This is a genomic window from Nocardioides marmoraquaticus, from assembly GCF_054777915.1.
The window spans coordinates 1-44,114 of sequence record NZ_BAAHAA010000028.1; the positions used below are offsets into that span (position 1 = coordinate 1).

Consider the following 44,114-nt stretch of genomic DNA (forward strand, 5'->3'; position numbering starts at 1 on the left):
GCCCGCAGCGCGGCGAGCGCGAGCGCGACCGTCGTGCGGCCCGGCGCCCCGGCCGGTCCGTGCACCGCGACGACGGAGCCGTCGGGCCCGCCGCCCACCGGCTCGGCGCCGGGTTCGGGCCCGGGGTCGACGACGAGCGCCTGCTCCCCGGCGGAGCGCACCGCGGTGGCCAGGTCGGCGAGGTCGTCGACGGGATGGGTGTGCACCACACCGATGCGTCCCATCACGCCCGGGTCACCCCCGACCGCCACGCAGCGGACGTCGGCGCGCAGCATCCGCACCACGGCGTCGGCGTCGAGGCCCGGGAGCTCGCCGCTGACGACCGCCACCCCCGCCTGACCCGTGGCCACCGTGCCGAGCAGGTCGGCCAGGTCGACGCAGCGCTTGACCACGACGACGCCCTCGCGGGGCAGCTCGCGCAGCGCCTCGGTCTCCCACGCGGCACCGCCCGCGGCGAGCAGCACGGGCAGCGGGTCGTGGTCCCGACCGCGGTCCACGGGTGCCATCAGCCCGTCCTCGCCACGACGACCCGGCCGGTCGCCAGCGCACCCAGCGCCGGGGCCAGCTCGTCGGCGCGGGCCTCGGGGACGCCCAGGATGACCTGCCGTGTCTGCGAGGGCGCCAGGCCGTCCTCGAGGCCCGGCACCGCCACGACCTCGACGTCGGTGAGGACCCGCTGCGCCTCGCCCTCGGCGGCGTCCTCGGCGCGCTGCCCGCCGGCAGCGGGGTCGGGGGTGACCCAGACGTCGACGACGGAGCCCTGCCGCACCGTGGCGGGCAGGTCGTCGAGGCCCACGCTGATCGGCACCTCCACCAGTGCCTCGTCGGGGGCGGCCGCGACGGCGCTGCGCGGCAGCAGGTCGCCGGCGGCCACCGGCCGGTCGACGCGGCTGCCGGGTGCGAGCGGTCGGGCTGCCGACAGGTACGCCGCCGCCGTCTCCGCGTCGGGGAACCGCACGTCGCGGCGCTCGAGGTCCTCCGGCGCGACCTCGGCGCCGGCCGGCAGCGCCTCCGCCGCGGCCCACACGGGCACGGTGTCGTCGGCTGCGGCCACGACCCGCGCTCCCGCCACCACCGCGGCGGCGACGAGGAGCAGGCCCAGCACCAGGCGGGGGTTGCGCCACCCGGGCCGTCGGCTGCGCCTCGCCTCGGGAGGCGCGCCGCCCTCGGTGGCCACGGGTCGGTCCAGCAGGCTGGTCATCGATGGTCCTTCCGTTCGGCTGTCCACAGGCACCCGGCCGCGACGCTTCGCACCCGGGACCGTCCGGTGGCACAGTGGGGCGCGTGGACGCGACCCCGCGGTTCTTGCAGCTCTCCGACGTCGCCGAGATCCTCAACATCTCGGCCGCCCAGGCCTACGCCCTGGTGCGCCGCGGCGACCTCAAGGGCATCAAGATCGGCGGCCGCGGGCAGTGGCGCGTCGAGTCGGCGCAGCTCGAGGCCTACATCGAGCGGATGTACTCCGAGGCCGACCAGTTCGTGCGCGACCACCCCTTCGTCGAGGGCAGCGCGCCGCTCGACTGAGACGCACCACGCCGGCCCTCTCACCGGCCCCCTCACCGGCGCCCTCACCGGGTCCACCTGACCGCGTCGATCGCCGCGACCGGCACCAGCAGGCCCGCCTCGCGCGACGAGCCGGGGGCGAGCTCGACGAAGTCGGCGCCGACGCGGACGACCCGACCCTCCAGCCGCTCGCCGTCGCCCAGGTGCACCGCGACAGGCCCCGTCGCCAGGTCGTCGGCCAGACGTCGCAGCAGCGAGCGCAGGGGCAGGGTGTCGGCGACCGAGCGGGTGCTGGGGTGCGCGGCCCGAGGGGCCGCCCCCGTCACCACGAGCACCGCAGGCAGCACGACCAGCCACCGCGTCGGCCCCGCGGCGAGGACGCACCACCCCGCACCCACCCGGGTGAGCCGACCGCGCGGCTGCTGACCGCCCCGCAGCCGCAGGGCGATCTCCCGTGAGCCGTCGCCGAGCGCGCCCCGCAGGCGCGCCTCGAGGTCGACGGCGGCGTACTCGCTCGCGGCGACGTCGGCCACCTCGCCCTCGCGCTCGGCCAGGTGCAGGCCTGCGGCCTGCTGCTCGAGGTCGTCGAAGAGGTGCAGCAGCCCGTCGTCCCAGCCGCCGTGCTCGGCCCTCGTGTCGCCGCGCTCGTTCTCGTGCATCCGGCACCCCCGTCCATCCCCGGTCTGCCCGGGCCCCCTCCACGACAAACCGCTCGTCCCTCCTCGTGGACACCGGCGTTGACAACTCGATGCAGACCGCGTTGTCGTAGGTAAACACAAGCAAACGCAACGATCAGAGGTCAACCGCATGTCAGCGATCCGCTTCGACACCGCCCTGGTCGGCGGGGCGCAGGTGGTCCTCGCCGTCGCCGGCGCGTGGGCGGTGCTCCTGCTCCTGGCCGCCGCCGTCGAGTCGGTCACGCGCGGCCGGGTGCGTGCCCTGGCACGCGTCGGCTGCCCGCCGGCGTGGCGGCCGGCGCTGCTGTGCGCCCTCGGGGTCCTGGTCTCGGTCGCCGGGGCGTCCGGCGGCGCCGCTCACGCGGCCCCGCGGGGCGTCGAGGGGCCAGACGTCGTGCCGGGCGCCGGGCTGCTCCCGGTCCCGACCCGTCCGCACGACCAGCGGCACGACCAGCCGCCCGACCAGCACGACTCCTCGCTCGGCGATGCACCGGCGGTCGTCGTGGTCGCCCCCGGCGACTCGCTGTGGGCGATCGCCCGCGCCCGGCTCGGCGCCGCCGCCCCAGCCGCGCAGGTGCAGGCCCTGACCGTCGCGCTGCACCACGCCAACCGGGTCCAGATCGGACCCGACCCCGACCTGCTCCACCCAGGCCAACAGCTGCGACTGCCGGCCGACCCCGCCACGACTCCCCGAGAGGACCGCCTGCCATGACCGTCACCGCCCTGCGACCCCCCGCCCGTCCGGCACCGGCGGTCCCCCTCGCCAGCGTGCAGGGCACGCTCGCGCTCGACCTGCGCCAGCCGTGGGAGGCCCCGCCGCCCCGACCGGTCTCCGCCCCGGCGGGCTGCCCGGAGCCCGACGACGACCGCGACGAGGTCACCGCGACGGTCGTCGCGCCACGGGGCCGGGGCGCCGACCTCGACGAGGTCGCCCAGGGGTTCGCCCGCGCCCTCGTCGAGGTGATCGGCGGCGACCGCGGCGCGGGCCAGGTGCTGCGGTGGGTGAGTCCGGAGGTCTACGACCAGCTGCTCGTGCGCGCCGACCTGCTCACGCGCACCGTGCCCGACGACCGACGCGTACGTCGCCTCCGCTCACGGCTGGCCGGCGTGCGCGTCTCGTGCCCTGCGCCCGGCGTCGCCGAGCTCAGCATCCACCTGCGACGCGGCGAGCGCTCCCACGCCGTCGCCGCCCGGCTCGAGCACCGCGTGCAACGCCGGCGAGGCCGCCTCGGGGCGGCCTGGATGTGCGTCGCCCTCGAGATCGGCTGACCCCGCCCCGAACGGCCGAGCGCTGCTCAGCCGCCGGCGCGGGTGACCTGGCCGGTGGGCCCGCCGGGAGCGCCGTGGCACTTCTTGTACTTCTTGCCGGAGCCGCAGGGGCACTCGTCGTTGCGGCCGGCGGCGGCGTACGGCGACGGCGCGGCGCTGCCCTCGGTGTGCACCTCGACCTCGCCGTCCTCGCTGGGCGCGGAGTAGCTGAGCTGCTGGGGCTCCTGCGTCTCGCCGATGCCCTTGGCCCGCACGTGGTGGTGCTCGGCGTGGTGCTCGGCGGCCTCGTCGTCGTCGGCGACGTCGTCGGCGTCGTCGACCTGCTGGATCTCCACGTTGAACAGGAAGCCGACGGTCTCCTCGCGGATGCCCTCCTTCATGGCGTTGAACATGTCGTAGCCCTCGCGCTGGTACTCGACCAGCGGGTCGCGCTGGGAGTAGGCGCGCAGGCCGATGCCCTCGCGGAGGTAGTCCATCTCGTAGAGGTGCTCGCGCCACTTGCGGTCGAGCACCGAGAGCAGCACCTGGCGCTCGAGGTCGCGCATGTTCTCCGCGCCGACCTGCGTCTCGCGGGCGTCGTAGGCCTTCTGCGCGTCGGCCTGCAGGTCGGCGACGAGCGTGTGCCGGTCGAGGCCGTCACGGCCGCCGGCCTCGCGCTCGAGCTCCGCCGCCTTGAGGCTGATCGGGTAGATCTGGCCCAGGGCGGTCCACAGGGCGTCGAGGTCCCACTCCTCGGGGAAGCCCTCGGTCGCGGCGAGCACGTAGGTCTCGACCGCGCCGTCGATCATCTCGCGGACCTGCTCGGTGAGGTCGTGGCCCTCGAGCACCGCGCGACGCTCGGCGTAGATGACCTCGCGCTGGCGGCTCATCACGTCGTCGTACTTGAGCACGTTCTTGCGCGACTCGAAGTTCTGCGACTCGACCTGGCCCTGGGCCGACTGGATCGACTTGGTGACCGACTTGTTCTCGATCGGCACGTCGTCGGGCACCTTGAGCGCGAGCAGCACCCGCTCCACCCAGTCGGACTTGAACAGCCGCATCAGGTCGTCGCCGAGCGAGAGGTAGAACCGCGACTCGCCGGGGTCGCCCTGACGGCCCGAGCGGCCACGCAGCTGGTTGTCGATGCGCCGCGACTCGTGGCGCTCGGTGCCGAGCACGTAGAGACCACCGAGGTCGGCGACCTCGTCGTGGTCGGCCTTGACCTGGGCGGAGACGCGCTCGACGGTCGCGGGCCAGGCGGCCTCGTAGTCCTCGGCGTGCTCGACGGGGTCGAGCCCCTTCGTGCGCAGCTCCTGGTCGGCGAGGAACTCCACCGACCCGCCGAGCATGATGTCGGTGCCACGGCCGGCCATGTTGGTGGCAACGGTGACCGCGCCCTTGTGACCGGCGACGGCGACGACCTTGGCCTCGTCGGCGTGCTGCTTGGCGTTGAGCACGGCGTGCGGGATGCCGCGCTTCTTCAGCAGGCCGGAGAGCAGCTCGGACTTCTCGACCGAGGTGGTGCCGACGAGCACGGGCTGGCCGGTCCGGTGGCGCTCGGCGATGTCCTCGACGACGGCCGTGAACTTCGCCTCCTCGGTGCGGTAGACGAGGTCCTTCTGGTCGACGCGCGCCAGCGGCTTGTTGGTGCGGATCGGCACCACGCCGAGCCTGTAGATCTTGTCGAACTCCGACGCCTCGGTCATGGCCGTGCCGGTCATGCCGGAGAGCTTGTCGTAGAGGCGGAAGTAGTTCTGCAGCGTGATCGTGGCGAGGGTCTGGTATTCCTCGCGGACGGTCACGCCCTCCTTGGCCTCGATCGCCTGGTGCAGGCCGTCGTTGTAGCGGCGGCCCGACAGGATGCGGCCGGTGTGCTCGTCGACGATGAGCACCTCGTCGTTGAGGACGACGTACTCCTTGTCGTTGCGGAACAGCTCCTTGGCCTTGATGGAGTTGTTGAGGAAGGAGATGAGCGGGGTGTTGGCCGACTCGTAGAGGTTCTCGATGCCGAGGTAGTCCTCGACCTTGGTGATGCCCGGGCCGAGGATCGAGATGGTGCGCTTCTTCTCGTCGACCTCGTAGTCGGCGTCCTTGTGGAGCGTGCGCGCGACCTTGGCGAACTCGGCGTACCACGCCACCTCGTCCTGGGTGGGGCCGGAGATGATCAACGGGGTGCGGGCCTCGTCGATGAGGATCGAGTCGACCTCGTCGACGATGGCGAAGTTGTGGCCCCGCTGCACGCAGTTGGCGAGCGAGGTCGCCATGTTGTCGCGCAGGTAGTCGAAGCCCAGCTCGTTGTTGGTGGCGTAGGTGATGTCGCACAGGTAGGCCTCGCGGCGCGCGTCGGGACGCATGTCGGGGGTGATCACGCCGACGGTGAGGCCGAGGAAGGAGTGCACCCGGCCCATCCACTCGGCGTGGTACTTGGCGAGGTAGTCGTTGACCGTGACGACGTGGACGCCCTTGCCCGAGAGCGCGTTGAGGTACGACGGCAGGGTCGCGACCAGCGTCTTGCCCTCACCGGTCTTCATCTCGGCGATGTTGCCGAGGTGCAGCGCCGCGCCGCCCATGACCTGCACGTCGTAGGGGCGCTGTCCGAGCACGCGGTGCGCCGCCTCGCGCACCGCCGCGAACGCCTCCGGCATCAGGTCGTCGAGCGTCTCGCCGTCGGCCAGGCGGGCCTTGAGCTCGGCGGTGACGCCCTTGAGCTCCTCGTCGGTCATCGAGGTGAAGTCGTCCTCGATGGCGTTGACGGCCTTGGCGATGCCCTCGAGCTGGCGCAGGATCTTGCCCTCGCCGATGCGCAGGACCTTGTCGATGAGCGACACGCGGACTACTCCCCTGGTGCGTCTGACGGTGCGGCCCCGACCGGGCCGCCGTCCACTGTAACGGGCGGGCACCGCCGGAGGTGCCCGAGTGCGCGGGCCTGCTGAGGGCGCGGCTAGCCCCGGTCGGGGACGGCTCGTCCGCGGGCGATCGGCGAGGAGAGGCCACGGGTGCCGGGCGGGAAGGTGCTGCGGCGCAGCTCGTGCACCGTCCACCCGGCCGCCTCGAACGCGGCCACGGTGTCGCGGCCCGCGTGGCACCCGCCCAGCAGGCGGGAGCGGACCGGGTCGGTGGCACGCTGCAGCCGGCGCCGCCAGCCCGGCTCGGGGTCGGCGACATGCTCGAGGAAGCGGACCTCGCCGCCCGGCCGCAGCACCCGGCGCGCCTCGGCCAGCGCCGGCCCGACCGGGAGCGTGCACAGCACCAGGCAGAACACGACGGCGTCGGCCTCGCCGTCGCCGAGCGGCAGTCGCGCGGCGTCGCCGTCGACCACCTCGAGACGCGGGTCGTCGAGCTCGGCGGCACGGGCGAGGGCCTGGCGGCGCAGGTGGGGCTCGGGCTCGACGGCGACCACGCGGCTGACGGCGTCGGGGTGGAGCGCGAGGTTGGCCCCCTCGCCCGCCCCCACCTCGACGACGGTCCCGGTCAGGCCGGCGAGCACCTCGCTCCGCAGCTCGTCGAACCCCATGCGCTGCAGCGAGGGCACCACGAGGTGGTCGTAGACCCGGGCGAAGACGGGGTGGCCCACGACCTCAGCCCCCCGCCGCGAGCTCGTGCGCGAGCGGCTCGGCGAGGTCGCCGCGCGGCGCCACGACGACGTCGTCGAGCCCCAGCCAGCCCGCCAGCGACCGCAGCTCGGCGGCCAGCTCGTGTGCCGTCTCGCCCGGCGCACCCGGTTCGGCGTACGCGCCGGGCACGAGCAGCCGGCGCCCGGCGCGGTCGGCCTTGAGGTCGACCCGGCCGACCACCCGGTCGCCCAGCAGGAAGGGCAGCACGTAGTAGCCGTGGACCCGCTGTGGTGCCGGCACGTAGATCTCGATGCGGTAGCGGAAGTCGAAGAGGTGCTCGGTGCGCTCGCGCTCCCAGACCACCGGGTCGAACGGGCTCAGCAGCGCTCGGGCGCCCACCCGCCGGGGCCGCGCGGCGTCGCGGTGCACCCAGGCCTCGCGGTCCCACCCCTCGACGCGGGCCGGCAGCAGCTCGCCCTCGGCGACGAGTCGGTCGACGGCGGCGCGGGCGGCCCGCTGGCCCTGGCCCCTGACCATCTGCAGGCGGTAGTAGTCGGTCAGGCAGCGCAAGGTGGCCACGCCGTGGCTGCGGGCGGCGCGTCGTACGAGCTCGACCGTGGCGTCGGCCTCGGTCATCGGCGGAGCGGCCAGGACCTCCGCCGGCAGCACCCGCTCGGGGAGGTCGTAGACGGGCTCGAAGTGCTGGTTGCGCCCCGCGATGGCGAGGTCGCCGACGGTGTAGAGGTAGTCGAGGGCCTTGCGCGACTCCGACCAGTTCCAGCCCCAGTGCTCCTTGGCCCTGGGAGCCCCGTCGTCGAGGTCGCGGGCCGTCGAGGCGCCCCGCTCGCGCACCTCGGCCAGCACGCGGTCGGCCAGGCCGGCGTTGGTGCCGAGCCAGGTGTGCCAGCGCGGGCTGCGCCGGTAGCCCTCCATGCGAGGCCGCATGACGGGCCACAGCTCGACCGGCATCAACGCCTGCACGTGCGCCCAGTACTCCACGAGCCGGCGCGGTCGGCGCTCGGCGGCGCGCCGCAGCAGGTCGGTGTCGTAGGGACCCATCCGTGACCACAGCGGCATGAAGTGCGCGCGCTGGAGCACGTTGACCGAGTCGACCTGCAGCACGCCCGTGCGCTGCACGGTGCGCACCAGCGTGCGCATGGTCGGCACCGCGTGGCGGCGGTCGGCGAAGCCCTGGGCCGCCAGCGCGACCCGGCGCGCCTGCGGACGGCTCAGGCGCACGACCTCCGACATGCTCAGGGGATGTCGAGCAGCTTCTCGCGCACGGCGTACATCACGGCCTCCATGCGCGAGTGCAGCTGGAGCTTCTCGAGGATGTTGCGCACGTGGTTCTTGACGGTGTTCTCGCTGATGAAGAGCTGGCGGGCGGCGTCGCGGTTGTTCATGCCCCGCGCGACCAGCCGCAGCACCTCGAGCTCACGCTCGGTCAGCCGGGGCGTCGGCACCTGCTCGCGCTCGGCGCGCGACATCTCCTTGAACTCGTCGATGAGCTTCACGGCCATCGACGGGCTGATCAACGACTGGCCCTCGGCGACGACGCGCACTGCCTGCGCCACCTCCTCGATGGAGGAGTCCTTGAGCAGGTAGCCCGAGGCGCCGCTCTTGACCGACTCGTAGAGGTCGCCCTCCTCGTCGCTGACGGTGAGCATGATGATCTTGACGCTGGGGACCAGCTCCTTGATCTTCACGCACGCCTGCAGGCCCGAGCGCTTCGGCATGCGCACGTCGAGCAGCACGACGTCGGGCACGGTGGAGACGACGAGGTCGGTGGCGCTGATGCCGTCGCCGGCCTCGCCCACGACCTCGATGCCGGGCTCGACGCCCAGGAGCATGGTCATGCCGCGTCGGAACAGCTCCTGGTCGTCGACCACGACCACGCGCACGGGCTCGGCCTCTGGCTCAGCAGCCCCCGAGTCGCCCATGCGCTCACTATGTCACGTCGAGGGAGATCACTCCGTAGTCGTAGCCGCGGCGTCGGTAGACGACCGAGGGCTGGCGCGACTCGTGGTCGACGAAGAGGTAGAAGTCGTGCCCGACCAGCTCCATCTCGTAGAGCGCCTGCTCGAGCGTCATCGGGGTGGCCGCGTGGGTCTTCTCGCGCACCACGAGCGGCCCGTCGCCGGTCACGGTCACCGAGCCGACCTTGCGCTCGGCGGGCGCCTCGGCCCGGTCGTCGGCGTCGGCCTCCGGCGGCAGCGCCCGAGCCATCGCGTGGCCGAGCGACTCCGGGGAGCGCTGACCGCGGTGCACCTTGCGGCGGTCGGCGGCGCGGCGCATCTGCGCGGCCATCTTGTCGAGCGCGAGGTCGAGCGCGGCCATCTTGTCCTCGGCGTTGGCCTCGGCCCGCACGATCGGGCCCTTGGAGCGGGCGGTCAGCTCGATGCGCACCGTGCGCTCGGGCTCGCGAGGGCGGGCCTCCTTGGCCAGCACCACGTCGACGCGGATGATGCGGTGGTCGTGCTTCTCGAGGCGGGTGAGCTTCTCGCCCACGTGCTCTCGGAACCGCTCCGACACCTCGCAGTTGCGACTGCTGACCGTGACGTCCACCTGTGACCTCCTGCCCTCAGGCCCGGCCGACGCATCGGCCGAGGCCTGCTAGTCGGTTTGTCCGGGGCAGAGCGGACGCCCCGTGACGGGGTCGCAGCCGCTCTGCGCGATCTCCATGTGCCGACGTTAGTGGGACGGGTCAACCGCGGGAAGGCCCGGACGGGTCATCGGCACCCGCCGTCGGGTGGCTGCGACGACGGCGATCCCCCGCACCGGCACGCCGCCGACCTCGAGCGCGCGCTGCGCCTCGCGGGCGGTCGCGCCCGTCGTCAGCACGTCGTCGACGACCACCACGACCACCCGCCGGCCGGCCGCGGCACGCGCCAGCCGGTCGCGCCGCCCCGGGTGCAGCACCAGCGAACCCTCGCGGTTGCGGCGCCGACCAGCGAGGTCGAGCCCGGCCTGGTCGACCACGGCGGTGCGCTGCCGGAGCAGGCCCACGACCCGCACCGGCCCCGCGACGTTCCCCAGGCGCCTCGCGGCGCTGCCCGCCAGCCGGGCGAGCGGGTCGTGGCCGCGCGCGCGGACCACCGCCGGGCTGCTGGGGACCGGCACGAGCACGGTCGGGACCCCGGGCAGCAGCGACGGGACCACGGCGGCGGCGAGCACGCCGCCGAGCGGGCCGCGCAGGTCGTGCACCGCGTGCTCCTTGTGCGCCAGCAGCAGCGCGCGCAGCGTCGCGGCGTACTCCCCCGCCGCCCAGCAGGGCGCCAGGCCGGGCGGGGACGGGTCGGGCGCCACGGGGACGGCCGCGTCCGGCAGCGACGCCGCGCACCCGCGGCACAGCGACCGCCCGGGCCGACCGCAGCCGGCGCAGCAACCCCCGTGGAGCAGGTCCAGCCAGGCGTCGCGCAGCACGCGCCCACGCTGGCCGCTCCCGCGGCTCCGCGCCAGGGGGTCGCGGCCGCCTGTGGACGACGGCCCGACGCGGCCCCCGGAGCCACAGGCCCACGAGGACTACGGGGCGAACGTCGCGCTCGTCACCTGCGTCTGCGCCCGGCCCCAGGTGCCCTGGGTCTCGAGCTGGTAGAGGTCACCCGAGTCGGTCAGCAACCCGAGGGGCGTGCCGGAGCTCGATGACACCACCAGGGCGTCGGCCTCGCCACGGAACACGGCGTCCTCCAGGGTGGCGCGCCCGAGCGGCGAGCCGTCGACCGTGAGGAAGTCGACCCGGCTGGTGCCCGCCCCCGGGCGGGTCAGCAGCGCCAGCGTCGAGGGGTCGCGCCACCCCACGTCGACCACGTCGCCGCCCGCGCCCAGCCGCAGCACCTCGGTGCCGGCCGTGCCGGACACCGTGCCCTCCTCGCCGCGGGTGACGCCGACCACCACGGCAGCCTCGGGCCCGCCGCCGGCGTACGACGCCGCCAGCCGGCTGCCGTCGCGGGCGACGCTCAGCGCGCTCACGTCGCGCCCCGTCACCCCCGGCACGTCGAGCTCGCGCACCCGGTCGCCCTCGACCAGCAGCACCCGCGCACCGGAGGAGGTGCGGTCGAGCACCCACAGCCCGCCGAACATGTCGTACGACGGCCGCGCGAGGTCGGTGCCGGTGAGCACCTGCACGGGGTCGCCGTCGTCGAGCACCAGCGGTGAGCGCAGCAGCCGGGTGCCGCCGTCGGTGACGCCGGCGACCTGGGCGGGGTCGTCACCCACGGCCAGGCTGCGGGGCGAGAAACCGCCCTCGCCGAGCCGACCTGCGAGGTCGCGCGCGGCACCGGAGCGGAGCCGCACCAGGCGGTCCTGGCGCACGGCGAGCAGGGCGGCGTCGGGCGGACCGGCCGCGTCGAGCGCCTCGGCGCGGGTGACCGGGACGTCGATCACGCCGCCCGGCAGGGGCACCGGGGCGTCGCCCACGGACATCCGTACCCGCTGCACGCCGGGCACCTGGCCGAGGGTCCACGCCAGCTGGTCGGCCGCGCGCCGCAGCCCCGCGGGCGAGGCACGGAGCAGCTCGCGGGTCAGCGGCACCTCGGCCACCCCGCCCTCGGTGACGACCACCGACAGCTCCAGCCCCGTGCCGCGCGGGAAGGCCGAGCGGCTGACCGGCGCCAGCGTGGGTCCTGGCCCGGCCAGCAGGCCGCGCACGAGGTTGGTGGCCGACTGCTCGCCCCGCGGGACGAACACGGGGTCGGGCAGCAGCACCTGGTCGGTCTGGTCGAAGAAGTAGAGCTCGGTGCGGTCGAAGGTGCGCTCGAAGAACGAGGCCGGCACGACCAGCACGGGAGGCGGGTTGTCGATGCGCCACTGACCGTTCTCGGAGACCAGGCTGAGGTCGACGACCTCGGCACGTCCGGGGCGCCCGCCCCGCCACCCGCCGCGGGCGTCGAGACGACGCGCGTCGGCCAGGCGCACCCGGACGCCCCCGCTCGAGGGCAGCACGGTGAACGCCTCGTAGACGATGGTGCCCCGGTTGGGCTGCCAGCTCGAGCGCACCCGCTCGGAGAGGAACTGCCGGGCGACCCGCGTCGAGAGCGGGTTGGCCTGCTGGGCGGTGAGGAAGCCCGAGACGATCGACGACGGCGAGCCGTCGGTGGCCGGACCCGGCGGGCTGAAGTACGGCGCCTGCTCCGACCCGGCCGCGTCCGCTACCTCCTCGTGCCGCACCGGTCCCGACACCGGCAGCTGGGCGCACCCGGCGAGCAGCCCGAGCACCGCCGCGAGCGCGACGAGGGCGCGGCTCACCGGATCACCGCGCCCGGGTCGGCGCTGCTGCGGGGTCGGATGCGGAGGTCCTCCGGCACGAGCGGGAGCGGGCTGTGGGTGAGCCGGTCGCCGGCACGGCGCGGCAGCGTGAGCCGGAACTGGGCGCCGCCGCCGGGCGTGCCCCAGGCCTGCAGCCACCCGCCGTGGAGCCGCGCGTCCTCGAGCGCGATCGCGAGCCCCAGGCCCGTGCCGCCGGTGGTGCGGGCACGGGCGGGGTCGGCGCGCCAGAACCGGTTGAAGACCATCGCCGACTGCCCGGGCTGGAGCCCGACGCCGTGGTCGCGCACGGTGAGGGCGCTGCCCTGCTCGCTGCTGGCCAGGCGGATCACCACGCCCTCCTCGTCGGCGTGGTCGATGGCGTTGGTGACGAGGTTGCGCACGATCCGCTCGAGCCGGCGGGGGTCGGCCTCCACGAGGTAGGCACCGGTGTCGGCGACGCGCACCGCGACACCGCGCTGCCGCGCCATCGGCGCGGTGCTGGTGACCACGCGGTGCACCACGTCGGCGAGGTTGACGTCCTCGAGCTCCAGCACCGCCGCGCCGGCGTCGAACCGGCTGATCTCCAGCAGGTCAGCGAGCAGGTTCTCGAAGCGGTCGAGCTCGGTCTGCAGCAGCTCGGCGGCGCGCGCCGTCACCGGGTCGAAGTCGCCGCGGGCGTCGTGCAGCACGTCGCCCGCCATGCGCACGGTCGTCAGGGGGGTGCGGAGCTCGTGGGAGACGTCGGAGACGAAGGTGCGCTGCACCCGGGAGAGGTCGGTCAGCTTGCGGATCTGCGACTGCAACGCCTCGGCCATCTGGTTGAACGACCCCGCCAGGCGGGCGATGTCGTCCTCGCCGGCCACCTGCATCCGCTCCTCGAGCCGACCGGAGGCGATCCGCTCCGCGACCCGTCGGGCGAGCCGCACCGGTGTGATCACCTGCCGGGTCACCAGCAGCGCCACCCCGGCCACCAGCACCAGCAGCAGCGCACCGGCCGTGACCAGCACGCTGCGCAGGAGCAGCAGCGTCCGCTGCTCCTCGCCCATCGGGAAGAGGTAGTAGAGCGCGTAGGTGCCGCCGTCGGACGGCAGCACCACCGTGGAGCCCACGGCGACGCCCGGCTGGTCGGACGGCGCGTCGGAGCCGGCGTACCCGACCTCGGTGAAGGTCCAGTCGAGCCCGCCCCGGCCCTCGACCGCGGCCTCGCGCAGGTCGTCGGGCACGCTCGCGGGATCGACGAGCGGGGTGGTGCGTACGCCCGCCGAGCGGGCACCCTCGCCCACCGGGCCCTCGACGACGACCTCGAAGCCCTTGGCGTCGCCCCGGGCGACGAGGGTCTCGACGAGGAGCCGCAGCTGGGTCTCGGGGTCGGTGTCGGTGCCGCCCGCCGAGCCGAGCCGCTCGCGCACGATGGCGGTCTCGCTGCGGGCCTCGGCCAGCGCGGCGTCGACGCGCCCCTGCACCAGGCCGTCGGCGAGCTGGCGCATCACCAGCCAGCCGACGGAGCCCACCACGAGGGCGCTGAGCACCACGATGGTGACGACGACGCGCGTGCGCAGCGAGCGGCGCCAGAAGCCGACGGCGCGCCCGCCCAGGTGCGCCGCGTGCCGGGCCAGGTCAGCCGGCCGCGGCGGCGTCATCGGTGACCCCGGCCTTGTAGCCGACGCCCCGGACGGTCACCACGATCGTGGGGTTCTCCGGGTCGGCCTCGATCTTGGCCCGCAGCCGCTGCACGTGGACGTTGACCAGCCGGGTGTCGGCGGCGTGGCGGTAGCCCCAGACCTGCTCGAGCAGCACCTCGCGGGTGAAGACCTTGCGCGGGCTCTGCGCCAGGCAGGCCAGCAGGTCGAACTCGAGCGGCGTCAGGGCGATCGGCTCGCCCTCGCGCGTGACCTCGTGGCCGGCGACGTCGATGAGCAGGTCGCCGATGCGCAGCTCCTCGGGAGCCGGGAGCTCCGAGCGGCGCACACGAGCCCGGATGCGGGCGATGAGCTCCTTGGGCTTGAAGGGCTTCGCGACGTAGTCGTCGGCCCCCGACTCCAGCCCCTCGACGACGTCGACGGTGTCGCTGCGCGCGGTGAGCATGACGATCGGCACGCCCGACTCCGCACGGATCAGCCGGCACACGTCGACGCCGTCGAGGCCCGGCAGCATCAGGTCGAGCAGGACGACGTCGGGGCGGAAGGAGCGGAACTCGGGCAGGGCCTGGTCACCGTGGTTGACCACGTGGCACTCGAAGCCCTCGTTGCGCAGCACGAGCGTGAGCATCTCCGCGAGCGCGACGTCGTCGTCGACGACGAGCACCCGTGGTCGCTCCCCGACCTCCTGCTGCACCACGCCCGGTCCCGCTCCTCTCGCTCAGTACCGGTAGGCGTCGGTCTTGTAGGGCCCCTCGACGGGCAGCCCGAGGTACGCCGCCTGGTCCTCGCTCAGCGTGGTGAGGTTGACGCCGAGGCTCTTGAGGTGCAGCCGGGCGACCTCCTCGTCGAGGTGCTTGGGCAGCACGTAGACGCCGGTGGGGTACTGCTCGGTCTTGGTGAACAGCTCGATCTGCGCCAGCACCTGGTTGGTGAAGGAGTTCGACATCACGAACGACGGGTGGCCGGTCGCGTTGCCGAGGTTCATCAGCCGGCCCTCGGAGAGCACGATGATCGCCTTGCTCTGGCCGTCGGCACCCTCGGGGAAGGTCCACAGGTCGACCTGGGGCTTGATGTTGGTGCGGGTGGCGACACCCTCGGCCTCGAGGCCCGCCATGTCGATCTCGTTGTCGAAGTGGCCGATGTTGGCGACGATCGCGTTGTGCTTCATCGACCGCATGTGGTCGAGCGTGACCACGTCGCGGTTGCCGGTGGCGGTGACGACGATGTCGGCCTGCGCCAGGGCGTTCTCGAGGGTGTCGACCTGGTAGCCGTCCATCGCGGCCTGGAGCGCGCAGATGGGGTCGATCTCGGTGACGATGACGCGGGCGCCCTGGCCGCGCAGCGACTCCGCGGAGCCCTTGCCGACGTCGCCGTAGCCGCAGACGACCGCGACCTTGCCGCCGATGAGCACGTCGGTGGCGCGGTTGATGCCGTCGACCAGCGAGTGGCGGCAGCCGTACTTGTTGTCGAACTTGCTCTTGGTGACCGAGTCGTTGACGTTGATGGCCGGGAAGAGCAGCTTGCCGTCGCGCATCATCTCGTAGAGACGGTGCACGCCGGTGGTGGTCTCCTCGGTGACGCCCTTGACCGAGTTGGCGATCGGCGTCCAGTGGTCGGCGTCCTTCTCGAGCTGCGCGACCAGGGCCTCGAAGATGATCCGCTGCTCGGTCGAGGTGGCGGTGGCCGGGTCGGGCGCCTCGCCGGTCTTCTCGGCCTGCACGCCGAGGTGCAGCAGCAGGGTGGCGTCGCCACCGTCGTCGAGGATCATGTTGGGCAGCTCGCCGGCGGGCCAGTCGAGGATCTGCTGGGTGCACTCCCAGTACTCCTGCAGGCTCTCGCCCTTCCAGGCGAAGACGGGGACGCCCTTCGGGTCCTCGGGGGTGCCCTCGGGGCCGACGACGACCGCGGCTGCGGCGTGGTCCTGCGTGGAGAAGATGTTGCACGACGCCCAGCGCACGTCGGCGCCGAGCTCGACCAGGGTCTCGATGAGCACCGCGGTCTGGATCGTCATGTGCAGCGAGCCCGCGATCCGGGCGCCGGCGAGCGGCTTGTCGGCGCCGTAGCGCTCGCGCATCGCCATCAGGCCGGGCATCTCGACCTCGGCCAGCTTGATCTCGTTGCGGCCGTAGTCGGCCAGGGACAGGTCGGCAACCTGGAAGTCCATGCAGCATCCTCGTCAGATCTCGAGGGCGTCGCGTGACGCCCGCAAAGGGTGGTGGGTTCGGGGGCAGCGCGCCGTCGTGGGAGGCCGTCTGCCCGCGTCAGACCACGATCTCGTGCGAAAGGCGCGTCGCCACTGTAGTCGACGCATGCCACCCGGCCCGAATCGCTGAGCAGGCTCAGGCACCGAGGCCGACCTGCAGGTACGCCGCGGCGTACGTGCCCGTGGACAGCAGCGCGGCGTAGCGGGCCACCTCGGTCGGAGCCTCGGCCGAGATCCGCTCGACGCGGACGCCGCGGTCGCGCGCCACGCGGGCCAGGTGCGAGGCGGTCGCCTCGCAGACGGGGTCGTCGGTCTCGTCCTCGAGCAGCACCAACGAGGGCCGCTCCTGGGGCTCGCCGCTGGCGTAGGGGTCGGCGAAGACGTCGGCCGGCGCGGTGGCCTCGAGCACGGCGAGGACCTGGTCGGCGTCGCCCGCGATCGCGTTGCGGCCGGTCGCCCGACGCACGGACTCGGCGACCCGGCGGGCGGCGCGCGCGGCGAGCACCGTGCCGCCCCAGAACACCGGGTTGGTCTCGGCGATGCCGATGGCGAGGATCTTGGCGGGGTTCACCGCCATGTCGTGGTGGGGGCTGCACGAGACCGCGACGGCGTCGAGGGCGTCGGCGACCACGTCGGGGTCGGTGCGCGGGCCGAGGTGCAGCCGGTCGAGCAGGTCGAGCACCGAGACGGCGACGGCGAGCTGGTCGCCGGTCGCGCTCGGCAGGACGGTGGTGTGGCGCCCGGCGGCGTGCTGGGCCACCAGCGACTCCGCCGGCGCGGCCACCACGGTGGGGCAACCCCGACGACCGGCCTCGGCCACCGCGGCGGCCGACGACTGGTCGTCGCCGTGCGGCGCGAGCACGACCACGAGGTCGAGGCTGCCCGCCCACCCGGGCAGGCCCCGGCCGGGCCAGGCGACGAACGGGACCGGGCAGACCGGCTCGAGCACCGCCCGCAGCAGCCGCGAGTCGGGGCCGGCGGCCAGCACGGCACGCGGCTGCCAGTCGGCGAGCCGATCAGCTGCGGCCTCGAGCGCCTCGGCGACGGCGACCGTTTCGCGGCGCACCCGGGCGCCGCTCTCGGCGAGGTGGCGCAGCCGGGCGTCGGCGCGCGCCAGCGCCGACGGGTCGTCGAGCAGGCCGTCCTCGAAGCTCATGGTCGGGAGGTCTCCGGGTCTCGTGCGCTCAGGCCGGCTGGCGCGCCTCGGTGACCAGCAGCACCGGGATGTCGTCGCGGACGGGGTAGGCCCGGCCGCAGGCCGCGCACACGAGCTCCTCGGCCTGCTCGTCGACCGCCAGGGCACCGTGGCACGCCGGGCAGCAGACCAGGTCGAGCAGTCGGGGGTCGAGGTTCATGCTGGCCTCCTGGCCGGTCGGGGGTCAGGCCCGTCGGATCACGGCGAGCACGTCGTCGCGGACCCGCTCCATGGTGGCGGCGTCGCGGCCCTCGGCGTTGAGCCGCAGCAGCGGCTCGGTGTTCGACGCCCGCACATTGAACCACCAGTCGTCGTGGGTGACCGTGAGCCCGTCGAGGCGGTCGACCTCCACCCCGTCGCGGTGGCCCCAGGTGTCCTCGAGCTCGGCGACCACCGCCGCCTGGTCGGCGACCTCGGAGTTGATCTCGCCGCTGGCGACGTGGCGCGCCCACGGCGCGAGCACCGAAGACAGCGGGACCTCCGACTCGGCCAGCGCTGCCAGCGCGTGCAGCGCCGCGAGCATGCCGGAGTCGGCCCGCCAGAAGTCGCGGAAGTAGAAGTGCCCGGAGTGCTCGCCGCCGAAGACCGCACCCGTGCGGGCCATCTCGGCCTTGATGAAGGAGTGGCCGACCCGGGTGCGCACCGGGGTGCCGCCCTGCTCCACGACGATCTCGGGCACCGCCCGGGAGGTGATGACGTTGTGGATGATGGTGGCGCCGGGCTCCTTGGCCAGCTCGCGCGCCGCGATCAGCGCCGTCAACGTGCTGGGGCTGACGAGCTCGGCCCGCTCGTCGACGAGGAAGCAGCGGTCGGCGTCACCGTCGAAGGCCAGGCCGATGTCGGCCCCGTGCTTGGTGACGGCCGCCTGCAGGTCGACCAGCGTGGTCGGGTCGATCGGGTTGGCCTCGTGGTTCGGGAAGGTGCCGTCGAGCTCGTGGTAGAGCGGCACGACGTCGAGGTCGAGCCGCCCCAGCACGGCCGGCGAGGTGAGGCCCGCCATGCCGTTGCCGGCGTCGACGACGACCCTGAGCCGACGCCCGCGCACGGGCGCCAGCGAGACCAGGTGCGCGGCGTAGTCGTCGAGCACGTCGCGCTCGTCGACGCGACCGGGAGTCTCGGCGACGTACGCCTCCCCCGCGGCGACGCGGTCACGGATGTCGAGCAGGCCGGTCTCGGCCCCGATCGGGGCCGCACCCGCGCGGCACAGCTTGATGCCGTTGTACGCCGCCGGGTTGTGGCTGGCGGTGAACATCGCGCCGGCACGGTCGAGCCGCCCCGCCGCGAAGTAGAGCTGGTCGGTGCTGGCGAGGCCGATGAGCGTGACGTCGGCCCCCGCCTCGGCCGCCCCCTCCGCGAACGCGCGCGCCATGCCGGGCGACGACGGGCGCATGTCGTGGCCGACCACGACCTCGGGGGCAGCGGTGACGACGGCGAAGGCGTTGCCGACGGCGTGCGCGAGGGTCTCGTCGACCTGGTCGCCGACCAGGCCCCTCACGTCGTAGGCCTTGAAGACCTGCTGCAGGTTGGCGACGTCGGTGGTGCGGCTCGGCGTGCTCACGGTCGTGAGCCTAGAAGAGCCTCAGCCGTCGTGGCGCAGCGACTGCAGGTGGCCGCGGCGCACGCCCGGTCGCACCGTGACGGGCGGCTCGGGGGCCGGGGCCACGACGCGCGGCGCCGCCGCCTCGCGCACGGCGTCGGCCAGGGCGAGCAGGTCGTCGGAGGTCGGCCCGGACCGGTCGTCGACCGCAAGCCGCATCACCTCCCAGCCGCGCGGCGCCGAGAGGCGCTGGGCGTGGGCGTCGCACAGGTCGTAGGCGTGCGGCTCGGCGAACGTCGCGAGCGGGCCCACGACCGCGGTGGAGTCGGCGTAGACGTAGGTGAGCGTCGTCGTGGCCGGCGCGGAGCACGCGGTGCGCGAGCAGCGACGGGAGAGTGGCACGGCCGCGACGCTACCCGCTGCCGGACCCCGCGGGTCGTAGGCTCGCCCGGTGCAGCACGGCGTGGATGGACCTCCCTCGGCCCCGCGACGCGACCGCCGGGGCCGCGGGGCCCGGGGGCCGGCGTACGGCCGGCGGGTGCCCGCGGCGCGGACGCGACGCGAGCGCTTCGACCGGCTGGCGCTCGACGTGCTCGACGACCTCGCCGACCGGGGTCCCGAGGTGCTCGGCGCCGTGGAGCTGGCCGTCGAGGAGTGCCCCGTGGTGCCACCGACGTGGGGCGCCCCGCGCGTGCCGCTGGCCACGATGGTGCCCTCGACCCCCACCGCTGCGCCGCGGCTCGTGCTCTTCCGCCGACCGCTGGAGCAGCGCGCCGACGACGCCGGCGACCTCGCGGCCCTGGTGCTGACCGTGGTCGTCGAGCAGCTCGCCGACTACCTCGGTCTCCCCGGGGAGGACCTGCACCCCGACTACGAGCCACCGGACTGACGCACCGCGGGGGCCGCCACCCCCGCCGCGCACCGCGCCCGGCGGCTCGCGGTCGTCAGACCGCGCGCTTCTTCAGCTTGCGCCGCTCGCGCTCGGAGAGCCCGCCCCAGATGCCGAAGCGCTCGTCGTTGCCCAGGGCGTACTCCAGGCACTCCTGACGCACCTCGCAGGTGAGGCAGACCTTCTTGGCCTCGCGGGTGGACCCGCCCTTCTCCGGGAAGAACGCCTCGGGGTCGGTCTGCGCGCACAAGCCGCGCTCCTGCCACCCCAGGCCCTCGTCGCCGTCGTTCTCCAACACGTACAGCTCGTGCATCGCCATGTGTTCGCCCTCTCGACCCTGCGATCCTGACGGACCGCGTGTGAACCACACTGCTGTGATTACATGCCTGTCGTGCACGGCCCGTCAAGCCGAACGGTGGTATTGGGGAGGGCTGGTACACACTGTGGTCCATGTCCGAGCCGGAGACCGACGCGACGTCCCCTTCGTCCCAGACGTCCCACGATCGCCTTGACTGGCGAGCCGCGTGGGAGGAGGTCGGGGGTCCTCCGCGCACCGTGACCGTGCTCAGCGGCGGGGTCGGAGGGGCCCGGTTCCTCACCGGTCTGCTCCGGCTGGTGCGCGACACGCCGGGCTGGGAGCCCGAGGTCACCGTCGTCGCCAACACCGCCGACGACATCTGGCTGCACGGGCTCAAGGTCTGCCCCGACCTCGACACCGTGATGTACACGCTCGGTGGCGGCCATGACGAGGAGCGCGGCTGGGGCCGCCTCGACGAGACCTGGCACGCCAAGGAGGAGCTCGCGGCGTACGGCGTGGAGCCCACCTGGTTCGGCCTGGGTGACCGTGACCTCGCGACCCACCTGGTGCGCACCCAGATGCTCGAGGCGGGCTACCCGCTCTCCCAGGTGACCGAGGCGCTGTGCCGGCGCTGGCAGCCCGGCGTCCGGCTGGTGCCGATGAGCGACGACCGGGTGGAGACCCACGTCGTGGTCGACGACCCCGAGACCGGCGAGCGCCGAGCCGTGCACTTCCAGGAGTACTGGGTGCGCCACCACGCCGAGGTCACCGCGCACGCCGTCGCGGCCGTGGGCCTCGAGGACGCGGTGCCGGCGCCCGGCGTGCTCGCGGCGGTCGGCGAGAGCGACCTCGTGCTGGTGCCGCCGTCGAACCCCGTGGTGTCCCTCGGTCCGGTCCTCGGCGTCAAGGGCGTGCGCGCCGCGCTGGCGGCCGCGCGCGGACCCGTGGTCGGGGTCTCGGGCATCGTCGGGGGCGACCACGTGCGCGGCATGGCCCGCCAGCTCCTCCCCCTGGTCGGCGTCGAGGTCTCGGCGGCGGCGGTGGCCGCCCACTACGGCGCCCGGGGTCGGCGGACCCGCGACGACGCCCTGGGCTTCCTCGACGGGTGGCTGGTCGACACCGTCGACGCCGCGGCGGTGGAGCCGCTCGCGTCGCAGGGCGTGAGCGCCCGCGCGGTGCCGCTGTGGATGACCGACCCCGGCACGACGGCGACGATGGCGGCCGAGGCGCTCGACCTCGCCGGCCGGCAGCACCCCGCGCGCACGACCGGCGGCCGGTGAGCGGCCGCCTCGAGGCGTGGCCGGTCGAGGGCGTGGGCGAGGTCGTCGAGGGCACCGACTTGGCCGACCTGCTCACCGGGACCGACCTGCGCGACGGCGACGTGGTGCTCGTGACCTCGAAGGTCGTCGCCAAGGCCGAGGGTCAGGTGCTCGCCCTCGACCGCGACGCCGCCGTGGCGCGCGAGACCGTGCGGGTGGTGGCGCGGCGCGGCGGCACCCGCGTGGTGGAGAACCACCTCGGCCTGGTCATGGCGGCCGGCGGTGTCGACTCCTCCAACGTGGCCCCCGGTTACGTCGTGCTGCTCCCCCGCGACCCGGACGCCTCGGCACGCCGGCTGCGTGAGGACCTCCTCGCGCGGCGCGGGGTCGACGTGGCCGTGGTGGTGACCGACACCGTGGGCCGCGCGTGGCGGCACGGCCAGACCGACCTCGCCCTCGGCGCGGCCGGCATCGACCCCGTCGGGGCGGTGCCCGACACGGACGCCTACGGGAACCCCCTGGTGGTGACCGCTCCGGCGCTGGTCGACGAGCTCGCCGGGCTGGCCGAGCTCGTCACCGGGAAGACCGGCGGACGGCCGCTCAGCGTCGTGCGGGGCCTCGGCGACCGGCTGCGTCCCCCGGGTGACCACGGGCCGGGGGCCCGGGCGCTCGTGCGCCCGCGCGAGCTCGACATGTTCGCCCTCGGGGCGCGGGAGGCGGTGCTCGCCGCCCTCGCGGACGACGCCGCTGACTGCTTCGGCAGCGCGGCGCCGGCGGACGAGGTCGTCGCGCACCTCGCGGCGCTCGGGCACCGTGCCCGCGTCGTCGGCACCGAGGTGGAGGTCGGCGTCGACGACGCCGTCGCGCGAGAACGCGTCCGCCTCGCGGCCCACGCCCTGTCCTGGCGGGTCGTGGCGCGCAGCCACGGCGAGGTGCTCGGGCTGGCGCCGCGCGGGGTCTGAACCTCAGGTCAGGTCGCCGCGCCCGGTGCGCTTGAGCTCCTCGACGAGCGCCTTGACGTCCTGCGCCCGCTCGGTGGTGGTGACCAGCACGGCGTCGCCGGTGTCGACCACGACGACGTCGTCGAGACCGACGACGCCCACGAGGCGGCGTCCGCCCGGCACCACGAGACCGCTGCTGTCGTGGCCGACCACGTGGGCGGGGTCACCCAGCACGCGCAGGCCGGGCTCGCGGCCCTGCAGGTCGGCGAGGGCGGCGAAGTCGCCGAGGTCCTCCCAGGCGAAGGGCCCCGGCACCATCGCGACGTGCCCGGCGGCGGCCGCGGGCTCGGCGACCGCGTGGTCGATGGCGATGCGTCGCAGGCCCGGCCAACGACGCTCGAGCGACGAGGGGTCGGCGGCGACCGCCCGCAGCCCCTCCGCGAGGTCGGGGTGCTGCCCGGCGAGCAGGTCGAGCAGCCGGGTGGCGCCGACGAGGAACATGCCGGCGTTCCAGCGGTACTCGCCCGAGGCGACGTACGCCGCCGCCCTGGCCGCGTCGGGCTTCTCCACGAACTCGCGCACCGCGAGCGCGGTCGCGAACCCGTCGAGCGGTGCGCCGCCGGCGACGTAGCCGAAGGCGGTGGACGGTCCCGTCGGCTCGATGCCGATCGTCACGAGCCGCCCGGTCGCGGCCACGGCGGCCGCCTCGCGCACCGCGTCGCGGAACTCGTCGGTCTGCAGCACCACGTGGTCGGCGGCGAAGCTGCCGATGATCGCGTCGGGGTGCTCGCGCTCGAGCACCGCGGCCGCCCACCCGATGGCCGCCATCGAGTCGCGCGGGGCCGGCTCGGCGAGCACCCGCGGCACGCCCGGCAGCTGGCGGCGCACGGCGCGCTCGTGCGCCGCCCCGGTGACGACGACGACCCGGTCGCCGACGAGAGGCTGCAGCCGGTCGACGGTGCCCTGGAGCAGGGTGCGCCCGGCACCGGTGAGGTCGAGCAGGAACTTGGGCCGCTGGGCGCGCGACAGCGGCCACAGCCGCGTGCCGGCGCCTCCGGCGGGGACCACGGCCCACAGCCGTGGCAGGACGTCGTCGCTCACGCGCCGGATCCTGTCACGGGGCTTGTCACGGGGCTAACCTCGACCGCGATGACCACTGCCACTCCTCGGACCCTGGCCCAGCTGCTCGAGCGGAGGCTGCGCGACCAGCCCGGCTCCCCGCTGGTCACCTACTACGACGACGCGACCGGCGAGCGCACCGAGCTGTCCGTCACCAGCTGGGCCAACTGGGTCGCCAAGCACGCCAACCTCTTCCGCGACGAGCTCGACCTCGACGACGACGCCACCGTGCTCGTCGACCTGCCGTCGCACTGGCTCGTGCCCGTGCTGCTCGGCGGAGCGTGGGCAGCCGGGCTGGCGGTGACGACCGACCCCCGCACCACCCACGACCTCGTGGTGACCGACGTCGCCCGTGCCGCACGGCACGCCGCCGGCCCCGTGCCGGTGCTGGCGTGCTCGCTGCACCCCTTCGCCCTGCCGAGCCCCGAGCCGCTCCCGGCGGGCGTCGCCGACCACGGGCACCTGTGGCCAGGCCAGAGCGACGTCCACGTCGCCGTGGTGCCCCCCACCGGCGACGAGACGGCCTGGCGTGGCCCCGAGGGCGAGGCCACCCTGGCCGAGCTGCTGACCGCCGCGGCGGCGTACGGCGAGCAGACCCGCGACCGCCTGCTGACGACGGCCCACCCCGCGAGCGAGCGAGGCGTGCCCGGCCTGCTCGTGCCGCTGCTGGGGGGCTCGGTCGTCTACGTGCGCCACGGCGCGGGCCCCCTCGAGGCCCGCGCCGCGCAGGAGGCGGTCACCCGGACCGCCCCGGCCTAGTCAGCCGCCGAGCGACCAGCCCGCCAGGGTCCGGCCGAGGTAGCGGGCCTTCGCCAGCCCGGACGCCGAGCCGGGCAGCACCAGCAGCCGACCAGAGCTGCGCTCCTTGACCACGAGGTCGTCGCGCCCGTCACCGTCGACGTCACCGAGCCCGGCCACCTGGTCGTAGGCCGTCAGGCTCGGGACGCCCCGGTCGCCGGCCGGCACGAACGAGCCGCCCCTGCTGGTGAGGTTCTGCTTCGCGACGGTCGGTCGCCACGAACCGATCCCGACCCGGTTGAACGTGCGCAGCGCCGCGGGCGCGGTGACCGGTGCGTAGGTGCCGGTGCGGCCGTTGCCCGGGAAGATCCGCATCGGCCCGGTCGCCGTCGACCCGGCGAGGTCGGGGCGCTCGTCGCCCGTGAGGTCGCCGACGGCCGCGAGGCGGGTGATGCTGCGCCAGCCCGTGCTCATGGTCACCGCGGCCTCGAAGCGGCCCGACCCGTTGCCCGCACGGAGCAGCAACCGGTCGCCCTCGCGCACGACGAGGTCGCCGTGCCCGTCGCGGTCCCAGTCGCCGACCGAGAGCACCTGGCTGCCACTGGGCACGACGACGTTGGTCGGCACGGGGGCGGGCGTGGCGGGCGCGCCGTTGTGCGCCGCCACCACCAGGTCGTCGCCGGAGACCGCCACGACGTCGCCCGCGGCGCTCCCGGTGAGCTGCCCCACCCCGGGGAGCCGCAGCCCCGCAGGCGTCACGAGCGCCGTGCCGGCCGCCGCGAGCGCGGGCTTCTTCGTGCCGGCGAGCACCCGGGCGGCGGTCCCGTCGAAGGCGAGCACGTCGGCGATGCCGTCACCGCTGAGGTCGCCGGCCGCGCCGGGCGCGGCGCCGACGGCGACGGCACCGGTCGGCCGCACGCTGTGCACCCGGGACCCGAGCCTGGTGGCCGTGGTGCGGTAGACGTCGACGCGCCCGGACGCGAGCCCGACCACCTCGGGCCGACCGTCTCCGTCGAGGTCGCCGGCGACCGCGGCCGCCTGGTGCGACCAGCTCTGCGCGAGGACCGGACCGCGGACGAAGCTGCCCGCGCCACGACCGAACCACACGACCAGCTGGGAGCGGCCGTTGCGGACGAGCAGGTCGCCTCGCCGGTCGCCGTTCCAGTCGCCCGCCGAGGCCACGGAACGGGCGTCGGGGAAGGTCGGTGAGACGGCGGTGCCGCGGGCGGCCACCCGGCCGTCCCCGGTGCCGGCGTGCAGCCGCAGGTCGCCGCCCCGGTCACGCGCCACGACGTCACCCAGGCCGTCGCCGGTCAGGTCGCCGGCCGCCGCGAGCAGGTCGGTGCGCGACCATCCGCCCACCGTCCGCACCACGGTGTCGAACGCCGTGGTCGATCCCGCGGTCGGCTGCAGCTCGACGGTGCCGTCGGGCCGGACCAGCACGACGTCGGCGCCCGTACGACCGACCAGGCTGCGGGTGTCAGGGAAGTCCAGGCCGGTCGGCTGCTTGCTCCACGTCCGCAGGCTCTGCGTCGGCGAGGTCATGGCCGCCAGCGGCGGACCACTGACGGGGGCCGGGGTCGGCGTCGGGGTCGGCGTCGGCGTCGGGGTGGGCTTGGGCGCTGTCGCCGCGCCGTTCTGCAGCCGCGTCGCGGCGGTACGGACCTCGCCGAGCCTGGCGTAGAGGTAGCGGCCGGGGCAGGCGGTGCTGCCCGCGTCCCGGTGGCCGTTGATGCCCTGGAAGGTGCGACTGCCCAGCCGGATGCCGGTGGCGTTCGCCTTGACCCCGGCGAGGGACAGCTTCCACGCGAAGAGCCGCGAGTAGGCGTCGACGACGGCCTGCGGCGGTGCGACGACGTCGAAGTTGCCGATGGCCGACATCGCGAACGAGGAGGAGTTGTAGCCCGAGGTGTGCGCACCCACGACGGCACGGTCGACGCCGCCGTAGCGGCCCTCCCAGATCTTGCCGAAACGGTCGACGAGGAAGTTGTAGCCGATGTCGGACCAGCCGCGGGCCTGGGTGTGGTACGCGTAGATGCCGCGGATCAGGCTCGGCACCGAGGCCTCGCTGTAGGTGTTGGCGTTGACCGTGTGGTGGATGAAGCCGGTCCTGACCGTCCCGTAGCTCGGCTTGCCGTCGCGCAGCCGCTCGTCGGCTCCCCACTGGGCCCGCGAGAAGATCGTCGGCTTGGCCACCGAGCGTGCGGCGCTGAGCGTGACGGTGTCGTCGGCCGGCGCGGCAGCCTGGCCCCCGTCCCTTGGTGCACCCTCGGAGGCCCCGTCCACGGAGGCACCGTCCTCGCCGGCACTGTCATCGGCATTGTCACCGGCGGCCGGCACGCCCGGCTCGAGCGCGGGCTGCTGGGTGGCGGAGCCGGTGTCGCCCGGGTCGACCACGGCGAGCGCGAGGTCGGTCGGCGCCGAGCCGTCGTCGGTCGCGGCGCGGACCTGCACCTGGTCGACGTCACCCACCACGACCGGCTCGGTGCCCGCCCGCTCCTGGGCACGCGTCTCCTCCGCGGCGTCCGGACCGTGGTCGTCGTGGTACTCCACCGGCGCCCAGCCGGTCCACGTGCCGTCCGTCTCGGTGCGGACCTGCACCGTGATCTCGTCCTCCGCGTACTCGTCGGCGGCGCGGGCGTCGTCCCACGTCACGCCGACGGTGGCGAAGCCCTCGACCGCAGCCGGGTCCGACTGCGCGACGACGCGGCGGCCGTCGATGGTCGGGCTGGCGCTGGGGGCAGGCGTGCGCCCGGCACGGGGGCTCGGGTCCTGCGTCGGGTCCTGTGTCGGGGTCGGCGCCTGGGTCGGCGCCTGGGTCGGCGCCTGGGTCGGCTGCTTCGTCGGCTGCTGCTGACGCGCACCCGGTGCGACCTCCTCGACCGCGACCTCGCGCACCGTGGGCTTCGCGGGCTCGGTCGCGACGACCGCCTCCCGCGTCTCGCTTCCCGGTGCGGGCTGTGGCACCACCGCCGACGCACCGGTGCCGGGCGTCGGCACGATGTCGAGGGTCCGGACACCCGCGGCCGAGGCCGCCACGGCCAGGACGACGGCGGTCACCAGTGATTGCTGGCAGACCGTGACGTAGCGGGCACGACTGAGGCGCATGGGTGGGACTCCGAGGGGGTGCGGGGGAAGTTCAAATCACACGAGTAACCAATATTCACATTGGTTTCAGGTGCGCCCGCAACCTGAATGCGCTAATTACATTCCTGTATTTCTGCGCATTCTTTTAATTCCACCTCTGTCATTTCACGCCCACGAGGAACAACGCTCAGACGTCGGCGCCGATCTCCTCGTCGGCCTCCTCGTTGTTGTCCGGGTCCTCGTAGTGCAGGAAGCGGATGCCGTCCTCGGTGGGGCCGTCGAAGGTCAGCTGCCCCTTCTCGAGCACCAGCACCCGGTCGCACATGGCGCGCACCGAGGCCGTCGCGTGGCTGACGTAGAAGATGGTCGCCCCGTCGGCGCGGATCTGCTGCATCCGCTCCATGCACTTGCGCCGGAACGGTCGGTCCCCCACGGCGAGCACCTCGTCGGCCAGGAAGATGTCGGCGTCGACGTGCACGGCGATCGAGAACCCGAGCCGGGCGTACATGCCGGAGGAGTAGTGCGAGACCGGGGTGTCGAGGAACTTGCCCAGGCCCGCGAACTCGACGATGTCGTCGAACTTGCGGCGGGTCTCCTTCTCGCCCATGCCCAGGATGGCGCCGTTGAGGAAGAGGTTCTCGCGACCGGTGAGCTGTGGGTGGAAACCGGCCCCCGTCGCGATCAGGCCGGCGATGCGACCCCGCGTGCGCAGCACACCCTCGTCGGGCCGCATGACGCCGTTGATCAGCTTGAGCAACGTGCTCTTGCCGGAGCCGTTGAGCCCCATCAGGCCGATGGACTCACCCTGCTCCACCGAGAAGCTCACATCGTCGACGGCCGTGAACTTCTCCCGCAGGGGGAGCCGCTTGGCCTTCGCCACCGCCATCTGCTTCAGGCCGCGGTGGTACTGCATCGTGAACTGCTTGGTGACGTGGTCGACGTCGATGGACACGGCCATGGCTCAGAGTCGCTCCGGGAAGGTGTTCTCGACCCGCGAGAAGAACCGCTGGGCCAGCACGAGCAGGACCAGCGAGATGGCCAGGGTGATCAGGCCGCGGGTCCACATGTCGGGCGGGAAGGACGTCGACATCCGGGCCTGCTCGGCCGGGGTCTGCAGGGGGTACCACAAGAAGCGCTGCATCAGGATGACCGACTGCGCGACGGGGTTGGCCAGGTAGATCTCGTAGGCCACGGGGTGGGTGTCGGCGTAGCGGTAGATGCGCTCGAAGGGATAGATCATCGGCACCAGGAAGTGCATGAACTGCATGATCGTGCCGACGATGTTCTGGAAGTCGCGGGCGAAGACGTTGATGGCGGAGAAGAACAGTGCCAGCGACATGCCGAAAACGACGATGATCGAGATGCCGAGCAGCCCGGCGGCCACCGCGACCAGGCTGGGCGACCACCCGATGACGAGGCAGGCCACGACGAGCACCAGCAGCTGGGGCGCGGTGTGGTAGGCCGCGGTCACCATCGCCGCCACCGGGAACACCTCGCGCGGCATCCGCATCTTCTTGATCAGGACGCGGTTGTTCCAGATCGAGCGGGTGCCGCCGTTCCAGGTCTCGGCGAAGTAGTGCACCACGACCATGCCGGCGAAGAGGTGGATCGCGAAGTAGGGAACGTCGCGGTGCAGGTTGAGCAGGACCCCGATGGCGAAGTAGTAGACGAGGAAGCGCAGCGCCGGCTGCACGTAGGACCACAGCAGGCCGAGCAGCGACGCGGCGTACATCTGCGCCAGCTGGCGCCGCACGATGAGCCGCAGCAGGTAGGGCTGGGCCAGCACCTGCTTGAGCCCGCCCTGCGGGGCGGGGGCGACGAGCTCGGCCTCGACCAGCCGTTCGCGCCGCTCCCCCGCCGCCTCCACCACGGGCATCGCGTCAGCGTCGCGCCGCGCCCGCCGTCGAGCCCGTGCCCGCCGACGCCGACGACGACGCTCGTCGACCTCCCCGGAGTCGGGGTCGGCCCCGGCTCCGGAGTCGCGCTCGGCGGCCCCCGAGGGGCCGGGCTGGGTGTCCTGCTCTGTCATGGCTCGTCTCAGTCCTGGTTCGGGGCCTTCGGCAGGGCGCCGGGACCGACGCGGTCCTCGAGACCGTCGAAGGTCTCCTTCCAGGTCTCCGCGGACACGAGCTCGGGCAGCGCCTGCTTGTAGCGCTCGGAGAGCGCGGGCCACTCGGAGAGCAGCCGGGCGTGCAGCCGTGCCGAGCGGGCGACCTGCTCCTGGAACTGGGCGCGGTCGCGGCGGTACCACGAGGCGCTGAGGCCGTCGGCGGAGGAGACCACCGCCGAGTCGTAGGCAGCGAGGCGCCACCAGCGCTGGTCGACGTGGGGCACCAGCGCCTCCGGGTTGGTGCGGGAGAGCTCGCGCTCGGGCAGGACCTGGCGGACCAGGCCCATCCCGGCAGCCTTGGCGGCACCGACGAGCGAGGAGCTCGCGCCGACCGGCCGGCCGCGCTTCGGCGGCTTCTTGACCCGCGCCGGGGGGAACGCGGCGAGGTCGGTCTCCGCGCGTCCGTCGTCGTAGCGCGCCCGCAGCGCGCGGACCTCGCCGAGCCGGTGGGCCAGGTCGCGGTGCATCCGCTCGGGACCCGCGAGGACGTCCTCGAGGGCGAGCAGGATGACCTCGCCGGTGCTGTACTGCATCGACAGCACACGCTTGCCGTGGTTCTCGAGGCTCTCGCGCACGAGTCGGCCACCGCGGTCGTACGGCGAGTGCAGCAGCGCAGTGACGAGCCGGTTGCGCTCGTGGAAGTAGGCCTGCCAGTCGAGCGTGTCGTCCTTCTCGGTCCACGGCACGTGCCACACGGCGGTGCCCGGCAGGGTCACCGTCGGGAAGCCGTGCTCCTTGGCCCGCAGCCCGAACTCGGCGTCGTCCCACTTGATGAACATCGGCAGCGACAGCCCGATCTCGCGGATGACCCGCGTCGGGACCAGGCACATCCACCAGCCGTTGTAGTCGACGTCGACGCGCCGGTGCAGCCAGGAGGTGTTGCGCAGCGACGAGCGGGTGAAGTTGTGGCCGTGCTTGGTGCCGGGAGCAGGTCCCCAGAACCAGCGCCAGGGGGCCAGCGTCTCGCCGAAGGCGTGCATCACCGCGCGGTCGTAGAGGCTGAACATCTGGCCGCCCACGATCAGCGGCTGGCGGGCCATGTCGGCGAACGTGACGGCCTTGACCAGCCCGTCGAGCTCGCAGACCACGTCGTCGTCGAGCAGCAGCACGTAGTCGGCGCTGCCCCGCGAGACGGCCTCGTGCATGCCGCGCGAGAAGCCGCCCGAGCCACCCAGGTTGGGCTGCTCGACGACCCGGAGCCGGTCACCGAGCGCCTCGGCCGCGGCCGCGTAGTCGGGGTGGTCGGCCACCTTCTGGGTGCCCTGGTCGACCACGACGACCTGGTCGATGATCTCGAGCACGTCGGGACGTGCGGCGAGCGTGGTGAGCTGGCCGACGCAGAAGTCGGGACGGTTGTAGGTGGTGATGCCGATCGCGACGGTGCCGTGCTCGGCTCCGTGGTCGGCGACCGACCAGGTGGCCTCCTCGAGCACCAGCCGCTGCTCGCTGGCGTTGACGTCGAACCAGTACCACCCGCCGTCGATGAACGGGCCGAGGGTGAGGTCGAGGACGACCTCCTCCACCTCCTCGGCGTCCACCTGGCGCGACTCGACCATCATCGCGTGGCCCTTGGCGGTCGAGCGGTAGACGGCGACGGCGCCGTGGCCCTTGACCCGGAGCGTGAGGCGTACCTCGTCGGCGTCGCTCCACCGTCGCCAGTAGCTCGCGGGGAAGGCGTTGAAGTAGGTGCCGAGGGTGACGCGCTTGAGCGGCTCCACGACGAGGTGGCGCTCGGAGGTCACGAGGCCGAAGCCCTGCAGGCCCTCGATCACCTCGGACTGGGCCTTGTCGTTGCTGCCCTTGCGCGAGGTGGACTCGGCGCCCGACTGCCGGGTGCCGTCGTCGTCGCGGGCGAAGAACCGCGAGACGCCGTGCACGTAGAGGGTGCGGACGTCGGGCTCCTGGTCGGGCACGAGGAGGGTGCGCTGGACCACGCGGTGCGCGGTCCCGGACGTCGCCGGCGGCGCTGACGGACTGGCGATGCTCACGATTACCTGCCTGAGGTCGGGAGTGTGCACGGGTGCTCGGGGGCGGGCGCACCGGCGCCGTCCAGCCGTTCGGGGCGGACCAGCGCGACGGCGACCACGACCAGTGGACGGTAGCAGGAGACCCCTGCTCGACCCGGCGCGACGGGCCGCCGTGACAGCGGGCCATGGCGGCGAATCGGGACGGCGGATCGGGACGTCGGGTCAGGCGCTGGCGTCGACCCAGTCGGCGACCCGGTCGCGGACGGCCGCGGGGCCGAGGTCGAGGTGCTCGAGGATGGTGTAGCGGTCGGGCCGCGTGCGCGGGGCGGCCTCGACCACGGTCACGAACTGCTCCCGGCTCAGCCCGACGTGCTCGGGCAGCGTCGGCAGGCCGTGGTGCTCCAGCGTCGCCCGCACGCGGGCGAGCAGCGCCTCGTCGCCGCGCAGGAAGGTCGCGAACAGGGCGCCGAGCCCCGCGAGCTCGCCGTGCTCGCCCGTGCCGGGGAACAGCTGGTCGGTCGCGTGCAACAGCTCGTGGCAGGCGCCGCTGCAGGGTCGCGACGAGCCCGCCACCGACATCGCCAGGCCCGAGAGCGACAGCGCGTCGGCCAGCGTCACCAGCAGGTCGTCGTCGGCGATGGTGTCCTCGCGCCGCAGCAGCGACTCGGCAGCGTTGCGCGCCAGGGCGGCCGCGAGACCGTCGAAGGGCTCGCCCCGCACGTCGTGCGCGAGCTGCCAGTCGGCCACCGCCGAGAGGTTGCTCAGCACGTCGCCGATGCCGGCGCGCACCAGGCGGGCCGGCGCGGCCAGCACGAAGTCGAGGTCGACGAGCAGCGCCAGCGGCATGGCGACGCCGTAGGACCCCTTGCCGTTGCCGTGGGTCAGCGAGGCCACCGGCGAGCACACCCCGTCGTGGGCGAGGTTGGTCGCGACCGCGACCATCGGCACCCCGGCCCGCGTGGCGGCGTACTTGGCGACGTCGAGGACGCGGCCGCCGCCGATGCCGACGACCGCGTCGAAGCCGCGCGAGGTCACGAGGTCCTGCAGCTCCGCGGCGGTCGTGACCGAGGCGTCCTCCACCACGAAGGACACGGCGTTCGGCAGCGAGTCGTGCAGCGTCTCCCAGATGCGCCGCCCCTGTGACGGGCCCACCGCGACGACCACGTCACCGGTGGCGGAGATATGGGTGGCGTCGAGCGTCTGAGCCAGGTCGGCCACCGCGCCGTGCCGGACCTCCAGGACCAGCGGGCTCGGCAGCATCCGGGTCAGTATCGGCATGCGATGGTCCGCGCCCTCTCGAGGTCGACGTGGTCGTCCACCTCGACCCAGGAGGTGCCCGCGGGCAGGCGGGCGCCGCCGATGGCGAAGCCGCGGTGCACGAGCTCCTGGTAGCCGTCCTCGTAGTAGAGCTGCGGGTCTCGCTCGAAGGTGGCCTGGAGCGCCTCGGCGAGCGGGGCCACCGCAGCGGGCTCGATCAGGGTGGCGCCGATGTACTCGCCGTCGGCCTCGCCGGGCTCCATCAGCTTGGTGATGCGCTGCAGCCGGCCCTCGTCGTCGAGGACGACCTTCATCTCCTCGTCGGCGAGCGTCTTGTCGCGGTCGAGGGCGAGCAGGATGCCGTCGTCGCCGCGCGCCGTGCCGGCCTGCGCCAGCAGCGTCTCCTCGACGGCCACCGGGTGGACGGTGTCGCCGTTGACCAGCAGCGCGCCGGGCGCCATCACGTCGCGCGCGCACCACAGCGAGTAGGCGTTGTTCCAGACCTCGGCCTTGTCGTTGACGACCAGCTCGAGGGTCACCCCGTGGTCGGACTCCAGCTGCGCCTGCCGCTCGCGCACGGCGTCGGCGGCGTACCCGACCACCACGGCGACGTCGGACAGGCCGCTCGCCGCCAGGTTGGCGAGCGCGATGTCGAGGATGGTGCGCTCGCCGTCGACCGGGACCAGTGCCTTGGGCAGCGTGTCGGTGTAGGGCCGCAACCGGCGCCCGGCCCCCGCCGCGAGAACCAGACCGATCACACCGCACCGCCTCCTTCGTCTCCCGCACCCGGTGTGCGAGAGTTCGACGGCACACATTAGACCGTGCCGCAGCGCGTCCGTGGTGGCAGGCGGCGCCTGCGCACCCGGACGGGAGAGCACATGGACAACAACCTGCGCCAGCGCGCGGGAGAGGCCCTCGACCTGGTCGCGCGGGCCCGTGCCCGGGCGGGTTCACCGCGGGTAGCGGCCCGGCTCGACGCCGAGCGGATCGAGGCCCGTCTGGCCCAGCTCGAGGCCGAGGTCCAGGAGTGTCGGCGGCTGCACCGTCGTCTCGCCGAGCTGACCGACGTCGTCGGCGAGCTGCTGCTGCCCGTGGCCCAGCGCGACCAGGAGGCGGTCGACGCCGCCCTGGCCCGCTACCGCAGCGGGCTCTAGGGCCGTTGGTGGCGCACCGCACCGTCGTCCACGTCGGCCTGCCCAAGACCGGCACGACCTACCTGCAGACGATCATGTGGCGCCAGCGCGCGCTGCTGCGCGAGCAGGGCGTGCTCTACCCGGGCCACAACCGGATGCACCACTTCCACGCCGCGCGCGCCGCCGGCGGCGCACCGGGCCGGCGGGGCCGGGCCGAGGAGCTCCGGCGCGAGCTCGTCGACGAGGTGCGGGCGTGGGACGGCACCGCCCTGGTCACCCACGAGTTCTTCTCGCAGGCGACGGCCACCCAGGCGCGACGCTTCCTCGACGACCTCGGCACCGACGACCTGGTCGTCGTCGTCACCGCGCGCGACTACCTGCGTCAGGTACCGGCGGTGTGGCAGGAGTCGCTCAAGATGGGCAACGCCGCGAGCCTCGGTGACTTCACCGACGCCCTGCTGGCCGATGGCCACCGCGAGCGCGTGCGCGAGGCCCACGCCCAGGAGGTCGTCGAGGACAAGCGGCTGCGCGCCGCCTGGGGGTGGTCGACCCAGGACCTCCCCGCCGTGCTCGGCCGCTGGAGCGAGGCCGCCGGCCGCGAGCGCGTCCGGCTGGTCACGGTGCCGCCGCCCGGCGCCCCCCGCGACCTGCTCTGGCAGCGCTGGTGCGAGGCCGCCGGGCTCGGCCTCGACGGGGTCGACCTGGGCGTCGCCGTGCCCAACGAGTCGCTCGGGGCCCCGCAGGCGCGCTTCCTCGCGGTCGTGGCCGAGCAGCTCACGCGCGACTTCGGCGGCGCGTCGGAGCGCCACCGCTGGCTGCGCCAGTACGTCGGCCACGAGGTGCTGGTGCCGCAGCGGGGCGAGCGCATCGCCCTGCCCGAGCGGGCCGCCCACGCCGTACGACGCCTCAACGAGACGATGCTCGCCGAGCTGCGGGCCCTCGACCTCCCCCTCGTCGGCGACCTGGCCGACCTGGAGGCCGGCCCCGGCGACGGACGCAACCCCGACTCGGTGCCCGACGACGAGGCCCTCGCCGTCGGGGCGCGCGCCGTCGAGCAGATGGCTCGCGACGTCCGTCGGCTGCACGACGACCTGCGGGCGGCGCGCGAGGAGGCGAGCCGCACCGATGCGGGCCCTCCCCCACCGGCCGAGCGGGTACGCGGGCTGCTCCAGCGCCTGGGGGTGCGCCCGTGAGCCAGCGACGCGACCCCGCGACCGTCCGGATCGACGACGACGGGGTCACCCTCGACTCGGCCGAGGGCCAGGTCTTCGACCTCTCCTTCGACGGGCGGCGCACCTGGGCCTTCACCGTCGAGCACGAGCAGCGCCGGGGCCGCCGCCACCTCGTGCCCTGGCCCGAGCAGCTGCGACCCCACCTCGACGGCACCGCCCAGGTCACGCTCGTCCGCCGGCCTGACGGCACCACCGTCTACGACGAGGAGGTCACCCTGGGCTCGGGCACCGGCCGGCTCAGTGTCGAGGACAGCAAGGGCCGCCCCCTCGCCGTGACCAAGTACGGCCGGCTCAACCGGGCCTTCGACTCGCTCGGCGAGGACACCAAGTCGCACTACCTCGACCAGGTCGAGGAGGTGCTCGCGGTGCTGCGCGACGAGTGCGGGCTGCCCGCCTTCGTCAGCTGGGGGACCCTGCTCGGCGCGGTGCGCACCGGCCACCTCATCGGCCACGACGTCGACGCCGACCTGGCTTGGTTCAGCGAGCACGAGGACCCCGTCGACGTCATCCGCGAGTCCTACGACATCGAGCGCGCGCTGCGCGGGCACGGCTGGCACGTGCGCCGCGAGAACGGCGCCTTCCTCGCGCTGTTCCTCAAGCAGGCCGACGGCAGCGTGCGCAACATGGACGTCTTCGGCTGCTGGCGCACCGACGGCGTGCTGCACCTGGTGCACGACGCCCGCGCCCCGTTGCCGGTGTCGACGATCCTGCCGCTCGGCACGGTCGAGCTCGAGGGCCGTCGCCTCCCCGCCCCGGCGGACCCCGAGTCGTTGCTCGAGGCGTGCTACGGCCCGGGCTGGCGGGTGCCCGACCCCAGCTTCTCCTTCGGCGAGGACCGTGCCCGGGCCCGCCGGATCGACGGGTGGTTGGGCGGCCTGCGTCGACGGCGCGACCAGTGGGGCCTGGTGCACCGCGACGACGCGGCTCGACGCGAGCCCGCCGCGTTCACGCGATGGGCCGTGGCACGGGCCACCGGCACCGGCCCCGTGGTCGACCTCGGCTGCGGCGACGGCGTCGACGCCATCGCCTGGGCACGCACGGGACGACCGGCCCTCGGCGTCGACAGCGCCCCCGTCGCGGTCAACCGGGCGCGCCGGCTCGCTCGCCGCGCCGAGGTCACGGGCACCGAGTTCCGCACCCTGAACCTGCTCGACCTGCGCACGACCCTGGCGCTGGCCGCCGAGCTGTCGCGCGAGCAGCAGGTCGACCTCTGCTCGCGACAGCTGTGGTGCGAGGTGGGCGACCAGGCTCGCGCCGACCTGTGGCGGCTCGCCCGGCTGGTCGGCCGCCCCGGGGGCTCGCTCTTCCTCGAGGTGCACACCACCCGCACCCGCCTCGGTGCCGCCGGGCGCGACAAGGCCACGATCCCCTGCAGGGGCCTCCCGGTGAAGCGGCTGCTCGCCGAGGCCCGCGAGCACGGCGCCACGGTCGTCGAGCACGAGCCGCTGCGCGACGACGGCCAGCCGCCCCGGCACCGCGTGTGGCTGCGCTGGGACTGAGCCGGATCAGTCGGAGCGGCGCCCGCGCAGCGCGTCTCGCACCGGCGCCGGCAGCTTCTCGCGCCCCGTGGCACGGGCACGCGCCTTGAGCTCGCGCCCCCACCCGCGCACGTCACGCTCCATGACCAGGTCGCGCAGTCGCGGGGGTCCGGGCTGGTGCGCCGACAGCCGCCGCAGCAGCTCCACGCCGGCCCGGACGCCGGCGTCGGCGAGGTCGGCCGGGTCGGGCGCGGTGCGCTCGTGGCCGGTGGGCTCGGCCGAGACGTGCAGGTCGCGGAGGTCGCCGACCACGGCGTAGCCCTGCTCACGCACGAAGTCCTCGATGGCCCTCGCCCGCGCGGCCAGGGCGGGGCGTGCGGCGTCGGGGACCTGGATCCGCTCGGACCCTCCGCTGGTGAGGCCCCGGGACTCGGCGAGGCCGTGCTTGACCAACCGGGCGAAGTGGGCCCACTCGAAGTCCTCGGGCAGCGCCAGCGTGATCTGGCGCAGGAGCTCGGCCTCGGCCAGCCCCACGCTGACGTTGCGACCCCGCACCTGGGTGTCGTAGGCCTCGGGTGACTGCCGCAGGACCTGGCAGAACCGCGTCCACAGCTCGTCGGTGCCTCCGCCGGGCGGCGGCACGGTGACCACGTGCACCCGCTCGGGTGCGACGTCGACGGCCCAGCGGCCGAGCACCTGGCGCGGGTCCTGCCCGCCCCAGAGCCCGCCGGGCCCGCCCTCGAGGTCGTCGGCGGCCACCGCCTGGTCGAGGAACTCGGCGTAGGACAGCGTGCGGCGGTTCTTGACCTCCTCCTGCCACACCGCCGGCACCTGGCGCGCCAGGTCGCGCAGCGTCACGACCAGGTGCACCTCGCGGCCCGGCCAGGTGCTGAGGGCCTGCGCCACCTCGGAACCGCCGGCCCAGGCGAGCAGCTCGGAGGAGACGAGCACATCACCCCGGAAGCCGTTGGCCTCGTCGGCCAGACCCTGCCAGGTGGCACGCCGCAGGTGGGTGCGGTGCGCCGGCGGCGGGCCGAAGGACGCGCCACGCAGCTCGAGCGCCGCCTGGTGGTGCGAGGCCATGCCGCGGCCGGGGAGCAGCAGCCCGTGCGAGGCGAGCTCGCTGCTGTTGCGCCACAGCACCCGCTGGAGGTACGTCGTCCCGGTCTTGGGGGCTCCGAGGTGGAGGTAGACGCGACGACGTCCGGACGGCCGTTGACCCTTCAGTGCCTGCTCGCTCTCGTGCGGGTGTGACCCGGCTAGCGGATGCGCCGGGAGTGCGACTTGATCCTGCCCCAGTTGCCCACGAAGGCGTTGTGGGTGCTCGCGCCCGCGATGTTGAGGGTCACCTCGTCGCCGGCGGACAGCGACGAGCCGGCCCAGTTCTGCGAGCCCGTCACCGTCAGGTAGGCCCGGCTGTTGCCGTTGTAGGTGCCCTTGACGGTGAAGAACTTGCCGTGGGTGCGGGTCTGGTAGTCACCCGCGGGCAGCTTCTTGTAGCGGCTGTCCCACAGGGAGATGGTGCCGCGCTTGGCCGCGGCCATCAGCTTGTTCTGGACGTCCTTGCCGGGCGCGCCGTAGATCACCTGCACGCTGCACCCCGCGCGACCGAGCGCGATCACCTTGTCGGCGAGGTAGAGCCCCCGGGTGTGCGCCCAGTAGAACATCGAGATCTTGACCTGGGTGCGACCGAAGGCACTGGTGCACTTGATCTTGTTGAGGTCCTGCAGCGTCGGGTCGGACGACTTGGTGGCGTTGCGCATCGGGAAGAAGCGCACCGTGGTGTCACCGTCGGTGAACTGCTCGAGCTGGCCGTTGTTGCGGACGTCCTCGGTCATCTCGCGGTGCATCCGGGCGAAGTACTGCCGCAGGGCCGGGCGCCCGGTGTAGGTGACGAGGTCGTTCCAGCCGCGCACGGCGCCGCCGATGTTGATGTTGGACGAGCTGACCATCGAGACGTCACGGGCGCTGCCGGAGGCGCTGAAGAGGAAGAACTTGGCGTGCATCGCGCCGCCGCCGCCGCGGCAGCTGCCGTAGCAGCGCTTGACGTAGCTGCCGTCGGAGCCCCAGGTGAACGCGCGCTCGTCGGGCGTGTCGGCGCTGCGCTGCAGCGCCTGCGTCGACATCGTCTCGGGGTCGACGACCTCGGGCAGGCCCTCGAGGTCGACGAGCGGCTCGTCGGCGGGTGCAGCCTGGCGCGCACCGGGGTCCGGGGTCGGGGTCTCGGTGGGCGGCGGCACCAGCTTGGTGTTGCACGGACCGGACTTCACGGGCTTGTCGGGGACTCCGTCGCGGTTGTCGTCGACCACGTTGTCGGCGTTGAGCGCGGTGATGAGGTCCCTGGCCGGTGCGTCCTTGATGCCGCTGTCGAGGATCACCCGCACCGACACGCCGCGCTTGCACGCGGCGAGCAGCTCGTTGGACGCGCTGCGCCGGTCGAGGAAGTAGGTGCTGATGTGGATGACCGGGTTGGGGTTCTGCGCCGACTGCGCCGGGACCGCGCGGATCGCGGCCTCGATCTTGGAGACGATCTTGTAGCGCGCCGACAGCTTGCCCCAGGGGTACGGCGTGTTGAAGGTCGAGCCCGCGGACGGCGTGGCCGACGCCGGCGAGAGCGTCGTGACCTGGAGTCCCGACGCGACGAGCAGGACCATGACGAGAGCGGCGAGGCGCTTGAACAACTTTTCCCCCAAGAGCTGGGCCCGTTCCCCGGACGACGGGCCGACTGCGACACGATAGACGCCCGACGGGCGTGGACCTACCGGAAGTCCACACCCGCTGTCAGCAGGTCTGGACCGATCTGTACCAGTCTCACCGGTCACACGTGTCACACGCAACCCACACGCCGGAGCCCGGCGCGTGGGCCGGCTCACTCGGCGACGCCGCCGGAGGCGAGGTCGGCACCCTCCGCGAAGTGGGGCCGCAGCTTGTTCTCGTACATCGAGAGCGCCGAGCCGATGGCCATGTGCATGTCGAGGTACTGGTAGGTGCCGAGCCGGCCACCGAACAGCACCATCGGCTCGGCCTTGGCCAGCTCGCGGTAGCGCACCAGGCGCTCGCGGTCCGCGGCCGTGTTGACCGGGTAGTAGGGCTCGTCGCCCTCCTCGGCGAAGCGGGAGTACTCGTGGACGACCACCGTCTTGCCGGGCAGGTGCGTCTTCTCGCGCTCGGGGTGGAAGTGCTTGAACTCGATGATGCGCGTGAAGGGCACGTCCTGGTCGTTGTAGTTGACGACGCCCGTGCCCTGGAAGTCGTCGACCTCCTCGACCGACTCGCGCAGGTCGACGGTGCGCCACGACAGCCGACCCTCGGAGTGGTCGAAGTACTCGTCGACCGGGCCCGTGTAGACGATCGGGACCTTGCCCTTGTAGTGGTCGGCCACGTCGAAGAAGTCGGTCTCGAGCCGCACCTCGATCAGCGGGTGGTCGGCCATGCGCTCGAGCCAGGCGGTGTACCCGTCGACCGGCAGGCCCTCGTGGGTGTCGCTGAACCAGCCGTTCTGGAAGGTGTAGCGGACCGGCAGCCGCGTGATGATGTCGGCGCTGAGCTCGGTGGGGTCGGTCTGCCACTGCTTGGCGGTGTAGCCCTTGATGAACGCCTCGTACAGCGGGCGGCCGATGAGGCTGATCGCCTTCTCCTCGAGGTTCGTGGCGTCCTCGGTGGCGATCTCGCTGGCCTGCTCGGCGATGAGCTCGCGCGCCTCCTGCGGGGTGTGGCTCTTGCCGAAGAACTGGTTGATGAGCGCGAGGTTCATCGGCAGTGAGTAGACCTGGCCCCGGTACTTGCCGAACACCTTGTGGCGGTAGTCGGTGAAGTCGGTGAAGCGGTTGACGTACTCCCAGACCTTCTCGTTGGAAGTGTGGAAGAGGTGGGCGCCGTACTTGTGCACCTCGACGTTGGTCTCGGGGTCGCGCTCGCTGTAGGCGTTGCCACCGAGGTGGTGGCGCCGGTCGATCACGAGCACCCGCTTGCCCTGCTCGGCGGCGACCCTCTCGGCGACGGTCAGGCCGAAGAAGCCGGCGCCCACGACCAGCAGGTCGGGCAGGTCGTCGGCGGCGGGGCTGGCAGTGGTGTCGCTCACGCGGGGGTCTCCTGGGTGTCGAGGGGTCGGGTCACTCTAGATGCGGGCGGTCGCCCGGGCGTGGCCGGTGCGGTTGGCCAGCAGGCGCCGGTACGCCGCCCGGCGCACCGGCTCCGGGACCAAGCGGTAGCCGCCCCGGACGGCGACGTTGCGCAGGTACTGCCCCCGCGTGGTGAGCCCGAGGTCGCGGAAGCGGCGCTGCAGCGCGACCTCGGACCGCAGCAGGTCGAGGCCCCCGCGGCGGGCGTAGGCCCCGGCGCCGACGCGGTAGCGCACCAGCGGCTCGGCGAGGTTGGCCGGCACGGCACCGCCGGCGACCATGCGGGTGAAGAGGAGGTAGTCCTCCATCAGTGCCTGGTCGGTGTAGCCCCCGGCGCGCAGCACCGCGCTGCGGCGGTAGACGACCGTCGGGTGGTTGAAGGGGTCGCGGAAGCGGACCACCCGCCGGATCTCGTCGGCGTCGGTGGGCGGCGTGCGGCGTCCGACCACGTCGTCGGGGTGCTCGCCGAACTCGAGCAGCCCCGAGCCCACGATGTCGGCCCCGGCCTCGATCACCGGGAGCTGCCGGGCGAACCGCTCGGGCTCGCTGACGTCGTCGGCGTCCATGCGCGCCACGACCTCGTGCTCGCTGGCCGCCAGGCCGGCGTCGAGCGCCGGCCCGAGGCCCACGTTGTCGACGAGCGGCAGGTGGGTCACCGGCACCGGGCTGGTCGCGACGAGGTGGGCGATCTCGGCGGCCAGCGCCTCGGGCACCGGGCCGTCCTGCACCAGCACGACCTGGGCGGGCCGCCGGGTCTGCCGCTGCACCGAGGACTCGAAGGCGACGCGCAGGAAGTCGGCGCGGTCACCGCCGTACGTCGCCACGAGCAGCGTGAAGGGCTGTCCGGGCGGCAGCCGGCGTTCGTCGGCGGCGCCCGCCAGGTCGAGGGGCACCCGCCAGCCGGCCCTCTCGAGCACCTCCGAGGTGGGACGGGGCGCCCGCACCACGCCGTCGCGCAACCCGCGCGCCCCCGCCCGCAGCAGCACCGAGCGGCGCGAGGAGCCGCGCACGGTGCGGGCCCAGCGGCGCAGCGTGCTGGCGCCGTAGAGCGCCTTCTCGGACGGCGCCAGGCCGTCGGCACGCGAGAACAACCAGAGCTTGTTGCGGACCTCGAAGTAGAACCGCTCCCCCGGGTCGGCCTCGGTGCCGCCGAAGGCCTTGGTCTTGTGCACCACCACGCTCGCCGGGATGTAGAGGCCCACGCGGCCGCGGAGCAGCCGGGTGGAGTACTCGAAGTCGTCGTTCCACAAGAAGTAGTCGGCCAGCGGCAGCCCGCGCAGCCGCACCACCCCGGCGTCGCACAGCAGCGAGACGAAGCTCGCGGAGCGGATCGGCACCGCGCCGACGGCCTCGGCGGCCCGACGCTCCTGCGCCGAGGCCCCCGGCTTGGCGCGGGGGGTGTTCATCGGGTGGTCGCGGCCGTCGGTCCAGCGGACCCGGCTCGCCAGCACCGCCGGACGGGGGCCGTCGTACGCCGCTCGCGCGCGCAGCAGCTCGGCGAGCGCGCTCGGCGTGGGCACGGTGTCGTCGTCGAGCAGCCAGACCAGGTCGGGTCGGTGCGTCAGCGCCTGCGCGATGCCTGCGGCGAAGCCGCCGGCGCCGCCGACGTTGACCCCGAGCGCGACCACGTCGAGACCGGGCTCCCGGGCGGCCCGCTCGCGCAGCACGACGTCGGTGCCGTCGGTGGAGGCGTTGTCGACCACGACGGTCGCGGCGAGGGCGTGCGACTGCGCCCCGAGCGCGTCGAGGGCCTCGACGAGCAGGTCGCGACGGTTCCACGTCACGACCACGGCGACGACGCGCGCGGCTGCTCCCTCGTTCGGCACGCCCGGCACCCTACGACCCCACCCCCGCCTCAGCAGGCGGCCGACAGGTCCTCGGCCTGGTTGGCGCCGTAGCCGTCGCGCAGGTTGCCGATCGAGCCGCCGGTGGTCTCGGCCTGGACCGGGGCGGTCGCCCGCGTCGTCGGAGCCTTCTTCTCACCGTCGGAGGGGTCGACCGCCTGCTGCACCTTGTCGTGGATGAGGTCGAGGTCGGGCGACGAGGTGTTGACGAGGGGCGGGACGAAGGACACGGTGCGGATCGGCTGGCTCCGTGCCTTGAGCGCGAGTGCGGTGAAGCGGTCGACCTCGCTGCGCGGCAGGTCGGTGCTCACCAGCGCCGAGCCGGCGTCGGCCAGCGCCTGGAAGTTCAGCAGCACGTTCTGCGGGCTGAGCTGGCGGACCATGCCGTCGATGACGCACTTCTGCCGCGCCATGCGGGAGTAGTCGTCGGAGCTCATCCGGGAGCGGGCGAACCACAGCGCCTCGAACCCGTCCAGGGTGCGGTGCCCCGCCTCGACCGTGCCCGTCTGGCCGGCGGCGCCACCGCCGATCGGGATGTCCTCGCGGACGTTGAGCTCGATGCCGCCGACGGCGTCGACGAGCTTCTCGAAGCCCTGCATGTTGACCATGACGTAGTAGTTGATCGGCAGCCCGGTGATGCCCTCGACGCCCTCCTTGGTCGCCTCGACCGCCGGGTCGGCGTAGCCCTCGAACAGCTCGGGGTGGTCGGCGGCGTACGTCGCCAGCGAGTTCAGCTCGCACTCGGCACCGCAGTCGTAGCCGTCGGGGAACTGCTCGGCCATCACCGAGCCCTCGGGGAAGTCGAAGTTGAGCATGTTGCGGGGCAGGCCGAACAGCACCGTCTCGCCGGTCTCGGCGTCGATGCTCGCGACCTGGATCGAGTCGGGTCGCAGGCCCCAGCGGTCGTCGCCGGAGTCACCGCCGAGCAGGAGCACGTTGAAGCGTCCGTCGTGGGCGCCGACCGCCGTGCCGTCGGCGAAGACCGTGGACAGGAAGGTCTTCTGCACCCCGACGAGGTGCGAGGCGAAGAGCAGGGACCCGGCGACCGAGAGGCAGAGCAGCCCGTTGAGGCCCAGCATCACCAGCCGCTGCTTGCGCCGCAGCGCCAGCGGGTCGCCGAGGCGCCAGGCGTCGAGGAAGAGCAGCGCCCAGCCGACGGCGAGCACCATGAGCAGCGCCCGCACGAGGCCGAGCACGAGCCCGTTGCTGAGCATCCAGAACACGAAGCTGTCGAACAGCCAGCCGAGGCCGGCGAGCAGCAGGCCCGTGCCGAGCAGCCCGGCCCACACCCGCAGCGCGAGGCGCCCGACGCGCTTGTTGCCGGCGACGAGCTGGGCCGACCCGGGCAGCACCAGCGTCATCAGCACCAGCACCAGGGCGCGACGGAACGCGTGGGCCGGGGAGGGCCGACGGGGCGGGACGGGACGGGTCGCTGGCGGGTCGGTCAGCAAGGACGCCATGAGGGGAAGACCTCTTCGTCGGGGACGAGGGGCGGGCGGCACGTGCCACGGTGGCGAGGTGCCGCCACATCACACCAGGCTCGCGAGCCGCCTCCGCGGCGGCGCGCCGTGGGGTGGCGCGACAGCCCGCGCGGGGCCGGGCCGGGCTGTACCGTCGGGCTGTGCCGGCCGGTGGGAACGACGACGAGGACTCTCAGTACGGCTGGCTGTACGGCGCCGACAGCGCCCGCGGACGGGGCTCCTCCGGCACCCCGGCCGACCCGGAGCCCACCCGGATGATCCCGCGCCTCGACCGCGCCTCGGGCCGCCCGGCGGGCGCGGCTCCCCGACCGTCGGAGCAGCCCCCGGGGCGCCCGCCGGCCACCGAGCGCGTGCCCACG

At 73.8% G+C, this 44,114-nt stretch carries 39 protein-coding genes and 2 pseudogenes; 11 read left to right on the forward strand and 30 right to left on the reverse strand.

Annotation, left to right across the window (positions count from 1 at the left end; all coding sequences use genetic code 11):
- Together ACYU8I_RS16645 and ACYU8I_RS16650 are read right to left on the reverse strand one after the other, a co-directional pair.
- Window positions 1-506 (reverse strand): annotated as a pseudogene (locus tag ACYU8I_RS16645) (hypothetical protein); the annotation flags it as partial.
- Window positions 506-1,201: a hypothetical protein gene (locus ACYU8I_RS16650; protein ID WP_460842978.1), complete on the reverse strand. Its 696-nt coding sequence runs from the start codon at window positions 1,199-1,201 to the stop codon at window positions 506-508. The pseudogene ACYU8I_RS16645 and the gene ACYU8I_RS16650, both read right to left, overlap by 1 nt.
- Window positions 1,202-1,284: 83 nt before the next feature.
- Between ACYU8I_RS16650 and ACYU8I_RS16655 the strand changes: the two genes are divergently transcribed.
- Window positions 1,285-1,524 (forward strand): helix-turn-helix domain-containing protein, encoded by a 240-nt coding sequence (locus ACYU8I_RS16655; RefSeq protein ID WP_460842980.1) that lies wholly within the window; start codon window positions 1,285-1,287, stop codon window positions 1,522-1,524.
- 44 nt (window positions 1,525-1,568) lie between these two features.
- Here ACYU8I_RS16655 and ACYU8I_RS16660 read toward each other — a convergent pair whose 3' ends face one another.
- Window positions 1,569-2,162 (reverse strand): hypothetical protein, encoded by a 594-nt coding sequence (locus ACYU8I_RS16660; RefSeq protein WP_460842982.1) that lies wholly within the window; start codon window positions 2,160-2,162, stop codon window positions 1,569-1,571.
- A 148-nt stretch (window positions 2,163-2,310) separates the two neighbouring features.
- Between ACYU8I_RS16660 and ACYU8I_RS16665 the strand changes: the two genes are divergently transcribed.
- On the forward strand, window positions 2,311-2,892 hold the full coding sequence (locus ACYU8I_RS16665; protein WP_460842984.1) for a LysM peptidoglycan-binding domain-containing protein: 582 nt from the start codon (window positions 2,311-2,313) through the stop codon (window positions 2,890-2,892).
- Complete coding sequence (locus ACYU8I_RS16670; RefSeq protein WP_460842986.1) at window positions 2,889-3,449, forward strand: Rv3235 family protein; 561 nt, start codon at window positions 2,889-2,891, stop codon at window positions 3,447-3,449. The genes ACYU8I_RS16665 and ACYU8I_RS16670 overlap by 4 nt, the downstream gene beginning before the upstream one ends.
- A gap of 26 nt (window positions 3,450-3,475) precedes the next feature.
- Here the strand turns inward: ACYU8I_RS16670 and secA are convergent, their stop codons facing one another.
- The 14 genes from secA to ACYU8I_RS16740 form a co-directional block, all read right to left on the reverse strand.
- Window positions 3,476-6,256 carry a preprotein translocase subunit SecA gene (gene secA, locus ACYU8I_RS16675; RefSeq protein WP_460842988.1) on the reverse strand — a complete coding sequence of 927 codons (2,781 nt, stop codon included), beginning with the start codon at window positions 6,254-6,256 and terminating at the stop codon, window positions 3,476-3,478.
- A gap of 113 nt (window positions 6,257-6,369) precedes the next feature.
- Window positions 6,370-7,002 carry a class I SAM-dependent methyltransferase gene (locus ACYU8I_RS16680; protein ID WP_460842990.1) on the reverse strand — a complete coding sequence of 211 codons (633 nt, stop codon included), beginning with the start codon at window positions 7,000-7,002 and terminating at the stop codon, window positions 6,370-6,372.
- Window positions 7,003-7,006: 4 nt separating this feature from the next.
- The gene (locus ACYU8I_RS16685) at window positions 7,007-8,233 is read right to left on the reverse strand and encodes a winged helix-turn-helix domain-containing protein (RefSeq protein WP_460842992.1); all 1,227 of its coding nucleotides are present in this window, start codon (window positions 8,231-8,233) and stop codon (window positions 7,007-7,009) included.
- A 2-nt stretch (window positions 8,234-8,235) separates the two neighbouring features.
- Entirely contained in the window at window positions 8,236-8,922 is a 687-nt protein-coding gene (locus tag ACYU8I_RS16690; protein WP_460842994.1) for a response regulator, read from the reverse strand.
- 7 nt (window positions 8,923-8,929) lie between these two features.
- Complete coding sequence (gene hpf, locus ACYU8I_RS16695; RefSeq protein WP_460842997.1) at window positions 8,930-9,547, reverse strand: ribosome hibernation-promoting factor, HPF/YfiA family; 618 nt, start codon at window positions 9,545-9,547, stop codon at window positions 8,930-8,932.
- Window positions 9,548-9,673: 126 nt separating this feature from the next.
- A complete protein-coding gene (locus tag ACYU8I_RS16700) occupies window positions 9,674-10,405 on the reverse strand; it encodes a ComF family protein (RefSeq protein WP_460842999.1) in 732 nt (243 codons plus the stop codon).
- A 99-nt stretch (window positions 10,406-10,504) separates the two neighbouring features.
- Window positions 10,505-12,226 carry an LpqB family beta-propeller domain-containing protein gene (locus tag ACYU8I_RS16705; protein ID WP_460843002.1) on the reverse strand — a complete coding sequence of 574 codons (1,722 nt, stop codon included), beginning with the start codon at window positions 12,224-12,226 and terminating at the stop codon, window positions 10,505-10,507.
- On the reverse strand, window positions 12,223-13,866 hold the full coding sequence (gene mtrB / locus ACYU8I_RS16710) for an MtrAB system histidine kinase MtrB (RefSeq protein ID WP_460843004.1): 1,644 nt from the start codon (window positions 13,864-13,866) through the stop codon (window positions 12,223-12,225). Before mtrB ends, ACYU8I_RS16705 begins: the two co-directional genes overlap by 4 nt.
- Window positions 13,844-14,563 (reverse strand): MtrAB system response regulator MtrA, encoded by a 720-nt coding sequence (mtrA, locus tag ACYU8I_RS16715; protein WP_460843006.1) that lies wholly within the window; start codon window positions 14,561-14,563, stop codon window positions 13,844-13,846. The genes mtrB and mtrA overlap by 23 nt, the downstream gene beginning before the upstream one ends.
- A gap of 21 nt (window positions 14,564-14,584) precedes the next feature.
- On the reverse strand, window positions 14,585-16,030 hold the full coding sequence (ahcY, locus tag ACYU8I_RS16720) for an adenosylhomocysteinase (RefSeq protein ID WP_460843009.1): 1,446 nt from the start codon (window positions 16,028-16,030) through the stop codon (window positions 14,585-14,587).
- Window positions 16,031-16,205: 175 nt separating this feature from the next.
- Window positions 16,206-17,225 carry an SIS domain-containing protein gene (locus tag ACYU8I_RS16725; RefSeq protein WP_460843011.1) on the reverse strand — a complete coding sequence of 340 codons (1,020 nt, stop codon included), beginning with the start codon at window positions 17,223-17,225 and terminating at the stop codon, window positions 16,206-16,208.
- Between the two features lie 28 nt (window positions 17,226-17,253).
- Window positions 17,254-17,424: a Trm112 family protein gene (locus tag ACYU8I_RS16730; RefSeq protein ID WP_460843013.1), complete on the reverse strand. Its 171-nt coding sequence runs from the start codon at window positions 17,422-17,424 to the stop codon at window positions 17,254-17,256.
- A gap of 24 nt (window positions 17,425-17,448) precedes the next feature.
- Window positions 17,449-18,822 (reverse strand): phosphomannomutase/phosphoglucomutase, encoded by a 1,374-nt coding sequence (locus tag ACYU8I_RS16735; RefSeq protein WP_460843016.1) that lies wholly within the window; start codon window positions 18,820-18,822, stop codon window positions 17,449-17,451.
- Window positions 18,823-18,843: 21 nt separating this feature from the next.
- Window positions 18,844-19,203, reverse strand: coding sequence for a DUF3499 domain-containing protein (locus ACYU8I_RS16740; RefSeq protein WP_460843018.1), 360 nt, complete (start codon window positions 19,201-19,203; stop codon window positions 18,844-18,846).
- A gap of 136 nt (window positions 19,204-19,339) precedes the next feature.
- Between ACYU8I_RS16740 and ACYU8I_RS16745 the strand changes: the two genes are divergently transcribed.
- The gene (locus tag ACYU8I_RS16745) at window positions 19,340-19,690 is read left to right on the forward strand and encodes a metallopeptidase family protein (protein WP_460843021.1); all 351 of its coding nucleotides are present in this window, start codon (window positions 19,340-19,342) and stop codon (window positions 19,688-19,690) included.
- Between the two features lie 55 nt (window positions 19,691-19,745).
- On the opposite strand, the gene ACYU8I_RS16750 is transcribed toward ACYU8I_RS16745, so the two are convergent.
- Window positions 19,746-20,003: a WhiB family transcriptional regulator gene (locus ACYU8I_RS16750; protein ID WP_460843060.1), complete on the reverse strand. Its 258-nt coding sequence runs from the start codon at window positions 20,001-20,003 to the stop codon at window positions 19,746-19,748.
- Window positions 20,004-20,245: 242 nt separating this feature from the next.
- Here ACYU8I_RS16750 and cofD point away from each other — a divergent pair, with 242 nt between their 5' ends.
- Entirely contained in the window at window positions 20,246-21,268 is a 1,023-nt protein-coding gene (gene cofD / locus ACYU8I_RS16755; RefSeq protein ID WP_460843023.1) for a 2-phospho-L-lactate transferase, read from the forward strand.
- Window positions 21,265-22,209, forward strand: a complete 945-nt coding sequence (gene cofE, locus ACYU8I_RS16760) for a coenzyme F420-0:L-glutamate ligase (RefSeq protein WP_460843025.1) — start codon at window positions 21,265-21,267, stop codon at window positions 22,207-22,209. Before cofD ends, cofE begins: the two co-directional genes overlap by 4 nt.
- Before the next feature lie 3 nt (window positions 22,210-22,212).
- Here cofE and ACYU8I_RS16765 read toward each other — a convergent pair whose 3' ends face one another.
- The gene (locus tag ACYU8I_RS16765; protein ID WP_460843027.1) at window positions 22,213-23,289 is read right to left on the reverse strand and encodes a mannose-1-phosphate guanylyltransferase; all 1,077 of its coding nucleotides are present in this window, start codon (window positions 23,287-23,289) and stop codon (window positions 22,213-22,215) included.
- 48 nt (window positions 23,290-23,337) lie between these two features.
- On the opposite strand from ACYU8I_RS16765, the gene ACYU8I_RS16770 reads away from it, so the two are divergent.
- A complete protein-coding gene (locus ACYU8I_RS16770) occupies window positions 23,338-24,066 on the forward strand; it encodes a TIGR03089 family protein (protein ID WP_460843029.1) in 729 nt (242 codons plus the stop codon).
- On the opposite strand, the gene ACYU8I_RS16775 is transcribed toward ACYU8I_RS16770, so the two are convergent.
- From ACYU8I_RS16775 to ACYU8I_RS16800, 6 genes are all read right to left on the reverse strand, one after another.
- Entirely contained in the window at window positions 24,067-27,153 is a 3,087-nt protein-coding gene (locus ACYU8I_RS16775; protein WP_460843032.1) for an FG-GAP-like repeat-containing protein, read from the reverse strand.
- Window positions 27,154-27,319: 166 nt separating this feature from the next.
- Window positions 27,320-28,090 carry an ABC transporter ATP-binding protein gene (locus ACYU8I_RS16780; protein WP_460843034.1) on the reverse strand — a complete coding sequence of 257 codons (771 nt, stop codon included), beginning with the start codon at window positions 28,088-28,090 and terminating at the stop codon, window positions 27,320-27,322.
- 3 nt (window positions 28,091-28,093) lie between these two features.
- Window positions 28,094-29,161, reverse strand: a complete 1,068-nt coding sequence (locus ACYU8I_RS16785) for an ABC transporter permease (protein ID WP_460843036.1) — start codon at window positions 29,159-29,161, stop codon at window positions 28,094-28,096.
- Window positions 29,162-29,169: 8 nt separating this feature from the next.
- Window positions 29,170-31,176: a glycosyltransferase gene (locus tag ACYU8I_RS16790; RefSeq protein WP_460843038.1), complete on the reverse strand. Its 2,007-nt coding sequence runs from the start codon at window positions 31,174-31,176 to the stop codon at window positions 29,170-29,172.
- A gap of 255 nt (window positions 31,177-31,431) precedes the next feature.
- Window positions 31,432-32,487, reverse strand: coding sequence for an iron-containing alcohol dehydrogenase family protein (locus tag ACYU8I_RS16795; protein ID WP_460843040.1), 1,056 nt, complete (start codon window positions 32,485-32,487; stop codon window positions 31,432-31,434).
- A complete protein-coding gene (locus ACYU8I_RS16800; protein ID WP_460843043.1) occupies window positions 32,475-33,224 on the reverse strand; it encodes a phosphocholine cytidylyltransferase family protein in 750 nt (249 codons plus the stop codon). Before ACYU8I_RS16800 ends, ACYU8I_RS16795 begins: the two co-directional genes overlap by 13 nt.
- 120 nt (window positions 33,225-33,344) lie before the next feature.
- Here ACYU8I_RS16800 and ACYU8I_RS16805 point away from each other — a divergent pair, with 120 nt between their 5' ends.
- From ACYU8I_RS16805 to ACYU8I_RS16815, 3 genes are read left to right on the forward strand one after another with little or no spacing between them, the layout of a single operon-like run.
- The gene (locus ACYU8I_RS16805; protein ID WP_460843045.1) at window positions 33,345-33,620 is read left to right on the forward strand and encodes a DUF6752 domain-containing protein; all 276 of its coding nucleotides are present in this window, start codon (window positions 33,345-33,347) and stop codon (window positions 33,618-33,620) included.
- 8 nt (window positions 33,621-33,628) lie between these two features.
- Complete coding sequence (locus ACYU8I_RS16810) at window positions 33,629-34,792, forward strand: hypothetical protein (protein WP_460843047.1); 1,164 nt, start codon at window positions 33,629-33,631, stop codon at window positions 34,790-34,792.
- Window positions 34,789-36,330, forward strand: a complete 1,542-nt coding sequence (locus ACYU8I_RS16815; RefSeq protein ID WP_460843049.1) for a methyltransferase domain-containing protein — start codon at window positions 34,789-34,791, stop codon at window positions 36,328-36,330. Before ACYU8I_RS16810 ends, ACYU8I_RS16815 begins: the two co-directional genes overlap by 4 nt.
- A gap of 6 nt (window positions 36,331-36,336) precedes the next feature.
- Here the strand turns inward: ACYU8I_RS16815 and ACYU8I_RS16820 are convergent, their stop codons facing one another.
- From ACYU8I_RS16820 to ACYU8I_RS16840, 5 genes are all read right to left on the reverse strand, one after another.
- Window positions 36,337-37,452, reverse strand: a complete 1,116-nt coding sequence (locus tag ACYU8I_RS16820; protein WP_460843050.1) for a hypothetical protein — start codon at window positions 37,450-37,452, stop codon at window positions 36,337-36,339.
- Window positions 37,453-37,568: 116 nt separating this feature from the next.
- Window positions 37,569-38,990, reverse strand: coding sequence for a phospholipase D-like domain-containing protein (locus tag ACYU8I_RS16825; protein WP_460843052.1), 1,422 nt, complete (start codon window positions 38,988-38,990; stop codon window positions 37,569-37,571).
- Between the two features lie 188 nt (window positions 38,991-39,178).
- Window positions 39,179-40,390 carry a UDP-galactopyranose mutase gene (gene glf / locus ACYU8I_RS16830; protein ID WP_460843054.1) on the reverse strand — a complete coding sequence of 404 codons (1,212 nt, stop codon included), beginning with the start codon at window positions 40,388-40,390 and terminating at the stop codon, window positions 39,179-39,181.
- Between the two features lie 36 nt (window positions 40,391-40,426).
- On the reverse strand, window positions 40,427-42,256 hold the full coding sequence (locus ACYU8I_RS16835; RefSeq protein ID WP_460843056.1) for a glycosyltransferase: 1,830 nt from the start codon (window positions 42,254-42,256) through the stop codon (window positions 40,427-40,429).
- Between the two features lie 29 nt (window positions 42,257-42,285).
- Window positions 42,286-43,734, reverse strand: a complete 1,449-nt coding sequence (locus ACYU8I_RS16840; RefSeq protein WP_460843058.1) for an LCP family protein — start codon at window positions 43,732-43,734, stop codon at window positions 42,286-42,288.
- Window positions 43,735-43,895: 161 nt separating this feature from the next.
- On the opposite strand from ACYU8I_RS16840, the pseudogene ACYU8I_RS16845 reads away from it, so the two are divergent.
- Window positions 43,896-44,114: pseudogene (locus tag ACYU8I_RS16845) on the forward strand (hypothetical protein); the annotation flags it as partial.

Coding starts and splice junctions, on each gene's coding strand:
- ACYU8I_RS16650 (WP_460842978.1), bottom strand. CDS start 1,201: ATGACCAGCCTGCTGGACCGACCCGTGGCCACCGAGGGCGGCGCGCCT.
- ACYU8I_RS16660 (WP_460842982.1), bottom strand. CDS start 2,162: ATGCACGAGAACGAGCGCGGCGACACGAGGGCCGAGCACGGCGGCTGG.
- ACYU8I_RS16665 (WP_460842984.1), top strand. CDS start 2,311: ATGTCAGCGATCCGCTTCGACACCGCCCTGGTCGGCGGGGCGCAGGTG.
- ACYU8I_RS16670 (WP_460842986.1), top strand. CDS start 2,889: ATGACCGTCACCGCCCTGCGACCCCCCGCCCGTCCGGCACCGGCGGTC.
- ACYU8I_RS16685 (WP_460842992.1), bottom strand. CDS start 8,233: ATGTCGGAGGTCGTGCGCCTGAGCCGTCCGCAGGCGCGCCGGGTCGCG.
- ACYU8I_RS16690 (WP_460842994.1), bottom strand. CDS start 8,922: ATGGGCGACTCGGGGGCTGCTGAGCCAGAGGCCGAGCCCGTGCGCGTG.
- mtrB (WP_460843004.1), bottom strand. CDS start 13,866: ATGACGCCGCCGCGGCCGGCTGACCTGGCCCGGCACGCGGCGCACCTG.
- ahcY (WP_460843009.1), bottom strand. CDS start 16,030: ATGGACTTCCAGGTTGCCGACCTGTCCCTGGCCGACTACGGCCGCAAC.
- ACYU8I_RS16725 (WP_460843011.1), bottom strand. CDS start 17,225: ATGAGCTTCGAGGACGGCCTGCTCGACGACCCGTCGGCGCTGGCGCGC.
- ACYU8I_RS16730 (WP_460843013.1), bottom strand. CDS start 17,424: ATGAACCTCGACCCCCGACTGCTCGACCTGGTCTGCTGCCCGGCGTGC.
- ACYU8I_RS16750 (WP_460843060.1), bottom strand. CDS start 20,003: ATGCACGAGCTGTACGTGTTGGAGAACGACGGCGACGAGGGCCTGGGG.
- ACYU8I_RS16770 (WP_460843029.1), top strand. CDS start 23,338: ATGACCACTGCCACTCCTCGGACCCTGGCCCAGCTGCTCGAGCGGAGG.
- ACYU8I_RS16775 (WP_460843032.1), bottom strand. CDS start 27,153: ATGCGCCTCAGTCGTGCCCGCTACGTCACGGTCTGCCAGCAATCACTG.
- ACYU8I_RS16780 (WP_460843034.1), bottom strand. CDS start 28,090: ATGGCCGTGTCCATCGACGTCGACCACGTCACCAAGCAGTTCACGATG.
- ACYU8I_RS16785 (WP_460843036.1), bottom strand. CDS start 29,161: ATGACAGAGCAGGACACCCAGCCCGGCCCCTCGGGGGCCGCCGAGCGC.
- ACYU8I_RS16795 (WP_460843040.1), bottom strand. CDS start 32,487: ATGCCGATACTGACCCGGATGCTGCCGAGCCCGCTGGTCCTGGAGGTC.
- ACYU8I_RS16805 (WP_460843045.1), top strand. CDS start 33,345: ATGGACAACAACCTGCGCCAGCGCGCGGGAGAGGCCCTCGACCTGGTC.
- ACYU8I_RS16840 (WP_460843058.1), bottom strand. CDS start 43,734: ATGGCGTCCTTGCTGACCGACCCGCCAGCGACCCGTCCCGTCCCGCCC.